Raw genomic sequence first — 57159 nt, 5'->3', positions numbered from 1 at the left:
GGGATTTTGCGGGGTCGATGTCTGTGTACTGCAAATCGATCAGAGCCAGCTTCGGATCATCGGCCGCGACGCCGCGGTCAAGGTAGCCTTTAATCAAGCGATACTTGGCCACCCAATCCAGCAGGTGGGCGGCCTTGAGCGGATTATCAGCCAAAAGCGCGACAACCTCATCCCAGGCGGCGAGCACCTTTTCATCCGCCTCAGTGGTGGCGGTGACCCTCTCCCGGTAGAAGGCGAGGATGTCGAGGGCGGTGAGGTGGCGGCCGTCGCGAAGCGCCAGCTTATGAGTCACAGTGAGGTCGCGGCTCACCCGCTGCACCTCCTCCACCGGCTCTGCTAGGCGCAGGTCACTAAAGTCCACGCCGCTCTCGATGGCATCGAGTACCAGCGAGGTCATGCCCAGCTTGAGCAGCGTCGAGGTATGGGACATCGTGGCATCACCGATGATGACGTGCAGGCGACCGAAGTCCTCGGCGACCGCATGTGGTTCATCACGGGTGTTGATGATGCCGCGGTTGAGGGTGGTTTCCAGGGAGATCTCCTGCTCGATATAGTCCGCGCGTTGTGAGATCTGGAAACCAGGTTCTTCACCATCAGCACCCAATCCCACGCGTCCGGCACCGGTGACCACCTGGCGAGCGACGAAGAAAGGAATCAATCCCTGGGCAATGTCATCGAAGTCAGTATCCCTGGAGTACTGGTAGTTTTCGTGGCTGCCATAGGAAGCCCCCTTACCGTCCACGTTGTTCTTGTAGAACTTCAGCGGTGGGCAGGGATCATGCGTGGCCAACACGGACGTGCCCTGAGCGGTCAGCGATGCTACGGCCTCCCCTGCGCGACGAAGGATCAGGTCGCCGGAGGCGTCGTAAAGCATGGCATCCCAGGCATTCGTGCACTCCGGCGAGGAGTACTCTGGGTGGGCGTGATCGACGTAGAAACGCGCACCGTTGGCGGTCACCACGTTGGCCACACCCAGCGCGTTCGGGTCCACCACGGGCACTGTGTGGTAGCGCTTGAGATCGAAGCCGCGACTATCGCGCAGCGGGTGCTCCTCCCGAAAATCCCAGCGGGAGCGCGCACCGGTATGTAGGGCAGCATAGGCCACCACCGCGTGCGTGGACGTCACGATCGGTGACAACGCAGGGTTCGACGGCGTGGAGATTCCATACTCGGTTTCGGTTCCTAGGACACGGCTCAAGGTTTAACTCCCATCAATTCGACCCCGGTGACATGCGCGCCGGCGGAGGTCCCGGCGACGATCTTGGCCCACTCCTCCGGGTTGGCGGATGTCGGTACATACTCTGATTCTGCTTGTTCCGCAGCAATGGCCTGGTGCAGGTGCGCGGCGGTGATGCCGGCGGGCTGTGTATCCCCCGCAGCGTTGGTTTCGTCCAAAGCTTCCTTGATAGCCAGCTTCTTTGCGCGGGAGACGATGTTGGCAATCATCGCGCCGGAGACGAAGTCCCGGTAGTGCAGCACGCGGGGATCAGCGTTGGAGAAGTGCAGCGTGACGAAGGGGCGCTCCGCGTAGAGATCCTCCACTGCGGTATCGATGAGCTGGGAAAGCTCGCCCACGTGCGGGACAGATTCCGGGAAATGGCGGGCGAAGATCTCACGCGCGCCCTGCTTGGTCGGGCGGTTGACGCGGATTTTGATGTCGAGGCGTCCCGGGCGCATGATGGCGGGGTCGATGAGTTCCTCACGGTTGGTGGCACCGATGACGATGACGTTGCTGAGCTTTTCCACACCGTCCAGCTCCGTCAACAGCTGCGGGACGACGGTGGTTTCCATATCGGAGGACACGCCGGAACCACGGGTGCGGAAGATGGACTCCATCTCATCGAAGAAGATGATGACCGGGCGCTGGCTGCCATCCTCGGTGGGCTCGGAGGCTAGCTCGCGGGCGCGCTCGAAGATGAGGCGGATGCGGCGCTCAGTCTCGCCCACGAACTTGTTGAGCAGTTCTGGGCCCTTCACATTGAGGAAGTAGCTGGGGGCACTAACTCCCAGCGACGCGGACAGCGAATGCGCCACCGCCTTGGCGATAAGCGTCTTTCCGCAGCCCGGCGGGCCGTAGAGCAGTACGCCCTTGGGCGGCTGGAGATCGTACTGGCGGTAGAGCTCCGGGTGCAGGAAAGGCAGCTCGACGGAGTCACGGATGAGGGAGATCTGCTCATCCAAACCGCCGATGTCCTCGTAGGAGACGTCAGGAACTTCCTCCAGCGTGAGCTGTGCTACCTCAGTCTTGTGCACGCGTTCGGTGGCTACACCAGATTTGGGCTCAACCAAGAGGGTATCGCCGGCGCGCACGGTATCCCGCAACGCTGCAGCGAGGAGAACAACCTGCTCTTCACCAGAGGAATTGATGACCACGGCGCGGTCGGTGCCGAGACGTTCTTGGATCGTCGCCAGCGCGCCCGTATTTACCGGGGCGCAGGCCTCCACGACGACGAAGCCCTCGCCCAAGCGCACCTGCTGCCCTACTTTCAGGGAGCCGGGCTCCAGGTTCGGCGAAATCTTGACCCGCATGGCTCGGCCATTGGTATAAACTTCGGCGTCACGGCGTGAATCATGCGCGCGCCCGGAATAGCCCAGAAAGACACCGTATGTGGAGGCAGGCTCCGCAAGGGCGTCAACCTCCGCGAGCATCTGCTGAAGCTTCGTGCGCGCATCCTTCAACAGGGCAGCAAGCTTGGCATTGCGTTCAGCGAGCTGCTCTATCTGGCGACGCTGCTGGCCAAGTTCCTGGGAATGAGTGGCATCGTTCATAGAGTCCACCCTAGCGCGCAGTGCGCCACGTTTAACCTCGGGGCTTATTTTCGCGCGCGGCGCTGCGGGCGGGGTGGAGTGACGCCGTCGGCAAGCCGGCGCGTCCAGATCAGAAACGCGGTGTGCGCGTTCATGCGATGCTCCGGGCGGGTGGCCAAACCTTCCACCTTCCATTCACGCACGAGGGACTCCCAGGCCCGCGGCTCCGTAAAGCACTTGAGCTCGCGGATGCCCTCCATGACCTTCATCAGCTGCGGCACGGTGGCCACGTAGGTCATGAAAACGCCGCCCGGGATGAGGATGTCGCGTACCTTCTCAAGGTGCTCCCAGGGCTCGAGCATGTCTAGGATGACGCGGTCCACGGGGCCGCCCAGCTGCTCGACGGTGACATCGGCCAAGTCCCCAAGGCGGGGACTCCACCATTCGGGCTGTTTACCGAAGTATTCGGTGACGTTATCCACGGCGTATTCCAAGTGGTCATCGCGCACCTCATAGGAGAAAACGTGGCCTTCCGGCCCCACGGCGCGCAACAGCGTCATCGAGAGCGCGCCGGAACCGGCGCCGGCCTCCAGCACGCGTGCGCCCATGAAGATATCGCCTTCGACCAGAATCTGCGCGGAGTCTTTGGGGTAGATCACCGCGGCACCCCGTGGCATCGACAGGACGTGGTCCACCATGAGGTGGCGGAACAGGAGGAAGGAGCTACCCAGAGTCGAATCGATGACGGAGCCTTCATCCATGCCGACGACATCATCGTGGTTGATGATGCCCTTGTGCGAATGGAACTGGCCTCCCTCCTCGAGGACGATGGTGTAGTGACGCCGCTTGGCATCGGTGAGCTGCACGCGGTCGCCGTAGCGGAAGGGGCCGGAATAAGCCATGGCGTGGGAACCTTTCACATAGTTGAAGGTGGCAAGGATTAACCCACCAAGTATGCCTCAAGGGCGTTACCAAGCCATAGTTGGTCGCGCTCGCCCACCAGCTCGCGGGCCGAGTGCATGGACAGCATTGGGACTCCCACGTCGACGGTGGGGATGCCCAAACGGGTGGCGGAAATCGGTCCGATGGTGGAGCCACAGGGCACGTCGTTATTTCCCACGAATCGCTGGACCGGAACGTCCGCACGGCGGCAGGCGGATTCCCACAGGGCCACGGTGTGAGCGTCGGAGGCGTAGCGCTGGTTGCCGTTAATCTTGGTTACAGGTCCCTGGCCGATGATCGGGTGGTGCGTGGGATCATGCTTCTCCGCGTAGTTGGGGTGTACAGAGTGGGCGGCATCGGCAGACACGCAACTGGAGCGCGTGAACATCTGGAAGCGCTGCTCCTCGTTCGCCCCGAGCGCCCGTGCGGTGCGGGTCAAAATATCACCCAGAATCGGGCCACCCGCGCCATAACGCGAGGAGGAGCCCACCTCCTCATGATCGAAGGCCGCCATGACGAGGATGTTCTTGTGCTCCATGGCATCGGCGTTGTGCGCGGCGGCGAGAAGAGCCCTCAGAGAGGCGTGAACGGAAGAGAGGTTATCCATGCGTCCAGCAGCGATGAGCTCTTCGCCGGCGCCAAAGACCTCACCGCGCTGGGCATCGGCGGTAATGAGGTTGAAGGAAGCGATATCTTCCGGGGCGACGCCTAGCTGCTTGCCGACGACCCCCATCACCGACGTTTCCGGAGTGCCCACGGAGAGCACTGGCTGCATGTGGCGCTGGCGATCCGGCTTGAACTCATCCTTGCGGTAGAGGTGAATCGCCAGCGAGGGAAGACGAAGCAGCGGGCCGGTGTTGACCAAGTGGCGGGTGCCATCACGCAGGACGACTTGACCACCGACGGTGAGCTCGCGATCAAACCAGCTGTGGAGAAGGACTCCGCCATAAACTTCCACGGCTACTTGCTGCCATCCGGCGGAATCGAAATCCGGAGTGGGCTTGAGAGCAAGACCGGGCGAATCAGTATGGGAGCCGATAATCCGGAAACCCGAATCCGGGCTAGCACCTTCGGGGACGAACCATGCCATGACCGCACCTCCCCGGACCATGACGTGACCGCCTGGTGCAGCCGACCATTCGGCAGACTCGTCTTGGCGGCTAAAACCCGCATCAACGAGTGCGCGCGCTACCTCCTCAGCCGCGTGATAAGAGGAGGGACTGGCGGCGATGAAATCGAGAAAATCTTGCGTAGTGCTCATGCCTACTAGCTTGCCACGGACCGTCGGGAGATGCGGGCGGGAACGAGGTTGCCTATGCGCTAGGCTGAGGAACATTATGCCGAAAAGACTAGCCCTCTCCCCTTCCCGTGCCTCCGATTACAAGCAATGCCCTCTGCTCTATCGCTTCCGGGCCATTGACAAGCTGCCTGAACCTAAGACACAAGCCCAGGTCAAGGGAACGCTGGTCCACGCTGTGCTGGAGAAGATGCACCAGCTACCCCGTGAGCAACGTGAGTACCCGGCCGCGGTGAAGATGATCAAGCCGGAATGGGCGGTGATGCTCGACTCCGATCCGGAGCTGCGTGAATTGGTACCCGAGCCCGAGGAGCTGGATTTCTTCGTCGAAGCACGCCAGCTCATCAAGGGCTATTTCCAGATGGAAAACCCCCAAGGTTTCGACGCCCACGAGTGCGAGATGTACGTCGATACCGTCTTGCCAAACGGTGTGCCTGTCCGTGGGTTCATCGACCGCGTAGACGTTGCCCCCACTGGCGAGGTGCGCGTGGTGGACTATAAGACGGGAAAGAAGCCGCTTCCCCGGTATTCCCAGGACGCGCAATTCCAAATGAATTTCTACGCGCTGGTGTACTGGCGGCTTTTCGGCACCATCCCCACGCAGCTGCGGCTGATGTACCTCAAGGTCTTGGATTCAATGTTCCTCACGCCTGGGCCAGAAGAGCTCGAGTACTTCGAGCGTGACCTAGGCGAGCTCTGGGCCAAAATCGAAGGCGATGGCAAGGCCGGAGATTTCAGGCCGAAGACGTCAAAGCTGTGTGGTTGGTGCTCGTTCCAAGACCTCTGCCCGGCTTTTGGCGGTACGCCACCCGAGTATCCCGGGTGGCCCGACCAGGCCTCGTAGACCGTCGCGCTGCGTAGACCCTGCCGCGGCTTAGAACAACCCAGAGATGGAACCGTCAGCGGCTACATCGATGTTGTTCGCTGCGGGCTTCTTTGGCAGGCCCGGCATGGTCATGACGTCACCGGTTAGGGCAACGATGAAACCAGCGCCGGTGCGCGGCTGCAGTTCGCGGACGTGGAGGACGTGGCCTTCCGGAGCGCCGAGCTGGCTCGGATCATCCGAGAAGGAGTACTGGGTCTTGGAAATGACGACTGGGAACTGCTCCCAACCATTGTCCTTGATGTACTTCAAGTCCTTGAGAGCCTTGGAAGAATACTCCACCCGCTCGGCGCGGTAGATTTCCTTGGCGATAGTGTCGATGGAGCTCTCAATTCCTTCAGCGGGGTCGTAGAGCTGGCGGGAGGAGCCTTGGGAGAGGTTGTCCAGAAGGCGCTCAGCCAGCGCAGTCGCCCCTGCACCACCCTTCGCCCACACCTCTGCTTCTTCAAGAGCCACGTCGAAGTCGGCCGCCCACTGACGCATGAACTCGCGCTCGGCCTCGGTATCGCTCCCAAAGAGGTTGAGAGCGACCACTGGCTGAAGCCCGAACTTTCGCAGGTTCTCCACGTGGCGCTCGAGGTTGACCACGCCCTTCTTCAGGGCTTCCAGGTTCTCCGTGGTGAGCTCCTCGCGCGGCTGCCCGCCGTTGTACTTCTGGGAGCGGATCGTTGCCACGACGACCGCGCCAGCGACATCAAGCTCACCAAAGCGGGACTTGATGTCCATGAATTTCTCGCCACCGAGGTCCGCCCCGAAACCTGCTTCCGTGAGGACGATATCGCCGAAGCGCATAGCAGTCTGGGTGGCCAACAGTGTGTTGCAGCCATGAGCGATGTTGGCGAAAGGACCGCCGTGGACGAAAGCCGGCGTACCGCCCAGGGTCTGGACTAGGTTGGGGTTCAGCGCATCGCGCATCAGGGCGGTGAGTGCGCCCTCTGCGCCCAAGTCGCGGGCGGTTACCGGTTGCTGGTCATAGGTGTAGCCCACAGTGATATCACCGAGGCGTTTCTTCAGGTCTGCCAAATCGGTAGCGAGACCGAGGATGGCCATGATTTCCGACGCCGCAGTAATGGTGAATCCGGTCTCCCCCGGCACTCCGTGCGCTGGGCCGCCAAGACCGGTGACGACGTTGCGCAGAGCGCGGTCATTGACGTCAACGCAGCGCTGCCAGGTGATGCGGCGCGGATCGATGTTGAGGGCGTTGCCTTGGTGGATGTGGTTATCGATGATGGCGGCCAAGGTGTTGGTGGCCGCGGCGATAGCGTGGAAGTCACCGGTGAAATGAAGGTTGATATCCTCCATCGGCACAACCTGCGAGTAGCCGCCGCCCGCAGCGCCGCCCTTGATACCCATGACGGGGCCTTGAGAAGGTTCGCGAAGCGCGACGATTGCCTTCTTACCAAGCTGTGTGAGGGCATCGGTCAAACCGATAAGTACGGTGGACTTTCCCTCGCCGGCTGGTGTCGGAGAGACGCCAGTGACGAGTACCAGCTTGCCATCGGCGGGGGCATCCCCAACCTGGGTGATATCCACCTTGGCTTTGTTCTGCCCATAAGGGATGAGGGCGGGCGCTGGGATTCCAGCGCGGGCGGCAATATCTGTGATGGGTTCGAGCTGGTGGGCTTGGGCAATGTCAACATCAGAAGGTTGCGTAGTCATGCCCACCAGCTTAGCGCTCTAAAGAAGCCTCTTGAGCAACATTAGATAATTTCTCGATGATGCTAAAGCAGGACCGCACCGAAGGCGTAGCACAGGAGGACAGACAAGGCGATGCTGACGGTGCCGGGGATGATGAACGGGTGATTGAAGACAGCTTTGCCGATGCGCGTCGAGCCGGTGTCATCCATCTCAACGGCTGCCAACAGGGTCGGGTAGGTCGGCAGGATGAACAGAGCGGATACCGCAGGGAAGGCAGCCACAGCGGTCAGTGGGTTGACGCCGAGGGCCAGAGCCGCCGGCATGAGAGCCTTGGTGGTCGCGGCTTGCGAGTACAGCAGCGCCGCAGCAAAGAAGAGCACGACGGCCAGCAGCCAAGGGGCGGATTCGATGACGGAGCCGGAGATGGCCTGAATGTCCTCCATGTAGTGGTTAATGAGCGTGGTGCCCAACCAGGCCACACCAAGCACACAGATACAGGCGGACATGCCCGACTTGAACACTGGCGTATTAAGTACGTCGCCAGCGGAGATCTTGGTGATCATCACGATAAGGGTTGCGGCAGTGAGCATCACCGTCATGATGGCCTCATTGCGGGGCAGAGTCGGCTCTTCGATGAGTCCCACCTGAGAAGATGTCAGGGTGGCCCACAGCATAACGATGACGATGGCAACGAGGAAGATGATGACGGAGGTCTTAGCGCCCTGTACCGGGCTGTAATTGTGGGAGCCCTGCGGCATCTTTACCAGGCCTTGGGTCTTGCGTTCCTGGTATACGGGATCATCTTCTAGCTCCGCCCCGGAACGGTTGGCAATCCACGCGGCAGGGAAAATGGAAAGAAATGTCGCCGGAATGAGCACAGCGAGGATCTGCAAGTAGCCCACGTTCATCGGCTCCAAGAGGGAGGCTAGCAACACCACGGCGGCGGAAATGGGCGAGGCACAGATGGCCATTTGTGAGGCCACCACAGAGATGGACAGCGGACGGGATGGGCGAACCTTGCCTTCCTTGGCCACCTCAACGATGACGGGAAGCGTAGAAAATGCCGTGTGGCCGGTACCCGCCAGAACGGTCATAAGCCAGGTCACGACAGGGGCATAGAACGTGATCTTCTTAGGATTCTTGCGAAGGAATTTCTCGGCGAGGTAGACCAGATAGTCCATGCCGCCGGCGCGTTGCATAGCAGCAATGGCCGCGATAACAGTCATGATGATGCCGATGACATCGAAAGGAATGTCTTCGCGTGTAACGGGAACGCCGCTCAGGCCGAGAAGCAGGACACCCAAGCCGCCGGCCATGCCAATGCCGATCGAACCAATTCGGGCACCGAGATAAATCGCCGCGAGGACGATAATGATGTGCACAACAACCATTATGTAACTCCAATATGTGCAGGTGATCTGCAGTATGGGGTGAATCGCGCGACGGTCCGCACACGACCTGGGCGCGAGAACTGACAGTCTCTATTCTGCCCTACTTATGTGGCATTAGCGAGATTCCAGGCCCGATTGTGTCCGTTTACACACCCCCTTCGCTCGAAGGAGGGCCGAGGGGCTTGAGAGATGGACAGCCACTGAAAGAAAACGACGCGCCCGCGCTGCCTCGTTGAAGGTAGCGCGGGCGCGTGGCGTGCAGCATCAGCGTTTCTATACGCTAGTGCTGTGGCACAGCTTTATTCGTCGATGTAGAGCTGACCGCGGAATTCTGGGTGCATGAGGTTCTCTACAGACAGAACCTTGTTGAGAGTCTCTTCGTCGAGCAGGCCCTTCTCCAGAACTAGGTCCTTGACTCCCTTGCCGGTCTTGAGGGACTCCTTAGCAATCATGTCACCGTTGTGGTGGCCGATGAACGGGTTCAGGTAAGTGACGATACCAATGGAGTTCTCCACGTAAGCGCGGCACACATCAGCGTTTGCGGTGATGCCCGTGACGCACTTCTCGCGCAGGGTATCGACGGCGTTGCCCATAATGCGGATGGACTGGAACAGTGCCTCACCGATGACCGGCTCCATGACGTTGAGCTGCAGCTGGCCAGCCTCAGCCGCCATGGTGACCACGTGGTCATTACCGAAGATCTTGAAGCAGACCTGGTTAACAACCTCCGGGATAACCGGGTTGACCTTACCCGGCATGATGGAGGAACCAGCCTGACGCGGCGGCAGGTTGATCTCTGCCAGGCCCGCGCGCGGACCAGAAGACAGCAGGCGCAAGTCATTAGAAATCTTGGCCAGCTTCATTGCCGCACGCTTGATGGTGGAGTGCAGCAGTACATAAGCACCACAGTCAGAGGTTGCTTCAATGAGATCGCGGGCGGTCTTAATCTCCAGACCAGTGACCTCGGACAGTGCGGCGGTGACCTGGTGGCGGTAGCCGGCCGGGGTGTTCACGCCAGTGCCGATAGCGGTTGCGCCGAGGTTGATCTCCAGCAGACGCTTCTGGGCGTCGCGCAGGATGGCCTGCTCTTCCGCAAGGTTGTGCGCAAAGGCCTTGAATTCATCACCAAGGGTCATCGGAACGGCATCCTGCAACTGGGTGCGGCCCATCTTCAGGATGTCAACGAATTCATTGCCCTTGGCGTGGAATGCTGCCTGCAGGGAATCGATGCGCTCGATGAGGTCTTCCATGGCGTAGTAGATGCCCAAGCGGAAGCCGGTGGGGTACGCGTCATTGGTGGACTGGGACATGTTGACATCATCGTTCGGGTTGATGACGTCGTAGGAACCCTTTTCCTCACCGAGGTACTCGAGCGCCAGGTTGGCCACAACCTCGTTGGTGTTCATGTTGAGGGAGGTACCAGCGCCACCCTGGAAGACATCCAGCGGGAACTGGTCCATGCAGCGGCCCTCTTCCAGGATCTGGTCACAGGCCCAGATGATTGCCTCTGCTTTCTTCTTAGGAAGGACGTGCAGACGGCGGTTAGCCATCGCGGTGGCCTTCTTGACCTGCACCATACCGCGGATGAAATCCGGGATGGTGTTGATGGTCACGTAGGAAATCTGGAAGTTCTCGATAGCGCGCAGCGTGTGAACGCCGTAGTACGCATCACTCGGAACCTCCACGGAGCCGAGAAGATCAGTCTCAGTACGCGTCTTCTTGCTAGACGGGGCCTTCGAAGACTTGTTAGTGGCCTTTTCCTCGACCTGAGACTTCACGTCCTTGGTCTCCTTGGCCTCTGGCTGAGCATCCTTCTTTGTTGTCTTTGCCATCGGGGCTGACTCCTTGCATAAAAATCGAAGAACGATGATGGTCAGCCACCATAGTAGCTAGGTGCGCGAATAAAATGTTTGGAATATCCCCCTAAAAGCGGGCAATGCGCAGATCTGAAGCGAGAATCGCTTCTGCTCCGAGCCCTTCGAGGCTGTCCATAACTTGATTCGCCAACTTGCGGGGAACCATGACGCGCACAGCGACCCAGCCTTCCCGGGCCAAAGGAGAGATGGTCGGTCCCGTCAGACCAGGAGTCACTGCTTCGACCTCAGGCAGCTTTTCCTCTGCCACGTTGTAGTCGAGCATGACGAAGTGGCGTGCATTGAGGATTCCGCGGATGCGGCTGAGCACAACGTTCTCATCTGCAGTGACGTCTTCGCCTTCGCGCTTAATCACCACAGCCTCCGAAGTCACGATGGGCTCACCGAAGGGCTCAAGGCCCTGCTGGCGCAGTGTGGTGCCTGTGGAAACCACATCGGCAATGACATCTGCGACACCAAGGTGAATTGAAATCTCGACCGCACCGTCAAGGCGGATGACTTGCGCGTCGATGCCATTGGCTGCGAGGTTATCACGAACCACGTTGGGATAAGACGTGGCAATACGCTTGCCCTGCAGCTTGGCGACGTCCCACTCCTCCCCCGCCGGTGCGGCATAGCGGAAGGTGGAGCCGCCAAAATTCAGGGCTAGAACTTCGTTGAACTTTGCGCGGGAATCCAGTGCCAAATCACGGCCGGTGATGCCCAGATCCAGGACGCCCTGCGCCACGTAGATGGCAATATCCTTTGGGCGCAGGAAGAAGAACTCGACTCCGTTCTCCTCATCCACGACGTTGAGTGACTTGTTGTGTCCACGGCCTTTGTATCCAGCTTCCTTCAGGATTTCGAGGGCGGCCTCGGACAGGGACCCCTTGTTGGGGACGGCAATTTTGATCATTGGTGTGCGGTACTTTCTACGCTGACTGCGATGTTGGCTGTGTACTAGGACGGCAAGGGGCCGACTAAAGGTAGGAATAAATATCCTCGAGCTTCAGGCCGCGCTTATGCGCCATAACCTGGAGCCAGTACAGCAGTTGCGACATCTCCTCAGCGAGTTCCTCATCGGACTGGTACTCGGCCGCAATCCACACTTCGCCAGCCTCTTCGATGATTTTCTTGCCCAAGTGGTGGATTCCTTTATCGAAGGCTTCCACGGTGCCGGAGCCTTCGGGGCGTTCGGCGATCTTCTGGGACAGTTCCTCAAACAGGCTTTCAAAATTCTTCACAAAGGAATATTCTTCCACACCGCTGCATAAAATTCTGCACCCCGGCCGAAATTCTCCGGCTACAGTGAGCGCAAGCGCTGATACCACTCATAAATATCGCGCGCCGTCGCACCTTCCAGGTGGCGGTGCCCGCTGCCTCGCAGTTCGGCGATGACAGTGACCTCGTCTGGGACTGTAACGTGCTCCCCTTCCGGCAGGCCAATGACGGAGCAGCCAGCGGCGACCGCCGCGCGCATACCTGCCGCCGAATCCTCGAATACGAGGCAATCCTGGGGTCGAGCACCTACCCGGCGGGCAGCCTCGGCATACATATCAGGAGCTGGTTTGCCGTGGGGAACCTCGTCGCCGCAGATCGTGTCAACGAAATAGTCTCGGCCCAACGCCGCGATTGCGGAATCCGCCACGTAGCGCTCAGTGTTCGTGGTCACCATCATCGGCATTCCCGCATCCTTGAGCTCACCAAGAAGCTCCGAAATTCCCGGGAATATCTCGAGATGATCGGAAAAAAGCGACTTTACGTAGTCGAACATGAGCATGCGGTAGCGTTCGCTATCACCAGACTGGAGCTCGACGCCGGCTTTGTCAGCGCAGATCGCGAGCGTGTCCTCAAAGGTCGCGCCGACCGTCGCCAAACGCTCAGTAGGTGTCAGCCGGCGCCCCAACGTTTCGGAGAGGTAAAAGGTGGCCTCTTCCCATAGTGGTTCAGAGTTGGTGAGTGTGCCGTCCATGTCCCAGAAGATCGCGGCGGGACGACAGGTATGTGCGGTCTGATCGGTATCAGTCAATTAGAAATCCAGCTCCGGTAGCTGCGCGAGGGCTTCATCATCTGCACCTGTTGCTGCGGAGGCCGAGTGAATAAGCTCGGTGAGCTCCTCCTTCTCCTCTGGCTCAAGTACAGCGTCGGCGTTCTTGCGGTTGAAAGCTGCGAGCTTCTCGACGGAAGGACGTACCGCGGCTCCCAGGAGACCACCATCTGGATCATCTGGAAGTTTATCTAGGTTCTCGAGGAAGGACTCCAAGATAGAGCGGAGGTCTGGGAGCACCGAAGCATCAAACGGTGCCTCCCAGAACTCCTTCTCCTCTTCCTTGAGGTAATCCCCGGTAGCGAAGGACTGCAGGTTGGACATGAACTCATCAACGGTGGGCTGGAATTCTGCACGAATCGTCATGAGCTAAATCATGCCTGAAGTTTCCTAGAGGCGCACGCCCAGCAAGGAATTAACTGCAGTGCGCAGAACGTTAGATGCTTCTTCGGACGCTTCCGCTGCCCCTGGGGCATTCTCAGCCCACTGATCAAGAACCGCAATAGCGCGCGGGGTATCCACATCGTCTGCCAACGCTTGGCGCACGTTGTGGACAACGTCCTTGATCTCTTCCACGGTTCCTGGGTTTCGGGAGGCCGCGCGCCAGCGCTCCAAACGCTCCTGCGCGGTGTGCAGGACCTCGTCGGACCAGTCCCGGTCCTCACGGTAGTGGCTGGAGAATACTCCAAGGCGAATCGCAGAGGGATCAACGCCTGCCTCCACTAGCTTGTGGACGAAGACCAGGTTACCCAAAGACTTGGACATCTTGGTGCCCTCCAAGCCAATCATGCCGGTGTGCACATAGGACTGGGCCATGCGTTTGACACCACGGGCGGCCTCAGCATGCGCCGCAGAAAACTCGTGGTGCGGAAACTTGAGATCCGAACCTCCACCCTGAATATCGAAGCTGGAGCCGAGCCGGTTGGTCGCGATGGCAGAACACTCAATGTGCCAGCCCGGACGCCCCGGACCAAAAGGAGATTCCCAGGCGGGTTCGCCCTCGCGGTGGGCACGCCAAATCAAGGCATCTAGCGGATCACGCTTACCGGGGCGGTCCGGGTCACCGCCGCGCTCGGCAAAGAAGGTCTCCATCTGCTCCCGGGAATAATTCGATTCGTAGCCGAAGTTCTTCGTGGCCTCGATGGATGCGTAGACGTCCGGATAGTCGGGGTCATCGACGACGTAGGCTGCACCTGCGTCGAGAAGCGCCTGCACCATCTCCGTGATCTCATCGATGGCTTCCATCGCCCCAACGAAGTGCTGCGGAGGAAACACAGAGAGCAGTTCCATGTCGGAGCGGAAAAGATTGATCTGCGAGGTACCCAACTCGCGCCAATCCACGCCATCGCGCTCGGCGCGTTCGAAGAGCGGATCATCCACGTCGGTGATGTTCTGGGCGTAATTCACCTTGTAGCCGTTATCCAGCAGCTGGCGGTAGATCAGATCAAAGGTGAGATAGGTCGCCGCATGGCCCAGGTGGGTGGAATCATACGGGGTAATGCCACAGACATACATGGTGGCGGTCTCCCCCTCGATGTTGAGCTTTTTTACCTCTTCATCAGCGGAATCATAGAGGTGAAGCGGCGACGGGGCGCCAGGTACGGAATCGATGTGCGGGACAGGCCAAGAGTGCATGGGCACCATCCTAACGTGTACTGACTCCGCAACTGGCGCATGCCCGGTTATTAAGGGGCGAGCACCCCGAGGCCCAGCAAGAGCATGACGAGGAGCCCGACAGGGATGCGGTAGGCCGCAAACCACTCGAAGGAGTGGTTACCCACGAACTTCAGCAGCCACGCAATAGACGCATAACCGACGACGAAAGCGATGAGCGTGCCGACGAGCAGTTGGGCGCCGGTGGCAGATTGCCCCACGGTGGGGCCGAAGGCGTCGCCAAGCGAAAACAGGCCCGAAGCCATAACCGCAGGAATGGCGAGGAGGAAGCTAAAGCGCGTCGCCACCTCGCGATCCAAGCCCAAAAAGAGGCCGCCCGAAATCGTGCCTCCCGAGCGCGAGACACCTGGGATGAGAGCTAAGCACTGGCATAGGCCCATGACGATGGCATCGCGCATCGTCAAGTCCTCGAAGCTGCGCTCCTTTTTGCCCACCCTCTCAGCGATGATGAAGACAACGGAGAAAAGCACGAGCATGGATGCTGTAATCCACAGGTTGCGCAAGTTATCCCTGATCAGGTCCTTGCCCAGGACGCCTAGGATGCCAATCGGGATTGAGCCGACGATGACCATCCACCCCATGCGGTAGTCCTGGCCACGCTGCTCCTTGTGCACGAGACCTATGAACCACCCTTTGAGGATCTGCCAGATCATTCCCGCGAAGTACACAATCACTGCTAACTCAGTGCCGAGCTGGATAACGGCAGTAAAGGAGGCGCCGGCGTCCTGCCCCCAAAAGAGCGTGGAGACGATGCGTAGGTGCCCCGAAGAGCTCACGGGCAGGAATTCGGTGAGGCCTTGGACAAGAGACAAGACGATGACCTGTACCCATGTCATGGCGTCAGTTGTAGCTGTTGTAGTCACCCGCGACAGCCTACTAGCGCGCTCCATGGCTTCCGGTTTCCACCACGCTGACTGCTAGGATGAGGGATCGTGAAAATGCGTCGAGTCCTGCTTTCTTCTGCCCTTCTTGCCAGCACATGCGCCCTTGCCGCCTGCAATCCCACGGAAGGGGTTGGCGGGGACCCCAACTCGGCGGTCTATGGCAAGGCCGAACCCGCTTCTTCCCCAGAGTCATCGAAGCCAGTGGGCACCGTCGTGCCCTACGCTGCCGTGACTGACCTCGCGGCGGTGGGTGATACCCTCGCCGTGCGCACCGAGGACTCCCTCGCTGTAGGTTCGGCTGCGGACTTTGAGGAAGAAAAGGCCACGCAGATTTCCGTCGATCAGAAGTGCGGCGACCTGACCGCTTCTGACAAGCATTTCCTCCTCGCGTGTGGGAAAAAAGTCTTGCTTGTTGATCCGTCTCAGCCGGATTCCCCACAGGAATTGGCAGTGGATGAGGAGCAGCCCGTAACGGTAGCCGCGGAGGCTTCCAGCGGTGAAGTATTCGTTGGTTCAAAGGACTCGACCACCGTCGGCGTGTACCGCGACGGGGAACGCAGCACCGGCATCACGGTGGAGGCCGGTTCGGATCAGCTCATTTCCGTTCCCGTTTCTGAGGGTGCGGACGGCATCGTCCGCGTCTTAAGGGAAGACTCGACGATTCAATCTCTCGATTGGGAAAAGGACCGTGCGGGCGGGCGTCTGCGTGTAGGCCAGGGCGTCGGCCAGATCTCCGGCGGCGAAGGGGCCGTGGTCGTGGCATCGGACACCGTAGGCAAACGCGTGGCTATCTACACTGCCAGCGACGTTATTCGCCTGCACCAATACGGCAACACCGACGGCACACCGTGGGGCGTGGCTTGGGATGCCGGCCGCACACTGGCGTGGGTAACCACCACCGATAACAACCATCTCCACGCCTATACCGTTTCCGCGGGCGTCCCAGAAAACGTTGGCACCATGGACACTGTGGCTGATGCACGCACTATTGCTGTGCTGGGCGACGGCACCCTCGTCACCGCCTCCGCATCCGGTGAAGGCCTCCAGTTCATCACCGATCCGCAACTCGACACATCACCGCGCTAGCATCCGGTCTCAAAGACCTCATTCGCAACCTCAGCTAAGGACACTTCATGCAGTACTCCGCTCTTGACCGCGCCCGCCATGCTGCCTACCAGGCAGCATTGAAGGGAATGTTTAAACTCGACCCAGAGCGAATCCACGGAATCATCAACGGCGGGCTCGCTATCTTCCAAGCCGGTGGCCCGCTCAATCGCGCGCTGGGAAAGGTGGTACCGGTTAATGATCCGGTATTGGAACAGGAAGTCTTTGGGGTGCGCTTCCCACGTCCGCTAGGGTTGGCGGCCGGCTTCGACAAGAACGCGGCGGCTGCTGATGTCTGGACCCCCGTTGGCTTCGGCTATGCCGAGCTGGGCACCATCACCCCGAAGGCGCAGCCCGGAAACCCTACTCCCCGCCTGTTCCGACTCAAGGCGGACAAGGCGATCCTAAACCGCATGGGCTTTAACAATGAGGGTGCGCTGGCCGCCGCGCGCAATCTACGCAAGCGCCGCTACAACGATGTCGTGGGCATCAACATTGGCAAGAACAAGGTCACCGACGCCGAGCATGCTGTGGATGATTACCGTCAGTGCGCATCTGTGCTGGGGGATCTGGCCGATTATGTCGTGGTTAATGTGTCCTCCCCTAATACCCCAGGATTGCGTGACCTGCAGGCAGTGGAGTCCCTCCGCCCCATCATGGAAGCCGTGGTGGAATCGACTTCCTCGCCGGTCTTGGTCAAGATTGCTCCCGATCTCAGCGATGAAGATATTGATGCCGTGGCGGATATGGCCGTGGAAGTTGGCTTGGCCGGGATCGTGGCTACCAACACCACTATTTCCCGTGAGGGGTTGAATACCCCGGCCGACGAGGTTGCTGCCATGGGCGCGGGTGGCGTGTCGGGTCCCCCGGTGGCTGAGCGTTCGATGGAAGTGCTCAAGCGACTTCACGCCCGCGTAGGCGATGAACTGGTGCTGGTTTCGGCGGGCGGAATTTCCACGCCGGAGCAGGCATGGGAACGTATTACTGCCGGTGCCTCGCTGCTGCAGGGCTACACCGGACTGATTTATGGTGGACCGGATTGGATTCGCGACATTCACCGCGGCATTGCCCAGCAGATTCGCGCGCACGGCCTCAGTAACATCTCGGAGGCAGTTGGCTCCGGTCTGGGATGGATCGACTAAGCCCCCGAAGAGTCTTCGAGGGGGCTTAGCCCTGTCGATGAAGAGAAGCACGGATGAGGGGCTTCCGCGCTTCATGCGTTTCACTTAACGCAGTGTGCGGCGGATAATGACCGCGCACAGGCCTGCAGCCACGGCGTAGAGGAAAACCACGTACTGCCCCATCGTGGTGAGGACCGTACTGGGCAGTGCGCGGCTAGCGATGATGAGCACCAGCGCTAGGACTAGCGCAATGATTTGCTCGCGGCTGCCGCGCTGATCGCGGCGTTGGGTGCTGAATGCACCGACGAGCAGCGCCGCGCCAACGATGGCGAGGTGGCGCCATGTCCATTCAAAGGTGGCGCCCCAGCCGTCGGTGAAAATCGATACGAGCCCAAATAGTGCTAACACGGCGGCCAGCAACATGAAAGCGCCGCCCACGCGCAGGGCGGCGGGGATATCTACTCCGTCAGTCGTGGGGTTAGTATCCGAATTCCTAGTCATTGTGCCGAGTCTAATGGGCCGTATTAGTGGGCCTCGTACCAGCCCCACGTAATCGCACGGCCGAGGGTGTGGAAGAAAAGGTTAAACCCAAGGACCGTCGGCGTTGCCTCCGGGTCGATGTCGAGGCGCTCAACGTCGACGGCGTGGACCGCAAAGAGGTAGCGGTGCGGGGCATGACCAGCTGGCGGCTGGGGCCCGTAATAAACGCGCTGGCCGGAGTCTCCGCGCAAGCTGATGACACCTTCATGCCCAAGGTCTTCCGCGGAGCCTGCTCCCGTAGGAAGCTCACGTACGTCAGCCGGAATATTGAACGCAGCCCAGTGCCAGAAACCGGAACCCGTCGGAGCGTCCGGGTCAAAGCAGGTGACAGCGAAGGACTTGGTTCCCTCGGGTACGTCCGACCACGAGAGTTGCGGTGAGATGTTCTCAGGAGCGCGGAAGCGCTCTGCGATTTCCGCCCCCTCTTCAATATCAGTGGACGTTACGGTGAATGCGGGGACATCCCCCAGTGGTGCATAAGGGTCCGGGCCGGGAAAGCGGGAATCGGTGGCGTAGCTCTCAACGGAATCTGAAGTGTTCTTAGTCATAGATTCATTTGTACCGGAAAGCTAAAACCCATGCCGACGAATGGTCTTCTGCCCTAGACAGCGGCAGTAAGCGCTCGGTTGGGGCGAGCGAGTTTCATCGTTGTGTTTTCAGCACACTGCACGAGCCTAAAACACCGCGTGAGCTGCTGATTTGTGAAGTTATGCCCATTCGGGATACAGTATGCGAGTGCCCAGCCGAGAGGCTGAACAAACACCCTAGCCCGGGTGGCGGAATGGCAGACGCGCTAGCTTGAGGTGCTAGTGTCCTATTAACGGACGTGGGGGTTCAAGTCCCCCCTCGGGCACAGATAGAAGCCCCGTGTTTCGCATTGCCAGAAAGGCAGGCGATTCACGGGGCTTTTCGCATCGGTACAGTGGGTGCGTATGCACGCTACTTTTACCTATCTAGATCCCTTCACCGCCCAGCGCCATGTGGTCGAGGCCCCCGAGGACTCTCAGTATGTTGTGGTTAAACGACGCGGTGACGCCGTTGTTGATGGCACGGTGATGAGCTTCCACTCCACCCATGCGCAAGCCCGCGACGCGGTCATGGCCGGCCTCACGGAGGAATTGCGGCACGCTGGGGACAACGAACCCGTTTATGTCACCCATGCTCGCTTGCGGGGTGAGTACGCTCGCTACGTGGACTGCTAAGCTGCCCGGCTATTAATAGGTTCCGCTTCTTCCACTACAGTTGCCTTCTTCTTCGACGTGACGTAGCTGTGCACAGCCTTGATCAGGATGGGCACTACAGACAGCGCGATGATAAGCAGCATGATCTTCTCAATCGAATCGGCAATGCCTGGAATATTTCCCAAGAAGACGCCGACCAAATTCATGGAGAGCACCCATGCCACTGCCCCGCTAACGTTCCATCCGATGAACTTTTTATAGGGCATTTCAGCCGTACCAGCGGCCACCAGGAGTGAATCCCCCGGAAGGAACGGAAAGAGTACTCCTGACTCAATGAACACCACGAGGCCAATACCGCCTATGACCCATGGCCCAAAAGCCTCAAGCAAGGTAGCCGCGTCCATATAAGACGTGAGGTTATGAAGAAAGTTCATGCGGATGCGTGCCTCAGATAAGTATCCACCGCGGAGTGCTGAAACCGTGCATCGAACCGAGGCTTGCCAGCAAGTTGGGGCGCTACTCCCAGTTCCTCCCCAGACACCGCGACTCGCGGGACGCGCTTGGATCCAATGAGGATTTCGGCCTCACTCGGATTAAGCTTGTAGCCCTATGAAAACTGGTTGGGTGCACAGCGTCGGTGACTTTTGTACGTCTTTGGCGCGCTCGGCTTGGCGGAGCTGCAGCCGCTGGACGTGGAAGCGTTGGGCGGCGGTAATCCTCACCGGCATGGCGCTGGTGATTCTTGCCGTGCTTGTCGACGTCCCCTCTCTCGCCGCGCTCCGTTCTTGGTCGCAGCACCTCGGGCCATGGTTCCTCGTCGCCTTTGCCGGCTCCTATATCTTCTTCACGCAGTTCCCCATCCCCCGAACAGTATGGACTTTAGCCGCGGGGCTCCTCTTCGGCCCGTGGCTCGGGCTGGTCATCTCCCTCGTCGCACTGACCATCTCCGCCACTGTTTCCCTGCTGATAATCCGCAGGTTGCTTGGTGAATGGATTCGCCCGCACCTCACGCACCCGGCGGTCTATGCAATCAATGCGCGCCTGGACCGCCGCGGTTGGCTCGCCGTGGCCTCATTGCGGATGGTCGCGGGAGTTCCGTTTTCCTTATTAAACTATGTCGCGGCCCTCACCCCAATTTCGGTCCTGCAGTTTTCCATCGCCACTCTCATCGGTTCGATTCCCACGACCGCTATCGGTGTCTTTTTCGGGGACGCGCTTACCGGTAAGACAAGCCCCTACACCATCGTTGGCTTTGTCCTCGCCGCTGCACTCGGTATCGCCGGACTCATTTTAGACACGCGCTTGCCGCTCGAGCCCGGTATGCAACGACCGGTCAAGCGCAAGGGGTAGACTAAACGTTGTTTCTCACTGGAAGGAGTCTCTCAACGTGCTAGCAGTCCATGCCCGCTACCGCGGTCGCTCGGTGCGCCGCGCCGATTTGGTCCAACGCTCCGCAGCTGCGCTTTCCACGCTGGAGGGCGTCGGTGAATTCGAGGTCCTTGGCGTCGAGGATATTTGCGCCGTTGCCTACTCCTCTTCCGCGGTGTGCGATGTCGTCATGGCACTTCTTGCGGACGGTGACTGGGCCATCGGTATCGGTGTTGTCCCGGGCGAGGGCGCGGGAGATGCCGAGACGCGCGCCGTCGCTACCGCTGCTGTGAAGGGATCAGCACGCGCGGGGCATGTCTACGCCAAGGTTGATCGGCGCGGGCGGGCGCAGGAAGCGCAGGATATTGCAGCGGCCTTCGCTCTCCTCGGCTTCGTACTCACTAAGCGCACGATGGAGGGCCGCGAGGCTACATCCTTGGTGCGCGGAGGACTAAACCAGAATGAGGCCGCCGAGGAATTGGGTATCTCCAAACAGGCTATGTCCCAGCGCCTCCAGGCGGCAGGCTGGGCAGCGGAAACCGCCGGATGTCAGCTCGCGGTGAATCTCATCGACCGAGCGAACTCGAACTAAAGAAGATCTTCTTTGCGCAGCTCGGGCGTCGTGACGAAGTCTACGAGACGTTCTACAGCGCCGATGAGCGTGGAATCGAGATCCCGGAAGGAATTGACGGCATTATAAACACGGCTCCAGCCTTCCTTGGGATCGGACCAGCCCGTTCGCCGGCAGATACCAGTCTTCCAGTCCTCCCCATAGGGAACTTCGGGCCAGGCGCGCAGCCCTAGGCGCTCGGGTTTAACGGCTGCCCAGATATCAATGAAGGGATGTCCGGTCACGAGCACATGCTCGCCCACTGTTTGCGTCAACCGCGTTTCCTTTGAGCCTTCTACGAGGTGATCCGCGAGAACTCCCACGCGGCGCCCAGGTCCTGGCTGGAATTCAGCGAGGCGTTCCTCGAGGTTGTCTAGACCCTCGAGGTATTCGACTACCACGCCCTCTACTCGCAGGTCGTGCCCCCAGACCTTCTCCACGATCGCCGCATCATGGATGCCTTCGACCCAAATGCGCGATGGCGCGGCTACTTTCGCCTCAACGTTCTCAACGCGGCGCGATCCAGAGTTCGACTTTCTGGGCGCTTGCTTCTCGACGTATCTCGTCAGCGTCACCGGCTGCCCCTCTACAAGGAAGCCGCCCTTGACAAGTTTGAATACTCGCTCGGTACCGTGACGATCTTCGAGGCGCACGACTGGCCCCCACGCGGTCTTGTCCACGCCCATCACCGCCCCCACGAAATCGTCTCCGCGAACCTCGACGACCAGCCCCGGTTCTGCGGGCACCTCGGGGTATTCGGTTTTCTTGTTGCGTGCATGTCCGGCGAAAATGTCGCCGCCGTAAGGATCCCGGGAATTCAAGCTCATAGCGGTCTACCCTATCGTCTACACTGTCCAGCCATGGATATGCGCGCCGAAGTCTGGTCCCCCGTACAAAACGTCGCCGTCTGGCTTGGCGCGTGGCTGTGGGGACACGAATCCGCCGATGATTTCCTTGATGCCCTCCGCGAGCTAGGCGGGGAACAGCAGGGAGCGAACGGAGAACCCTTCCTTGATGTTATGTCACGTCTCCGACGCGAAACCATCTCCATTATCGAGCGCGGTGAACGCGAGCCCCTCCTGCGACTCATCCTTTCTGGCCCGGGTGAGGCGCCAGCACTACCGGCGGGTTCGGATTCGGCGCGTGCAGCGGCTAATAATCCGGCCGGCGCTATCGTGGTGCGGACCAACGATAGAGACCGTCATTTAGTATTGGTGCCCTCTTATGCCGACGGCGCCACCCAGTGGATGGTAATTGAGGAAACTGCTGCGCTCCCCTCGCCTGCGTGGCTAAGCCCGGGCGAGGCTGATGCGCTATTGAGCGCCGCAACGAATGAATCCGCAGCACTCATCGAAGCTCTGGGCTACCGCAGCGATGCTCTCCCCAATCCGCGGCTGACGGTGGGAACTCTTAGTGACTTCTATGACACTCCGGGTTTACCCGCTGCGGTACCGGGGCGCGCAGCAAAACTTTTTGCGCGCGCTGATCGCGTCGCGGCCATCATCGAGACAGTGACCGACCGCATCCAGGACCACAGCCTCGATCCACAGCTGCTGCGCCTATGGCGCCACATCCGTCAAGCACGAATGGCTGGCGTGGCCTACGCGCTCACGGATTTCGCGCGTTAATGCGGCTTGTGCAGCGACCAGATATCGCAGCACCCTTCAGCGCAGGGGGCACCATCGACGGTGCAACCTTGGACAGTGACGTCTCCGAGAGAAACGGGCTCGGTTCCCTGCTCCAGCTCATCGATGAGGTCCACGATGAGCGAGGCGAAACGAGTGGTTGGACCAGCGGTGTGGGTGCGATAGACGCTAACCCCCATCTCCTCGGCGGCTTGCTTTAGTTCTGAATCGAGGTCCCAGATGACCTCCATATGATCGGAGATGAATCCGATGGGACACACGACGACGCCATCGACACCGTCCTCCTGGTGGATGAGCGTCGTGTGATCGACGATGTCCGGCTCTAGCCATGGAGTAGCCGGGTTGCCTGACCGCGACTGCCATACAAGGTCATAGTCCTCCACCCCTGCTGCCTCGGCGACGAGACGGGAAGCTTCCGCCACCTGGCGGGAGTAAATGTGCTTATCTCCTTCAGCACCCCCCACTGCATCGTGCGCCGTTGGAACTGAGTGGGCAGTAAACAGCATGCGGGTGCTAGCCAGCTTGTCTTCCGGGACCTGTGCGTAGGCATCTCGGACCGCGGCAGCCATCTCTTCGATGAACTTCGGGTGATCGAAGAACTGACGAAGCTTGGTGAAGGTCATGGCGGGCAAGTTCTTGTCTTCGACGTACTTGCGCAAAGCGACGATGTCTTCGTTGTATTGTCGGCAAGCACTGTAGCCACCCCACGCCGAGGTAGCAAAGACAGCCACGTTGCGCACTCCGTCGGCAGCCATTTTCTCGACAGCTTCTGTTCCGAAGGGATGCCAGTTACGGTTACCAAAGTAAACCGGTAGATTATGTCCGCGAGCCTTGAGCTCCACGGCCACGTTGTCAATAATCTCTCGGTTCAATTCGTTCAAGGGGCTTTTACCACCGAAGTGAAAGTAGTGCTCCCCAACTTCGATAAGGCGCTCGCGCGGAATGCCGCGGCCACGGGTAACGTTCTCCAAAAACGGGACGACCTCCTCGTTTGCTTCCGGGCCACCGAAAGAAAGAACGAGGAGGGCGTCGAATGAAGAGGGCACCGAATCGGTGCTGTGGGCGTTGCCCTGGGCAGTACGCAGTGTGTCAGTCATGCAGCCCAGTCTAGCAACGGGCTGTTCTAGATCAGGCGCACGGCATAGGGTGCCATGCCGCCTTGACGCACAGGGGTAATGCTGACGTTTTGACCAGACTGCGGGGCTTCAACCATCGTGCCATCGCCGAGGTAGATCGCCACGTGTTGGTTGCCGCTTGGGCCGTAGAAGATTAGGTCACCACGCTCCATCTCACTCGGTGCGATCTTGGTCCCCTTCTGGTACTGGTAGCCGGTGTAGTGCGGCAGGGAAATGCCTACTCCTGCAAAGGCATAGAGAACAAGGCCCGAGCAGTCGAAGCCGACCTTGTTGTAGTCACCGTGGGAATCCGCCACGCCGCCGTCACGAATGCCCTGGGTGGGACCGTTTGCATCGCCACCGCCCCACGCATACGGAACACCTACCTGGGACGTCGCGCGCGAAATGACAGTCTCGATCTTTGCCTCACGGGAGGCATCACCCAGAGATTCGGAAGCCTTATCCGTGACGCTATCGGTCGTGTCAAGTGGATCCAGCACACCGGAAACCTCGGACTCCACAGTGTCTTCATCCGAAGTCGCGGAAGCAGAATCGCTAGCCTCCGCGATGCTCGCGCCTTCGCCCTGCAGGGCGAAAAGCTTTGAGGAGCCTTCAACCAAAGCGTCGATCTCGTCCTGGCTCAAGCTGTTGCTGTGGCCTGGCTGAGAAGCGGCGACCAAGGAAGCTACGGTTCCTACCGCGCCAATGCCCAATGCAACCGTCTCAGCATCGATCCCGCTCGGGTCGAAGGAGCTGCCGCTGCCGCCTGAAGTCGCCTCCTCTTCAGCGGAGCTTGCAGTGCTTGTCGACGACAATTCCTGCACGTTCGGATCGTTGGCCACAGTGCTTGCGGCACTCGAGAGCGCATCCATGTCTTCAGCAGAAACGGAGGGCGCAGAGCGTTGTGATTGCAAAGTAGGGTCCTTCGCCTCGGAGGCTGAAGGGCCGGCGGCCGCGACGGAATCGGTCTCTGGGGTCGACTCTGTGGAGTCATCGGCTGGGGCCGTAGTTGTGTCCTGAGTACCGGCCTCCCCCGCTGGCGACAAGGCCTCATCGTTGACGTTCTTTCCGGTCTCTGGACTTGACGAATCGACCACGTCAACACCCTTAGCTTGATTAAGGGCCTTGTGGAGAGATGAGAGTTGAGAGAGAAGGTCCTCGCGCTCGGCCGCAGATTCTTCAATTGAAGCTTCGGAAGCGGAGAGCTGTTCGCGTGCAGCGGACTCAGCATCGGCCGCCTTCTCTGCGCGCTCCTCAGCCAACTGCTGGGTCTTGCGTAGCTGCGACTCCTTGTTGGCCTTCTCCGTGCGCTCCTTTTCCAGATCGCTCACAATGGCCTGTTGCTTTTCTGATTGCGAGCGGAGGTAGGACTGGCGCTCCAACATATCCGATCGGGCATCCTTGCCGGCCGCGTGGGAAACGGCGTCAGAGGTATTTGCTCGGCGGTAGGCAGAGCGTGAGACCTCGTCCAGCTTGGCTTGAGCATCGGCGACGTCTGCCTGGGCATCATCAAGCTCCTGGCGAGCCGTCGCGGTTCCCTGGCGAGCCTGGGCTGCCTTAGTGCGAGCGTCATTGAGATCAACGAGCGCCCGGTTGACGGTTTCACGTTGGATGCCGATTTCGGCCTCCGCTTGCGCGATGCGTTCCTCAATCTGAGCGATGGCGCCGGCGAGGTCAGCGATGGAAGGACTATCAGAGGACAGCAGTGACTCAATATTGAGCCGCTCAGGCTCCTCCGCCACTGCAGGAGCGAGCGAAGAAGCGGTAGACAAGGCTGCGGTGGTCGCAATGGCAGCGAAAGCTGCCTTGAAACGCCGGAAGCCAAATGACGATGTGGTGGCCACGAGAGTTATCTCCTAGGCACCTACCTCATTGGAACTGTCATGCGTGTCGTGCAGACATGCGTGCCGGACATCGAGCGGTACAGGCAACGAGTCAGCCAGGCAAACGGTAGTTAAGGCACGCAAAGTGCGCATAGCTAGCTCGGTCTTCCCGCAGGATGTTACGACGACGGCTACGTCCAAAGGAATAAGTGGAACCGAAAAGGCTGGCACCCGGTGCTGGCCGGGGTATGCCCACGCGGGTTGCCCTAGATGATTACGAGCAACTTCACGACAATATAGGTCGAATAAGTTGGGCTGCACCATCACTGACACGGGGCAACACGATACTGCGCGGCGTCTCGTGTGTGCACCAACATCAAGCCGGACCGCTTTATAAAAGCAAATCAGACTGCGCACTCGCGGGCTCGTTTGCTCCGCATAGAGCGCGCTTAAATATGACTGCGCGATCCGGCGATGAGGGGGCACACACCCTAATCTGGCGATAAGTCCTATGTCGGTTCCTCCTCGCTCGGCGCCGCGCTCATGGAAGGGTCGCGTCTCGCACCAATAGTGGCGCACGCGCAAGCCCTCGTGGCTGGCACCCAACCGGAAACCGATGGAACCCAGGCCGACGCAGCCCTCAAAAAGGCATGCGTATGAAGTGTATGAAGCCTCTTCCACTCGGGAGGTAGGTGTTTCGATATCTAAAAAAATTTGAACACTGGTACCGACTGCGCCGAGCAAACTGTACTGCTATGCGCATCAACATAGTGGTGCGACGGTCATCCACCAGGCGGTGAACCTCAACAGTTCCCTTCGCTCGTGGCGTGCTTCCCCACATACCCGTGCGACAAATCAGTTGAGAGTCAAGGCTTGGTCCATGAACGTATGGAGCAATAGTCAACCCGTGAGTCGATACGTGAACCATACGTCACCGACACGCCTTCTCGCACACTTTCCCCATCTTTCACATAAGCCACGCATGACCACACGGCGTTACAGGCGCACCTAACCTGCAATGACATTGTTACGAAGGTGTGACTGTGATGTTGCTCACTCTACCCTCGGCCCTCACCTGTCCTGCCCATCGGGCACCGCCCCTTTGTCGCGTCCCAAGCCTTGCCTTGCGCCTTTCTCTCTTCGGGGGCGAGTTCCTAGCGGCACACCATTCGGAGGGTGCTTGAGGAGGCGGCACTTGCGTGCGAGACCCCATTAGCCTTTCGCCCTTCGAGCTCTGCCTCGCGGCGTCAGCTTCGACCTCGGGATCGCCCGCCCGCCGGCCGGAGATTTCACCCTCCAGCGGGACGAGAAATTGCCCGCCCTGCGCCTGTCTCAAGTCTCGTGGCACACCTAGCTTTGGAAGGCTCGAAAGCCTAGCGGCAACCACTCCCCCGGCGAAAAATCAAGTCTTAGTGGTTGATTTTCGCCACTTCCCTACTCCCCCGCACTGAAGGCCGGCGCGTGTTGGTCGGCGTCTTCTCGCCTAGTGATCGGCTGGTTCAACCTCCGTGGCGGCTGCCCGGAAACTCGCCCATCCAGCGACCGCCGCAACGGTGAACGCGACCGCAAAAATCAACAACCACGGCACGGAGAACTGATCTGCAACGGCATAAAAATCATTAAGCAGGGTTACCTGATCGAGTCCGGTGGGAAGCGAATCTTCGGCCGCCTCTAGGGCTGCCCGGTCATAAGAATTACTGACCGCGGACACCCGCATGGGTGCCTGGAGAATTACTGTGTCAAGTCCCGTTTGCTCTTGAAGGGTTGTGGCCAGATCGCGGAGATCTGGAATTTTCTCCGGAAAAACATCAACGACAGCAATGCCGTGGTTGGGTTGGAGGGATTCTGCGATGTGGGTCTGGAGGTCGTCGTCAAGCGCTAGTTCTGGATTGGAGAATGCCACGCCATCGGCCGAGAGCTGATCGGCGATGTCATCTACGTCTACTCCCGCAGGAATCATTCGCCTCTCCTTAATCTCTAGCCTCAATGAACATTGGGACCTTGATCGCTGTGCTTGGCGTCACGGCTCGTCACGCTCATTTCTTTGGCGGGGGCGTTTCCCCCCTGCTGCTCCCGACTGAGCCTAAACCGTGCAGTGCGGTTGACGTGGGCGACTCGCCGCTACCCCCGAAATGTAGGAAACAGAACGCTCGTACTGTTATGCTGGTGTCAACCGAGGGTTCTTACATCTACAATAGATACGGAACATTAGCGTTCTGAGACTGTCGAAATTCCTGGCTCCAGTTGGCTGCTAGGGCATGACGGCAAATTCGATGAACCTTCGACCAGTGTTCGATAACCCACAAGCAAAAGCAAGGAATGGAGCTCCTTATGACTGAAAGCCTGAACTCCTTCGGCGCCAAGAAGACTCTTGAGGTCAACGGTAAGTCTTATGACTACTTCGACATCAACGCAGTCGAGGGCCTGGAGAAGCTTCCTTACTCCCTCAAGGTGCTGGCTGAGAACCAGCTGCGCTACGAGGACGGGAAGAACGTAACCAAGGATCACATTAACGCTTTGGCGAACTGGGATCCCTCCGCTGAGCCGGATACCGAGATCCAGTTCACCCCGGCCCGTGTTCTTATGCAGGACTTCACCGGTGTCCCCTGTGTGGTGGACCTGGCAACCATGCGTGAAGCTATCACCGCCCTCGGCGGCAAGCCGGACCAGGTGAACCCGCTCAACCCGGCTGAGATGGTTATTGACCACTCCGTCATCGTCGAGGCCTTCGGCTCCACCGAAGCTCTAGAGAAGAACGTTGAGATCGAGTACGAGCGCAACCAGGAGCGTTACCAGTTCCTGCGCTGGGGTGCTGAGAACTTCTCCAACTTCCGCGTTGTTCCTCCGGGAACCGGTATCGTCCACCAGGTCAACATTGAGTACCTCTCCCGCGTTGTCTTCGACAACGACGGTGTTGCTTACCCGGATACCTGTATCGGCACTGACTCCCACACCACCATGGAGAACGGCCTGGGCATTCTGGGCTGGGGCGTCGGCGGCATCGAGGCCGAGGCTGCAATGCTGGGCCAGCCGGTGTCCATGCTGATCCCCCGCGTCGTGGGTTTCAAGCTCACCGGCGAGATTCCGACCGGTGTGACCGCAACCGATGTGGTTCTGACCATCACCGAGATGCTGCGTCAGCACGGCGTCGTTCAGAAGTTTGTTGAGTTCTACGGCAATGGCGTGAAGTCGGTGCCGCTGGCCAACCGCGCCACCATCGGCAACATGTCCCCCGAGTTCGGTTCTACCGCCGCGATCTTCCCGATCGACGAGGAGACCATCAAGTACCTCGAACTCACCGGCCGCCCGCAGGAGCAGATCGACCGCGTCGAGGCATACGCCAAGGCGCAGGGTATGTGGCTGGAGCAGGACGCTCCGGAGGCAGAGTACTCCGAGTACCTCGAGCTGGACCTGTCCACCGTTAAGCCCTCTATCGCCGGCCCGAAGCGCCCGCAGGACCGCATCCTCCTCTCCGAGGCCAAGGAACAGTTCCGTAAGGATCTGCCGACCTACGCTTCCGGCGAGGTTGTTGCAGACGAGTCCACCATCGAGGCGAAGCGCATGACCGCTGAGGGCGCCGACGAGAACTCCCTCGTCGACGTGACCGGTGGCCTGAACAAGTCTCGCGCTGGTGAGGGCGAATCCGCAGCCAAGGGTGGCTCCGGCCGCCAGTCCAACCCGGTGACTGTCACCTCCCCGAACGGCGGCGAGTACACCTTGGACCACGGCATGGTAGCCATCGCTTCCATCACCTCCTGCACCAACACCTCCAACCCGTCCGTCATGGTCGGCGCAGGCCTCATCGCCCGCAAGGCGGCCGAGAAGGGCCTGAAGTCCAAGCCGTGGGTTAAGACCATTTGTGCTCCGGGTTCCCAGGTTGTGGATGGCTACTTCCAGCGCGCAGACCTCTGGAAGGATCTGGAGGCCTTGGGCTTCTACCTCTCCGGTTTCGGCTGCACCACCTGTATCGGTAACTCCGGCCCGCTGCCGGAGGAAATTTCCAACGCCATCAACGAGCATGACCTGGCTGCTACCGCGGTGCTGTCCGGTAACCGTAACTTCGAGGGCCGCATCTCCCCGGACGTCAAGATGAACTACTTGGCTTCCCCCATCATGGTCATCGCCTACGCTATTGCCGGCACCATGGACTTCGATTTCGAGACCCAGCCGCTGGGCCAGGATCAGGATGGCAACGATATCTTCCTCAAGGACATCTGGCCTTCCCCGCAGGAGATTGAGGACACCATCCAGCAGGCCATCTCCCGCGAGCTCTACGAGGCGGACTACGCCGACGTGTTCAAGGGCGATGACGCATGGCGCAGCCTGGACGTTCCGGAGGGTGAGACCTTCAAGTGGAACGAGGACTCCACCTACATCCGCAAGGCACCGTACTTCGACGGCATGCCAACTGAGCCGGAACCGGTTCAGGACATCAAGGGCGCTCGTGTTCTGGCTAAGCTCGGTGACTCCGTAACCACCGACCACATCTCCCCTGCTTCCTCCATTAAGCCGGGCACCCCGGCCGCTCAGTACCTGGATGCCAACGGTGTGGAGCGCCAGGACTACAACTCCCTGGGTTCCCGTCGTGGTAACCACGAGGTCATGATGCGCGGTACCTTCGCCAACATCCGCCTCCAGAACCAGCTGGTCGACGTCGCCGGTGGCTACACCCGCGACTTCACCCAGGAGGGCGCACCGCAGGCCTTCATCTTCGATGCTTGCGAGAACTACAAGGCAGCCAACATCCCGCTGGTTGTCCTTGCCGGCAAGGAGTACGGCACCGGTTCCTCCCGTGACTGGGCTGCTAAGGGCACCAACCTGCTTGGTGTGAAGGCCGTCATCACCGAGTCCTTCGAGCGCATCCACCGCTCGAACCTCATCGGTATGGGCGTCATCCCGCTGCAGTTCCCGGAGGGCAAGTCCCACGAGTCTCTGGGCCTGGACGGCACCGAGACCTTCGATATCGAGGGCATTGAGGCTCTTAACGAGGGCGGCATTCCGAAGACGGTCCACGTGACCGCTACCAAGGAATCCGGCGAGACCGTTGAGTTCGATGCCAAGGTTCGCATCGACACGCCTGGTGAGGCCGACTACTACCGCCACGGCGGCATCCTGCAGTTCGTTCTGCGCCAGATGGTCAAGGCCTAAACCAGCCTTGTCCCGCATGCGGGGACGCCGACTACGGATAGCCCCGCATAACTAGGCAAAAGGCCAGCTAGCAACAACGAGTGCTGGCTGGCCTTTTCTATTTCCTAACCTTTACGTATTTTCATCACCTGATTATCCCCCGCCGTGCTATAAGGAGCGAGATTCCAGCCATGCCGATTATGAGCGACTCCGAACTTCATCGCCGCCGCAACGACATCCTGGTTGGGGCACGAAAATGCTTTGCGGAGCACGGCTATGACGGTGCTACAGTCCGCCGCCTTGAAGAAGCCACGGGCAAATCGCGTGGGGCTATCTTTCACCACTTCGGCGATAAAGAGTCTCTCTTTTTGGCCCTGGCCCGGGAAGACGCGGCCCGCGAGGCCGAGGTTGTGGCAAATAACGGTCTGGTTGAGGTTATGAGCGAGATGCTGCGCCACCCTGAGCGCCACGACTGGTTGGCCACTCGCCTGGCCGTTACCTCGATGCTGCGCACCGATCCGTCTTTCGCCGCTCGGTGGCACGAAGAGCAAGAAGTTCTGGATAAGGCGGTACGCGCTCGCTTGGAATCCAACGCCGAAAAAGGTCGCCTGCGCGATGACGTCTCCATCGATACCCTCGTGACGTACCTAGAGACTTTCATGGACGGCTTCATCAACCGCCTCGCGCTGGGAGACACCAAGAACCTAGACCAGGTGTTGAGTTTGGTAGAACAATCGATTCGCGGCTCCCGCGCCGAGCACTAAGCGATTAACGCTCAGTGGCGGAGTGTGATTGACGCTACACTATGGCGTATGCACCATACTCCCCTACAGCTTCCGCGGACGCAGTGTGGAATTAGTCTAAACGCCACACCCCGGCTTGCTCCGAAAGAACAGCGCGCCCACGATGCTCAGCCGAGCGCGCGAATAGATAATTCAGGGCTCCGCGAGGTCATCGAGGAGGCTGGTCCGCTGCCTGGGCGCCTGAAGTCTGGCGACGTGGCTACCTGGATTTTTATCACTATCGTGGTGCTCTTCGTATGCGGCATGGCGTTCACTTTTATTTACGATTTCCTCGGCTCAGCGCGACATGTCATTTCACAGTTTCGGCTCATCTCTTTCATTCCCGTCTTCCCTTTACTGATCATCCTGATCATCGTGGGGATTGGCTTGCGACGCGTGGCCATGAAAGTCAGTCGTTCTCGGCGTCTGCGCACTGCATGGCGCAACGGCTGGGTAGAATACCGTCCTGCTCTCATCGGTGAGTTGGTGTACCTACGCAGCAAAACCGTAGGCCCCGACGACCGTGAACGAACCTATTTTTATTACTCGGCGCCCCTTCTGCTCCTCCAGCCAGACGGCACACTAGCTAAAGCCATGTCCGGTGAGTTCCGCGCTGGCAATCCGAACTGGCTGAGATCGCGGGGCACTGCTATTGCCGAAGGATCCCGCTTAGCAACCGTGGACTCCACGAATAACAATGGATGGACCGTCGCTGCTTACCGTACCGACGGGACGAGTTCAGAAGCAGAACTTTCGTGTGGCCTCACCGGGCGCCAGGTAGAAGCCATTCTCTCCTTCGCCGAACAGCGCTGGGTGCGCTAAGGCCGCTCTTTCATTGGGGTCGGCCCGCCGCTCCACACGGGTCCTGCTCCCCGTTGGGTGTTGAAGCGACGAGAAAGGCGGCTCCAAGCCCTTTACACTGTGATCCATGACGCAATCTTCTATTCAATTGCCTCGGTCACCGCTGAAATTTGATGCAGCCAGCGCCGGCTCCCTCGCGCCTAAGGAGCTAAAGGAGCACGATCAGCAGCCCAACCCCAACGTAGATCGCAGCGGCATACGCGAAGCTATCGATAGCGTCGGGTCACCGATCGGCCAAACGAATCTCGGCATGACCATCGCTGGATTCATTGTCATCTCCATGGGAGTTATGTCCCTGTTCTTCTCAGTGACGCATGCGCTTTTCCTCTTCGTCCTTTTTCCCGGCGCAGATGGAACCATCGGCGGGATACCGATAGCCAGCATTATCATCGCGCTCACCGCACTGGTATTCATCCTTATCGGAGTTATGGTCATGCGAGGGCGCTGGGGATCCACGACGCGGCTGTGCACTGCGTGGGCGAATGGATGGATTGAGTACCGCCCCGCATTGATCGGTGAGCTGGTTTATAAGCGTCGCGTCGATTACAACGACACCACCGATTACTACTACACCGCCCCGATACTGATTTTGCAGCCGGACGGCTCATTGACAAAGAGCCGGACAGCGGAGTTCATTGCTCCGAATCCGAACTGGCTGAAGCTGCGTGGCCGGTTGCTCGCCGACGGTCCCCTCGTCGCCACCGTCGACTTCAACCACAATAACGGCTGGAGTGTGGTGGGATACCGCGCCGACTCGGATAATCCGCGACTAGAACTCCAGCATGGTCTGCGCAAGAAGAACATCGAGGCGGCGCTGTCTTTTGCCGAGCAAAACTGGATAAAAGGTTAATGCTCAAGGATTTACAGTCTAGACTGGCCGCCTTCTAGGAGCCGATAAGAATGCCTCAACACTACATAGCCCCTTTTGACTTTCCCGACCATGAATACAATGAAAGGCTGATTCCTCGAAGTCATCGGTCAGTTTCTTCTCCCAACCCCTCGCCAGCAACTAGCGCCATCACGTGTGCAATCGCAACAGCAAGTCCACTTCTTGGCGGGAAAACGCTTGAAACTAAAGAACTTCGCACGCGCATTGTGGTGGCAGTAATACTCTGCGCCATGGCGGTTCCAATCCTTATTTTTGAAGATCTGTCCTTCAGCTCCGGATGGCAGGGATTGGCCGCGGCATTCTTCGCTGTCTTGTTCGTGGTTACAGCAGCTAGAAATCTTTGGTCAATACGCAGCTCGACATGGGGTGCGCGCCGGATACGTACCGCCGCAGAAAATGGATGGATAGAGTATTATCCCGCATTGCTCAGCGAGATCTGGCAGACCGGCGAATACGTCCCAGAATATGAACCCACCCAGTACTATTACAAAGCGAAAGTGCGCCTTTTCCTTCCCGATGGCACTATTCACGACATCATCAGCGATGAGTTTGCGTCTCTCACTTCTCCACGTGCCTTCCGCGAACAGGGCATCGGCGTGGTGCGTTTTCAAAGCAAGGCCATCTTTGAGCGCACCACGGGGTGGTACATTGCCGCTCACTTATCCACAAAGCCACTACGCTTTGCAAGCCTGCGTCATGGACTCAGCCGCGAGCAAGTAATAGCCGGTCTTAACGCCGCCGCATCCTCTGCTTCCTAGATGTCCTTAACGCTGCCTTCACCATCGATGAATTCCAGAGGCGAGGCCGGGAAGCTATCGCGGCGAGCCACCTCAGCGACAACCTCGGCCACAAGCTCCCGGGAAGTCGTCATATCGCTCGTGCGCTCAGCATCGCTATCGAGCACGGTGATGCCCTGAGAAGGCTCTTCCGTGAGTGCCGCGGGACCCAGAATAAGGTAATTGAGATCGGTCGAATTCAGCTTATTATCTACGGCCTTCTTGGACTCCACGTAGGCATACCACTTCTCGTCCGCGGGATCGGTGGTATTGGTCGTGGCACCCATGTAGGAAATCATGATGTAGGCCGGAGCGTTCTTACCGTCAACAGCTAGCTTCTCCAGACCCGCAATCGATGCGAGCGCGGCATCGCGGTCCACCGCCCAGGTTACGTCAGCGCCAGCGCGGCCACCGTTTCCGGCACCCCACACGACGACGTCATAGTCAGCCAAAAGCTCTACCCAGTCTTCAACAGAAAGCTCGGTGAGATCGCGCACCACTGCAGTGGCGCCGAGGGCTTCAACATCAGCGACCTGGTCGGGGTTACGGATAAGGGAATGGACGGTAAGATTGGCGTCGACAAGCTTGGGCGCCGCTAAAAGCCCAACCTTGCCATGGCCGCCGATGTACAGAACCTTCTTGCGTGCAGTTGTTGTCGTATCAGTCATGAGCGCCACCGTACGCGCTGTCTGATATCTCTGCAGGACCCCAGGACAGCTGGAAAAACCTACAGGCTACAATCTAGTCATGATCGCCATCATGACTGTTACCGGTGTCGATAACACCGGCATTATCTCCGCCGTGTCCACCGCCCTCGCAGAGCTTAACGTCAATATCGTTGATGTCTCCCAGACCCTCATGTCTGAGTACTTCACCATGATCTTGCGCGTCGAATTCGATGAGAACGAGGTCAGCATCCAGCAGCTCCAGGAACGGATGAACACCGTCGGTGAGTCCATCAAACAATCCATCCGCGTGCAGTCGGAAGCGCTGTTCACCGCAATGAACGAAATTTAGGGGCGATAACCAGTCATGCTTAACCGCTTCAATACCGCCAGCATTCTCGACACCATCGAGATGATCGAGAAATACCGTCTCGATATCCGCACCGTCACCATGGGCATTTCGCTGCTCGGCTGCACGCGCTCCACCATGGAAGCCACCGCTGAGGCTGTCTACGACCTCGTGACCACCCGCGCCGCACAGCTGGTTGAGGTGTGCGAGGGAATCGAGGCCGAGCTCGGCATCCCGATCGTCAACAAGCGCATCTCCGTCACCCCAATCGCGCTCATCGTGGCCGGCGTCGAAGGAAACCCCGTAGACGTCGCCCGCGCGCTCGACCGTGCGGCAGCCGCGACCGGCGTCGACTTCGTTGGCGGCTACTCCGCGCTCGTTGAAAAGGGCGCTACCACTGCTGAAAAGGCCCTGATCCGATCCATCCCGGAAGCCCTCGCAGAGACGAACCTCGTCTGCTCCTCGGTGAACATCGCCTCCTCCCGCGCCGGCATCAACATGAATGCCGCGGCCCAGATGGGACGCATCATCAAGGAAGCAGCCGAGCTGACCAAGGACCGCAGCGCTATCGGTTGCGCCAAGCTCGTGATCTTCTCCAACTCCGTGGGCGATAACCCCTTCATGGCCGGCGCTTTCCACGGTATTGAGGAGCCGGACTGCGTGGTTTCTGTTGGCGTATCCGGACCCGGTGTCGTCGATCGCGCGCTCGGCTCCCTTGAGGGAGCCACCCTCAATGAGGTCGCCGAGGAAGTCAAGAAGGCAGCCTTCAAGGTAACTCGCGCCGGCCAGCTCGTGGGTTCCATGGCTTCTCAGCGCCTCGGTGTCCCCTTTGGCATCATTGACCTCTCGCTTGCTCCCACCGCGGAACTGGGTGACTCCGTCGCACACATCCTGGAGCATATGGGGCTGGATCAGGTGGGCACGCACGGCACCACGGCAGCGCTCGCGTTGCTTAACGACGCCGTCAAGAAGGGCGGCATGATGGCCTGCTCCCGCGTGGGTGGTCTGTCCGGTTCCTTCATCCCGGTTTCTGAGGACAAGGGGATGATCGATGCGGTGCGCTCTGGCGCTATCTCCATTGACAAGCTGGAGGCCATGACCTCGATCTGCTCTGTGGGCTTGGACATGATCGCCATTCCGGGCGATACCTCTGCGGAGACCATCGCCGGTATGATCGCGGACGAAGCCGCCATTGGCGTGATGAACCATAAGACAACCGCCGTGCGCGTCGTCCCTGCTCCAGGTACCAAGGCTGGCGACGAGGTCAACTTCGGCGGCCTTCTGGGCTACGCCCCGGTCATCCCGGTTAATGAAGTGGGCAACTCCACCTTCATCAAACGCGGTGGCTTCATCCCGGCGCCGGTGCACGGTTTCCGCAACTAAGGAGAACACCACACGGAGCAATGCGCACCGAGCACTTGACCCTCACACAATGTGAGGGTTTAGCTTTATCCTATGAAGATATCGGACGTCGCCGCGGTCGCTGGTTGCTCAGTGCGCTCCGTGCGCCATTTGCACGAAACGGGCGCGGTTCCTGAACCCGCACGCACCAGCGGAAACTATCGCGACTATTCTGTCTCTGACCTGGCTTCGGTGCTGCGAGCGCGTGCACTTATCGACGCCGGCGTTCCCGTCGCTGATGTCTCATCTCCTGATGCGGTCGAGCGCTCGTTTAACATGCTGGATGAGCGCATTGCTCGGCTGCAACAGCAGCGAGAACGTTTGCGTGCCCTTTCTCAAGCCCCCAAAGGGACACCAGAGGATATCCGTGACTCCCTCAGCCAGGTCATCGAGGATCCGGCAATGCTTCAACTCGAACTGGATTCCTGGGATCTCATTGCACTTACCGGAGTCGCTACATCAGCCACCTGGAAACAGCTACGACAGAACCTCGCCGACGACTATTGCCTTGCAGCTCTCCGCGAGGCTGAAATGTTGTGGCGAGAGCTTGGCTCGCTGTCTCCGCATGATTGTGAGGTCGCGCGTATCATCGAGAAGATGCGCTACCTGGGGGAACACGGGTTGATGCGAGGAATCTATCCCACCTTGCGACCTGGTAACGCTCCGCTGACCGTGGCTGATGCTCCGACTACTGGTGCGCAAGGTGTAGCGCTCAAAGCTCTGGTAGGTGGCTCAGGTGGCTAGTATCTGGCGATTTGTGGAGAAACATCCTGGATTTCGCCTAGCCAAATATGAATTGGGCCTCTACCACGATCTGTGGCGCTGGATGCGGGGCCAGACGTTGGTCCCCGCCGGAGCGGTGGCACTTCCCCACCCTCCGGGCAGGCTACAGATGCTCGGCTTCGTCACTGCGGTGCTGGTGGTTGAAATGGTGGCCGTTCACTTTCTACTCCCTGTGGGCGTTCTACGAATTCTGGCGTTGCTGCTGTCGCTGTGGGCCATCATCTTTGTGTGGGGCTTGATCGCTGCTGAACGTATTCGACCTAGCTATGTCACCAACGAACTCACGGTTTTGCGGCGCGGAAAAACTGTCTTCGTTAAGGTACCGATGGTTCTTGTCCGTAGCAGGCGGGCAGACCGTACATTCGAATCAGCGGTTGTTATAAACAAAGGTGAACTCACGGTCGGTGGCCCAGCTGGAACCGATACCATCCTTGACCTCAGTGAACCCGTCCAGGCATCACCGGACCGCTACCCATGGCAGCGCGCTCACCCAAAGGAGGTAACGAAGGTGCGCTTTTATGGTGCTATTTCTTGCTAATTACTGGCGTTGCGAAGTTCTTCTTCAATCTCCGCAATCATCGGCAACACGAGATCCGCACGTTCAGCGTCAATTCCCCACTTCTCCGGTTCACTGCGGACCATGTCAGCTGTGGCCGTAAGAAAGTGGGCGAAATTTTCGACTACGGCACGGTTATTGTTGCGAATGCCTTCGGTGAGCACGGTAGTGCTCAGCCGTTCGGTCCAAATTTCGAGGATATGCGGCGAGGTACTCTTGGCAATCGTGGTGCAGGCCGCACGCGCTAAGCGGATGCTCTCATCGTCATGCCACACTCCTCCGGGCGCGCGAAGGCGGCACGAGATGATCGCCGCACCTTCGACAGCCGGGATCATTCCTATGCGAACACAGGTTTCTACGTAGTCAGCGCCGTAGCCGACGGCCATGATAGGACCAATGTCTTTGACGATGCCGCGTGTGTCCTCCTCTGTGACATACCACGCGCGGAAGGTGAGGTAGTCCTCGTAGTGGAAGTGGCCTGCTTCCGCGAGCACATTCAGCAACTGAGCGGACAAAGCCTTGGTCCACACCTTGCCTGTACGCAGGTAACCGGTGAGGCGCTCCCGAATCTGGCCGAGATGGCTGTCCCACTGGCCTGACTCAATGCCTTCTTTCAATTCGGTATAGGCCCAGTCCACTCGTACTTCAGGGCGCTTGCTCACCAATCCGGTGAGCAAAGGTTCGATGACGGAATCTAGGGTCGCGGCGGTGCTCATGGTCTCTTCCTCTCCAGCGGCGGCGCGAAGGGGTCTTACCACTTCTAGACCCTGTGCGTGGGAAGCGGAAGGACCCAAGAGAAGAGTCTTGAGCGGTGTGGTTGTGAGCCCGAGTCTAGCGCAGGAAGCAGAATCAGGACAGAGCTATATTTGGGAAATAGTCTTTAGGCTAGCTCCACGATTTCCATGTACTCGTCGTTCCACAAATCCTCATCGCCGTCCGGCATGATGATGACGCGTTCCGGGTTGAGCGCCTTGACCGCACCCGGGTCGTGGGTAACCAAGACCACGGCGCCGGTGTAGGTGCCTAGGGCATCGAGCACCTGCTCGCGGGACTGTGGGTCGAGGTTGTTTGTAGGCTCGTCGAGAAGCAGCACGTTGGCACGCGAGGACACCAGCGTTGCCAGCGACAGTCGGGTTTTCTCACCACCGGAGAGCGTTCCGGCGGGTTGCTCCACCTTGTCACCGGAGAACATGAAGGCACCCAGCAGTCCACGCAAATCCTGTTGGCCAGCATCAGGACAGGCCTCGATGGTATTTTCCCACACGGTCTTGTCTGGGTCGATGTTGTCATGCTCCTGCGCAAAGTAGCCGATGCGCAGGCCGTGGCCGGAGACGATGCCGCCCTCGCCATCGGTGCGCTCCACGCCCGCCAGAAGCTTAAGCAGAGTCGTCTTGCCGGCACCGTTATAGCCCAGCACAACCACGCGGGAGCCCTTGTCGATGGCCAAATCGACGCCGGCAAAAACCTCCAGCGAACCGTACATCTTGGTCAGGCCCTTGGCGTTCATCGGAGTCTTGCCGCAGGGAGCTGGTTCCGGGAACTTAATGTGGGCTACCTTATCGGCCACGCGAACATCATCCAGCTCGTTCATCATGCGCTCAGCACGGTGCAGCATCTGCTTGGCGGCGGCGGCCTTCGTGGCCTTCGCTCCCAACTTGGCGGCTTGCTTGTGTAGTGCTGCGGCTTTCTTCTCCGCGTTGGCGCGCTCGCGGCGGCGGCGTGCCTCATCGGTGGCGCGAGCATCAAGGTACTTCTTAAAGCCCATGTTGTAGACGTCTGCTTCGGCGCGCACGGCATCAAGGAACCAGACCTTGTTGCAGACGGCTTCCAGCAGGTCGACGTCGTGGGAAATCATCACGAGGCCACCCTCGTGCTTGGATAAGAAGCCGCGCAACCACGTAATCGAATCCGCGTCGAGGTGGTTCGTGGGCTCGTCGAGAAGCAGCGTGGTCTGGGACTTGCCTGACCCAGCCGAAGCTGCGAAGAGAATCTGCGCCAGCTCCACTCGGCGGCGCTGACCGCCGGACAGCGTCTTAAGCTGCTGGTCGAGCACGCGCTGCGGCAGGCCCAAGTTGTCGCAGATCTGGGCGCACTCGGAGTCTGCCTCGTAGCCACCTAACGTGTGGTACTCCTCCTCGAGGCGGGAGAACTTACGAATGGCCTTGTCGCGGAACCTATCGTCCGTGGCGGTTTCCATCAGCTCTTGCTGCTTGGCCATGCGGCGCTTGATCTCATCTAAGCCGCGAGCGGAGAGCACGCGCTCACGAGCGGTCTGCTCGATATTGCCCTCACGGGAATCCTGCGGCAGGTAACCAATAGGACCAGAGCGTGTCACCGAGCCGCCATAGGGCTCGGTCTCCCCCGCCAGGATGCGCATCGTCGTCGTCTTGCCCGCGCCATTGCGGCCGACCAAGCCGATACGATCCCCCGGTTGCACTCGAAGGTGCTGGCCGGGGGCGTCGAGAAGCGTGCGTGCGCCCACGCGCACCTCGAAATCATTGGTCACAATCACGTCGAAACAGTCTAGCAACCAGGGCAGTTAAACCCGAACTGCACGGCGCCCAGGCACAGCATCGCTTGCGAACCACCACTGACGAATAGATCCCCAGACCTCGATCCCGCAACCTCCTGTTCGCCTCTACTGAGTGAGCCAGTGCTTGGCGACGCCCACCTGTGTCTTTCGGGATCGAGGTCTGGGGCTTTGCTTTTGGTTGAGGAGACCGCGTTGACAGTGGCGAGGGATGCTCACATATACGCAGAACACCGCCGGTTCGTGTGGACACAAGGAGAATGTGCACTCTCGAACCGGCGGTGGGACTAGCCGCGACGTCTCGCAGACTCTATACGGCGAAGCCGAGGGCCTGGAGCATCTCGCGGCCCTCCTCAGTAATCATGTTCGGGCCCCACGGTGGCATCCAGACCCAGTTGAGCTGGACTGCCTCGGCGAGCTTGTTGCCCACGATGACATCCTCGATCTGCTCGCCGATGACATCAGTGAGCGGACAAGCCGGGGAGGTCAGAGTCATGTTAATGACGCAGGTGTTCTTGCCGTCGATCTCGTCGAGCCAGACGTCATAAACCAAACCCAGATCAACGATGTTGATGCCAAGCTCCGGGTCGATGACATCGCGAAGATACTCGGTGATATCGAAGACCTTGGAAATCTGCTCTTCGGTTTGTTCAGGCTTGACAGCAGCGCCATCAAAGGAAGCATTCTGATCCTGGTAAGGATCAGTGCTGCCACCAGTGGTTTCAGTGTTATCAGCCATCTACTTCTCCAATTCATTCAGCGCTTCGACGGTGGCGGCTTGGAAAGCTTTCCAACCGAGGAGAGCGCACTTTACACGGGCTGGGAACTTAGCCACGCCGGCGAAGGCGATGCCATCCCCAATAATCTCGTCATCACCCTCAACCTCCCCGCGGGAGGTCACCATCCTCTCGAACTCGGCTAGCTTGGCGTTCGCCTCCTCGAGGGGAATGCCGACGATTTCCTCTGCCATGACAGAAGTCGAAGCCTGCGAGATGGAGCATCCCTCGGCGTCGTAGGACACGTCCTCGACGGTGGAACCATCAGGAGACAACTTCACGCGCAGGGTGAGCTCATCGCCGCAGGAAGGGTTGACGTGGTGAACCTCTGCTTGGCCTTCGCGCAGGCCAGAGAATTTCGGGTTCTTGTAGTGGTCGAGGATGACGTCCTGGTACATGGAATCTAGGTTCATGCGCTCACTCCAAAGAAGGTGCGGGCAGCCCGCACTGCCTCTATGAGGGCGTCGACCTCGTCCTCAGTGTTGTACAGGTAAAAGCTAGCGCGTGCGGTCGAATTAGCCTGGCACGCGCGGTGCAGCGGCCACGCACAATGGTGGCCGGTGCGGATGGACACACCATGGGAATCAAGAACCTGGCCCAAATCATGTGGGTGGATCCCATCGACAATGAAGGAGACCGCTCCCCCACGATCCTCGGTGTTCTCAGGCCCGATGATGCGCACGCCGGGGATCTCAGCAAGCTTCTCCAAGGCCAATGCAGTGAGTTTTTGCTCATGAGCGTGGATGGCGTCCATGCCCACCTCGCTCAAGAACTTCACTGCTGCACCAAGGCCCACAACCTGGCTGGTCATCTGGGTACCAGCCTCAAAGCGGGTGGGTGGCTCGGCGAACGTCGAACCCTCCATCTTGACTACCTCGATCATGGAGCCGCCAGTGAGGAAAGGCGGCAGCTGCGCCAACAGCTGTTGCTTGCCGTAGAGAACGCCCACGCCGGTCGGCCCACACATCTTGTGCCCAGAGAACGCGGCGAAATCGACGTCGAGTTCGTGGAAATCCACGGGCATGTGGGGCACCGACTGGCAGGCGTCGAGGACGACCATGGCGCCCACGGCACGAGCACGACGCACCAACTCTGCGACGGGCGCCACGGCCCCGGTCACGTTGGATTGGTGGGTAAAAGCCACGACCTTGACAGAGTCATCGAGCTCGAGCGAATCGAGATCAATGCGGCCGTCCTCAGTCATGGAGTACCACTTCAGCGTCGCGCCGGTGCGCTGGCACAGCTCTTGCCACGGCACCAAGTTCGCGTGGTGCTCCAGTTCGGTGACCACGACGGTATCGCCCTCACCAACATAAAGCTCGCCCGCGCGCTCGTCACTGAGCACATAGGCAACTTCATTCAACGCCTCCGTGGCGTTCTTGGTGAAGGAAATCTCATCGCGATCAGCTCCAACGAAGGCGGCAATGGCCTGGCGAGCGGACTCATAGGCGTCATCAGCCTCCTCCGCCAGCTGGTAAGAGCCACGGTGTACCGGCGCGTTGGTGCCGAGCACGAACTCCTCCTCGGCCTTCCATACCGGCAGGGGACGTTGCGAGGTCGCTCCCGAATCCAGGTACACCAGTGGTTTACCGTCGCGCACGGTGCGCGAGAGGATAGGGAATTGTTCCCGAATCGCAGTAACGTCTAGTTCAGGCATAGGTCCTTGTGCTCGGTTCTTCTTCTCTAGCGTGTCGTGGTGTGGTCGTGATCGGCGCTACTGCCTACTTGAGGAACTGCTCGTAGCCGTCTGCCTCAAGCTGGTCAGCCAGTTCAGCGCCGCCGGTCTTGATGATCTGTCCGTCGGCGAAGACGTGGACAAAGTCCGGGACAACGTAGTTGAGGATGCGCTTGTAGTGCGTGATGAGGAGGATGCCACCCTTGGTCTCCTCCTGGTAGCTGTTGATGCCATCGGAAACGACGCGCAGGGCGTCGACGTCCAGGCCGGAGTCGGTCTCATCCATGACGGCGAACTTCGGCTTGAGGATATCCAGCTGCATAACCTCGTGGCGCTTCTTCTCACCACCGGAGAAGCCCTCGTTCACGGAGCGGTGTGCAAAGGACTTATCGATGGCCAGCTTCTCACGAGCCTCAGTGAGCTCCTTGTTCCACTCACGCAGCTTCGGAGCCTCACCGCGGATAGCGGTCACGGCGGAACGCATGAACTGCGACATCTTCACGCCCGGCACCTCAGTCGGGTACTGCATAGCCAGGAAGAGACCAGCGCGGGCGCGCTCATCGACTTCCATCTCGAGGATATTCTCGCCGTCGAGGAGCACCTCACCCTCGGTCACCTCGTACTTGGGGTGACCAGCGATAACGTAGGACAGAGTGGACTTGCCGGAGCCGTTCGGACCCATGACAGCGTGGGTCTCACCGGAATTGATGGTGAGGTTTACGCCCTTGAGGATCGGCGTGGGCTCACCGTCCTCCTCATGTGGGAGCACCTGCGCGTGGAGATTCTTGATTTCCAGGGTAGACATTGAGTTGGTACCTGCTTTCGGAAAGATTTAAGCGTTGATCTTGGCGAGCTCGTCGACGACGCGGGATTCCAGATCCTCGCGCAGGGACTCGACCGGGATGCGGGAAATGACTTCAGAGAAGAAGCCGCGGATGATGAGGCGACGTGCCTCGGCGGCAGGGATACCGCGGGACATGAGGTAGAACAGCTCGAGGTCGTCGAAGCGGCCCACCGTTGCGGCGTGGCCAGCACCGACGATCTCACCGGTCTGGATCTCCAGGTTCGGGATGGCATCAGCGCGCGCACCCTCGGTGAGGATCAGGTTGTTGTTCGTCTCATAGGTGTCCGTGTTGTTCGCATTCTTGCGGATGAGCACGTCACCGACCCAGCAGGTGCGGGCCTCCGGGGTACGGGAAGCAGAGCCGGCTTCGGCCTTCTGCGCAGCCGTAGCTCCCTGTAGAGCGCCCTTGTAGAAGACGCGGGAGCGGCAGTTTGGCACGTCGTGGTCCACCAGCAGGCGGTTCTCAAAGTACTGGCCGGCATCAGCAAAGTAGACACCGAGCAGCTCGGCATCGCCACCGGGGCCATCGAAAATTACGCGTGGAACGAGGCGCACGATCTCGCCGCCAAAGATAGCGGTGTTGTGGCGCAGTACGGCGTCGCGGCCCACCTTCGCAATCTGGTGGGACAGGTGCACTGCGTCGTCCTCCCAGTCAGCGTCGACGACGACGGTGACCTGGGAGCCGTCGCCCTGCACGAACTCCACGTTGTCTGCGTGAGTGCCGGAACCGACGTACTTAAGAACGATGGTGACCTCCGCGTGATTGCCCACGTGAATGGAGGTCGCGCCAAAGGACGTCACGCCCTCACCTGCGCCGGTGATGGTGATCTCCACCGGCTTGTCGGGACGTGCATCAGCGGCAACACTGACAATCTGGGCCTCCGGCATGGAGCACCACGCCTGAGCTGCAACGCGGTCAGCAGGTGCGCCAGCGGTTCCCAGGCGGTCGTCGTCAGGCGCAACCGTCTCAGAGGTCACGCCTTCCGGAGCCACCACGTCGATCTGCTGCGCCGTAGCCGGTGCGAACTCACCATTATGCAGGCCACGCAGGTTACGCAAGGAAATGAAACGCCAGACCTCATCGCGGCCGTGCGGCACTGGGAAGTCCTCTACGTTGAAGGACGTGAATTGGTCTCCCTTAGTGACGTCAGCAGGATTAAATTCATTGGAAGCTACCACTTAGCCCACCGATCCTTCCATCTGCAGCTCGATAAGACGGTTGAGCTCCAGCGCGTATTCCATCGGGAGCTCCTTAGCAATCGGCTCGACGAAGCCGCGCACAATCATCGCCATGGCCTCTTCCTCAGCGATACCGCGGGACATGAGGTAGAACAGCTGCTCCTCAGAAACCTGGGAGACCGTTGCCTCGTGGCCAAGGGTGACGTGATCATTACGGATGTCATTGTACGGATACGTATCCGACCTCGAGTCATTGTCCACAAGCAAGGCATCACACTCAACGTTGGCAGCGGAGTTCGTAGCGTTAGCGTTGACCTGCACCAAGCCGCGGTAGGCCGCGCGGCCGCCGTTGCGGGCCACGGACTTCGAGACGATGTTGGAGGACGTGTTCGGCGCCATGTGGATCATCTTGGAGCCGGTGTCCTGGACCTGGTTATCGCCAGCAAAGGCCAGGGAGAGGACCTCACCCTTGGCGTGCTCGCCGGTCAGCCAGCAGGACGGGTACTTCATGGTCACCTTGGAGCCGATGTTGCCATCGACCCATTCCATGGTGCCGCCCTCCTCGACCTTGGCGCGCTGAGTCACCAGGTTGTAGACGTTGGTGGACCAGTTCTGAATGGTGGTGTAGCGGCAGCGGCCGCCCTTCTTCACGACGATCTCGATAACACCGGTGTGCAGCGAATCCGAGTTGTAGATCGGCGCGGTACAGCCCTCGATGTAGTGAACGTAGGCGCCCTCTTCCACGATGATGAGGGTGCGCTCGAACTGGCCCATGTTCTCGGTGTTAATGCGGAAGTAGGCCTGCAGCGGGATATCCACGTGGACGCCCTTCGGGACGTACACGAAGGAACCACCGGACCAGCACGCGTTATTCAGCGCGGAGAACTTGTTGTCGCCGGCCGGAATAACAGTGCCGAAGTATTCCTGGAGGATCTCCGGGTATTCGCGCACTGCGGTGTCGGTATCAACGAAGATAACGCCTTGGGCCTCAAGGTCCTCACGGATCTTGTGGTAAACCACCTCGGACTCATATTGCGCGGCAACACCAGAGACAAGTCGCTTCTTTTCGGCGTCCGGAATACCTAGCTTGTCGTAGGTTTCCTTAATGTCATCCGGCAGGTCATCCCAGGTCTGGGCCTGCTTCTCGGTGGAGCGGACAAAGTACTTAATGTTGTCGAAGTCGATTCCGGAAAGATCCGGGCCCCACGTCGGAACCGGCTTCTTGTTGAATACACGCAGCGCCTTAAGGCGGGACTCGAGCATCCATTCCGGCTCGTTCTTCTTCTTCGAGATATCGCGGACGACATCCTCGCTCAAACCGCGGTGTGCAGCCTGGCCGGCTTCGTCGGAATCACGCCAGCCGTACTCATAGCCACCGATGGAAGAGATGATCTCGTCATCGCTCATCTTGGTCTCAAGCCCTGGTGCTGGTTGTGCCTGTGTCAAAGCCCGCTCCTTTCTAGTTCGATTAGTTTTCTTCCCGCTCCGCCGAAGCTGGTGGAACGGGAGTTAAGGGGATATTCGTGGTGCAGATTCCATGGCCATCCGCGATGGAGGCTAAGGGCTGCACATGTTTGCCTAATAGCGCGGAGAAGACTTCCTGTTCAGCTTCACACAACTCCGGGTGCTCGGTGGCCACGTGGGCAACCGGGCAGTGGTGCTGGCAAATCTGTACTCCGTTGCCCACCGACGTCACCGTGGCCGCGTAGCCATGCGCATCGAGCACCTCAGCTAGCTGACGAGCCACCTCCGGAACAGATTCCTCATCCTGTACCAAAGGTGTCACGTCCTCTACGAGGCGTTCGAATCGCGCCTTGGCAAAGCGGCGGACTGCTTCCGGACCACCCGCTTCTCGCAGCGCTGTGAGTGCTTCCGCCGCCAACTGGTCATAGGCGTGACCAAATTGGGCGCGCCCTTGATCCGTAAGGCGGAAATGCTTGGCGGGGCGACCGCGGCCTACTGTTTGCCCGGGACGGGCTGGCGGGCGGCGGTGCACCACCTCGGTGAGTCCTTCCTCCACCAGAATGTCTAAGTGCCGACGGATGCCGGCCGCAGAGAGACCGAGACGTTCACCCAAATACGACGCCGTTACCGGACCGTCCTTGAGAAGCAACAGCATGACGTGTCGGCGGGTATCGCCCTCTGTAGAGCGAGTTTCCCTTGGCAACTCCTTCGTCACGGTGTACACCTCCTTGAATGAAACACTCTCCCTTTAGACAACACTAGTGTTCCTTAATTCATTCCCGATTTCCACTCTTTCATTCGTGTCGCGGGCACCTAGTCGCTTCTCCCCACCGAGCGACTAAGGTAAACAGGCATGAATATGGAGCGCGGCTACACCCAATCGGGGCGATTGCACCGAGTCATCTGGGGTGTGCGCGATGAACTCCCCCGCATGGGAGTCCCGGGATCCCGCTCTGCGCTCCTTCACCAGGATTTTCCCGACTCCCCCGAAGATGCAGATCACGCCGCGCTTGGCGACGTTCACCGCCGCACCATAGCCCAGCTGCGCACACTTTTTAGCCTGAGATGGCTCGGAACCATTGGAGCCTTACTCATTGCGCTTGGCGGCCTAGGTGCCGGTGCCCTGCCCGTCGTGGGTAACCCTTATGAGTCATTGCCCTTTGGCTCGCTCATGACGCGAATGCTGCAATCAGCATCCGCCCTTGTCTTCATTGGTGTCGGATTCATGGTGACGGCCTGGGTATGCATGGCCCCGTTGGTGGGTGCACCGCTGCGCTTGGGCAAGAACTCGGCGAGCGCAAGTACAGGCTCAACACCTAGCGCAGATCCGCGGTTTAGCCACTCCCCGCGAGTAGTCACGCAAAGTCAGATGTGGCGAACATGGTTGGGATGGGTTCTCCCCTTGCTCGTCACCGCGCCGCTGTTTACCCAAGACATCTACTCTTATCTCGCCAACGGCTCCATCGTGCTTCAAGGGCTCGATCCCTATTCCGCGGGCCCCGTGGAACTTTTGGGCGCAGATAATGATCTTGCCCGGTCCGTCCCCTTCATTTGGGCAAACTCCCCTTCCCCCTATGGCCCCGTAGCCTTGGGCTTGGCAGCTGTCGTGAGCTGGCTGACCAACGATTCCATCATTTGGGGTGTGGTGCTGCACCGCGTGTTTTCTCTTTTCGGCATCATCGCTGCCGGCTGGGCCAGTGCACGGCTTGCTACCCGATGCCGTGTATCCCCCGAGGCGGCGCTGTGGCTGGGCATCCTTAACCCCTTGACCATCCTTCACCTCGTCGGCGGAATCCACAATGAATCCTTCATGTTGGGGTTGGCTCTCGTCGGTGTAGAGCTGGGCCTGCGGGCGGTCAATGACGAGCACAACGCCCGATGGCGAGTGTGGGGGTTGTTTCTAGCCTCGGGTGTCCTTATTTCTTGCGCGGGCATGGTCAAGGTCACCGGCTTCATTGGCCTAGGCTTTGTTGGCATGGCGGCGGCTCGCGGGCTCGTCGACAAGCTCGGCATCCCGCCAGTCCGGGCGGTGCTTGGCGCTGGCGTGACCCAATTGCTGGTGCTCGCAGCGTCCATCGCCGCTGTCACTGTCATTACGGGGATCGACATAGGTTGGATTTTCGGTCAGGGCGGCGCAGCAACTATCCGTTCCTGGCTGTCTGCGACAACCTCCGTGGGTGTCGGCGCCGGCTCCCTGGGGATGCTGCTAGGTTTAGGCGATCACACCGAAGCCATCCTCAGCGTCACCCGTACCGTAGGCGTCATTATCGCCGCCGGTTTCATGATCCGCATGCTGTTTGCCACCTACCGCGGCGCAATCCACCCAGTGGGTGGTCTGGGAGTGTCCACCTTTGTGCTCGTGGTGTTTTTCCCCGTTGTCCAACCCTGGTACATCCTGTGGGCCGTGTTGCCGCTCGCCGCGTGGGCTAACCGCCGCTTTTTCCGCATGGCCGTCATGATCTATTCCGGATTGATGAGCTTCATCGTCCTGCCCCGCGGACTCGGGCTTCCTCCCGGGACGGTATTCATCATCTACCTCGCCGCCCTGGTGACCTTCCTCGCGCTCGCCGCTGCGGGGTGGGTTGTATTGCGACGCTCAGGCGTCCGTGTCCTAAACTAAGGCTCCGTGACTACATCAGCTCTTGTATTGGATAACGTCATTAAGACCTATGGCGACGTCAACGCAGTTAACGGGCTGAGTTTCCACGCCAAATATGGCGAGATCCTGTGTTTGCTGGGCCCTAACGGTGCCGGAAAGACAACCACCATCGAGATGTGTGAAGGCTTCAAAAAGCCCACTTCTGGCCACATTGAAGTCTTAGGCCTTGACCCCGCTCGCAACCCTGATGCAGTGCGCTCCCGCATCGGCATCATGCTCCAAGGTGGGGGCTCCTACTCCGGCATCAAGGTCAAGGAGATGCTGAAACTCAGCGCCTCCTATAACGAAAATCCTTTGGACCCGGAGTGGCTTCTGGATACCCTCGGGCTGCGCGGGGTGGCAAAGAATAGCTACCGCCGTTTGTCCGGTGGGCAACAACAACGTCTCTCTCTCGCTCTGGCCATCATTGGTCGCCCCGAATTAGTCTTCCTCGATGAGCCCACCGCAGGCATGGATGCCCAATCGCGTCTTGCCGTCTGGGACCTTATCCGCTCTTTGCGCGCCGACGGCGTCACCGTCATCTTGACTACTCATCTCATGGACGAGGCGGAAGCGCTCAGCGACCATGTCGTCATCATCGACCACGGCCGGCTCGTCGCCAGCGGCACCGCAGCTTCCCTCACGGAGACAACCGACATCCCGCAGCTGAACTTTGATACCGCAACCCCGGTGGATCTGGAGGCCTTGCGTGAGGTCGGGATCTCCGCCGAGGCCCTTCGCCCCTTGCACTACCGACTCACCTCTACGGTCAGCCCAGCCGTTATCGCGGATCTCGCCACGGGTTTGGCCGCACAAAACGTTGTCCTCCGCAACCTGCATACCTCGCACCGCAACCTCGAAGAGGTCTTCTTGGACCTCACCGGTCGCGAGATGCGCAGCTAGAACCGCTGCTGATTTCCTCTACTGTTTTTCACCACTTTCTTTGATCAAGGAGACGCTCCATGAGCACCTTCGCACCCGGCACTTTTAGCCCGCACCCGCAGCGCGTCGGCGTAGCGGCCATGGCGCGTGCCCAAGGGGCTATCGAATCCAAACTGATGCTGCGGCACGGCGAGCAACAGTTACTGAGCATCATTATCCCGCTCGCTATCCTGATCGGCGCCGCGAAGCTGAAGGACACTACCGGGCATGGTGTGGATGAGGTTTTCCCCATGGTGCTGGCCGTTGCAGCGACCTCCTCCGGTTTCACAGGTCAGGCCATCTCCTTGGCCTTCGACCGTCGCTATGGTGCACTGAAGCGCACCGGCGCATCGGGCGTTCCTGCCTGGGCCATCGTGGTGGGAAAGATTCTCGGCGTGCTCTCCATGGTGGTGCTCCAGGTCCTTGTGCTCGGCACTGTCGCAGCTATCCTCGGCTTGCGAGTTTCTGCTGGGGGCGCTGCCATCGGCGTGCTGACCTTGGCGTTAGGAGTGTCCACGTTTACAGCCTTGGGCCTGCTGCTGGGCGGAACCTTTAGCTCTGAGGTAGTCCTGGCAGTGGCCAACCTGATTTGGTTTCTCCTTCTCGGGGCCGTCGGGTGGGCGATGTTTTCCCAGGGTCTCGGCGACAACGGGGTGCTCACGCTGGTACCCACGGTGGCCATGGCTGCTGGTCTCGATACCGCCCTCAACGGTTCCTTCCCGGGCATTGAGCTCGTGGTCCTCGTGGTGTGGGCAGCAGTGGCGTCGTTTGCCGCGGTGCGTTGGTTCCGCTTCGAGGGCTAAAAGTGATTCTTCTCCCTTGCGTGGTGTGACCCACCCGTCGATATTGGTTCCGGGGCAGGGCCGAGCGGTAGGCTGAATAGCCGTGAGTACCGCAAATGTTTCTTCTCAACGTCCCCTCGCGCCTGCCGGCGTGGCCTCTGGCCCGTCGCTGAAGATGCAGCGCATTATCGCCCTCATCCTTCTGTTCTGTCAGGGCGGCATTACGGTATCGGGCTCCATCGTGCGCGTCACCGGCTCCGGCCTTGGTTGCGTTACCTGGCCCAACTGCCACCCCGGTTCCTTGGTGCCCATTGAGGGTGCGGCCCCCATGCTCCACCAAGCCATTGAGTTTGGAAACCGCCTGCTGACCTTCGTTGTCGCGGCGGCTGCCATCGCCAGCATCGTGGTCGTTCACAAGGCGCAGCGCCGCAAGGAGCTCAAGGTCTATGCCTGGGCGGGGCTCGCCGGCATCGTGGTGCAGGCACTCATTGGCGCTCTGTCGGTCGTGCTGAAGCTTTCTTGGTGGAGTGTGGCTGTGCATTTCCTCCCGTCGATGGTCTTGGTGTGGATCGCGGCCATGCTGTTCTCCCGCATTAATGAACCCGATGACGGCACTCCCACTCGCCTCTTCCCCGCCGCGGTGCGCACCCTCGCGGTGGTGGCCACTGTGGCCCTGTCCATCGTTCTGCTGACGGGCACCTTTGTCACTGGCTCGGGTACCCACTCCGGTGATGCCGGTGTGGGCATGGAGGGCCGCCTCGGCGTGGACACCTATGGCATGGCCATCATTCACGCGGTCTGCATGTACGTCTACTTAGCGCTGACGCTCATCGTGGTCTTCCTCTTGCACCGCACCGGCGCTCCCAAGGTGGCGAAGAAGGCCGGCTGGGTGCTCATTGCCTGCATCGTCATACAGTGGGCTATCGGTGTCACCCAGTTCTACCTCCACATCCCCCGCTGGACCGTTCCCTTCCACGTGGGCATGTCCTCAGTGGTCACGGCCTTCACCGCCTTGCTGTGGGCGCATGGCTTGCGCCGCGTCGGCAACGAGGATGGCACAACTGCCAGCACCTCCCAGCGCGGTGGCGAGAACGTCCCCGCCGCCCACAGCTAAGCAGAGCCAACGGAGCCGGTAAAACAGGTACTCGAAGCGCCGCCGTTCTCATCAGGAAGTGAGGATGGCGGCGCTTTTTGCTGCGCGGAGCCCTCGGCTTCGTTTAGCCTAGACACCATGCATGCTATTCAGGTGACCACGACCGGAGGGCCCGAGGTCCTCACCTACGCCGAGGTAGAATCCCCCACGCCGACGAAGGAGCAGCTGCTTGTCGACGTCTCCGTGGCCGGTGTCAACTACATCGACACCTACTACCGCGAAGGCATCTACAACGCCTCCGTGCCGTTCATCATCGGACTCGAGGGAACCGGACGCGTTGTGCACGACCCCCAGGGGGAAATCGCCCCGGGCACGATGGTGGCCTGGGATCACGCTTTCGGCTCCTATGCGGAGCAAGTCTGCGTGCCGCGCGACCGCGTGGTGGCCGTCCCCGACGAGATTCCTTCCGCCGTCGCAGGTTCCATGCTCCTCCAGGGCATGACGGCGCACTACCTCACCCACGGTGTCTATCAGCTGGGGGAAGGTGCGTCCTGCCTCATTACCGCCGGTGCGGGCGGCGTGGGCTTAATCCTCACCCAGATGGCCAAGGCCCTGGGCGCCACCGTCTATTCCGTGGTTTCCACCGATGAGAAGGAAGAGCTGGCCTACGGCGCGGGTGCAGACCACGTGTTCCGCTACAGCAGTGGCTTGGCAGAGCAGGTACGTCGTCACAATGGCGGGCGCGGCGTCGACGTGGTCTACGATGGCGTCGGCAAAGCCACCTTCGGTGAATCCCTTGAGGTTGTGCGGCCGCGCGGCACGGTAGCGCTCTTCGGCGCCGCGTCGGGCCCCGTCCCGCCGATGGACCCGCAGCTGCTGAACAAGCACGGCTCCATCTTCCTCACCCGCCCCTCGCTCGGTGCTTGGACCTCCCAGGAAGGCGAGTTCCAGATGCGCGCCCAGGCAGTGGTGCAGGCGGTCATCGATGGCGACCTCGACTTCCGCATCTCGGCGGAATATCCGCTCGCCGAAGCCGCTCAGGCCCACCGCGACCTCCAAGAGCGCAAAACCACCGGCTCCATCGTTCTGCGCGTAAGAGAAGACTAGTCCAAGGAGTAGCTCCCTGGACTAGTTCGAGATAATTGGAGGTTCGCTGATCTGGTTGGCAGGCCGCCTCGTTAGAAGAGGGCGGCCGACCAGCCCAGCATGCGACCGATGGGTTCCCAGCCCACGACGGCGTCGATAGACAGCCCAATGAAGAGGACTGAGAGATAGTTATTGGAGTAGATGAATAGGCGCATGGGCTTGACCTTTGCGCCCTTCTTCACGCCTTGGTGGAGGCGGATTGCCATCCATAAGAAGACCGCACCGGAGGCCACCGCGGCCACCAAGTAGATCCAGGAGGCTGCCGGGATAATAAGGAAGGTCACGATAACCGTGCCGATGGTGTACCACACAATCTGGCGGGTAACTTCCACCTCCCCGGCAACGACGGGCAGCATCGGCACCCCGGCCTTGCGGTAGTCCTCCTTGTATTTCATCGCCAGCGCCCACGTATGAGGCGGGGTCCAGAAGAAGATGATGAGGAACAAGACTACGGCTTGCCACCAACGGTCAGGCTCCCCCGCCGGTGCGTTATCCCGGATCACCGCCCAGCCCACCATGGCGGGCATACAGCCTGCTAGGCCACCCCAGACAATGTTCTGGGAGTTTCGCATCTTAAGGAACTTCGTGTAGACGATGACATAGAAGAAGTTAGTCAGCAGCACGAAGAACGCCGCCAGCCAGGAATGCGCCAGCACGCCCAGCCAGAAGACGGATAGTGCGAGCATGACCCAAGCAAAAATGGCGGCATTGCGACGCGAAATAGTCTTGCGCACCAGCGGCCGAGCACGAGTGCGCTGCATCTTCTGGTCAATCTCATAGTCCACGACGTTGTTGAACGTGTGGGCCGCAGCGGCACCCATCCATCCGCCAAAGATGGTGGATACGATGAGCCAGAAGTTTGAGGACACCGCCTCGAATCCACGCTGGGCCTGGAGCATAGCCGGGATTGCTGCCACGAGGAGGAGTTCAATGATCCTCGGTTTCGTTAGCGCAAAATAGGCCTTGATGGTCTCCAAGGAATAGTCCTCCGTATATCCGGCACGTGGGTGTATGGCTTATAGGTCTGAAGTAGTGGTCGTCTGCTCGCGCTAAAAAGTTCCCGAGATATCCCGAGAGCTGTGTGGCACGGTCGAGGTTTCCTCTTCGAAGCACTCGCCAGCCAGATCCGAAAGCGGGGAGCAACGGCGTCAACCATGCCAGACTACCGCCCGAAACCTGGTTTATATAATCCCCCGCCGAAGATCGAAAAACCTTTACACTGATTAACGGTATATCTGTTTCCAGAAGCGAAGTGAGGTTTTCGCCGTGTCGCACGAAAAGTTGTCCCCGGAACTGCAGGCTATGGTTCAGCGCCGTTATCCTTCGGACTGGAGTGACCTCGACACCCGCGCCGTGGATACCGTCCGCGTGCTCGCTGCCGATGCCGTTCAGAACTGCGGCTCCGGCCACCCCGGTACCGCCATGTCCTTGGCGCCTCTGGCCTACACGCTCTACCAGCGCGTGCTCAACCATGACCCAGCCGATGTTCACTGGGCGGGGCGCGACCGCTTTGTCCTCTCAGTGGGGCACTCTTCTCTGACGCAGTATATCCAGCTCTTCCTCGGCGGCTTCGGCCTCGAGATGGAGGATCTCAAGTCTTTGCGCACGTGGGGTTCTAAGACTCCCGGCCACCCGGAGGTTCACCACACCGACGGCGTAGAAATCACCACCGGCCCGCTGGGCCAGGGCCTGGCTTCCGCGGTTGGTATGGCCATGGCCGCGCGCAAGGAGCGTGGATTGTTCGACGCTTCCGCCCCGGCTGGCGAATCTCCTTTCGATCACTATGTCTATGTCATCGCCTCTGACGGTGACCTGCAGGAGGGCGTGACTGCTGAGGCCTCCTCCTTGGCAGGTACTCAGAAGCTGGGCAACCTTATCGTCTTCTGGGATGACAACCGCATCTCCATCGAGGATGACACCAACATTGCCTTCAACGAGGACGTCGCCAAGCGCTACGAGGCTTATGGCTGGCACGTGCAGACCGTGGAGTCCGGTGAGGACGTCGAAGCCATCGAAGCGGCCGCTGCTGCTGCCCGCGCCGAAACCTCCCGCCCTTCCTTCATCCGTGTAAAGACGGTCATCGGTTACCCAGCACCGAACAAGATGAACACCGGTGGCGTCCACGGCGCCGCCCTCGGTGAAGACGAGGTGGCCGCGACCAAGGAAGTCCTCGGCTTCGATCCTGCGCAGTCCTTCCACATCGACGAGAAAGTTCTCGCTCATACCCGCGAGCTGGCTGCCCGCGGTGCACAGAAACATGCTGAGTGGCAGGAGAAATTCGACGCGTGGGCCGCAGCCAACCCGGAAGAGAAGAAGCTCTTCGACCGCCTCCAGGCACGCGAACTTCCTGCTGACTTCGCCGCCGAGCTTCCCACGTGGGAAGCGGGCGAGTCTCTGGCTACCAGAAAGGCTTCTGAAGCCGCCATTCAAACACTTGCGGCCTCCCTGCCGGAGATGTGGGGCGGTTCCGCCGACCTGGCAGGCTCCAATAACACGGTGATCAAGGGCGCGGAGTCCTTTGGCCCCGAGTCCATCACTACGGATGCCTGGACTGCCACACCTTATGGCCGCAACCTCCACTTCGGTATTCGTGAACACGCCATGTCCGCCATCATGAACGGCATTGCGTTGCACGGCAATACCCGCGTCTATGGCGGTACCTTCCTTATCTTCTCTGAGTACCAGTACCCCGCCGTGCGCCTCGGTGCGCTCATGTCCACCGATACCTACTACGTGTGGACTCACGATTCCATTGGCTTGGGCGAAGACGGCCCCACCCACCAGCCGGTGGAAACGCTCGCTGCCCTGCGCGCCATCCCCAACCTTTCCGTCATCCGCCCGGCCGATGCTAACGAGACGGCCCAGGCGTGGGCGGCAGCACTCGAGTACAAGGCCGCGCCGAAGGGCCTAGCGCTGTCCCGCCAGAATCTTCCAGTGCTTGAGGGCACCAAGGAAAAGGCGGCCGAAGGCGTCCGCCGCGGCGCCTACATCCTTGTTGAGGCATCGAAGGAAACTCCAGATGTCATCCTCCTTGCCACCGGCTCCGAGGTGCAGCTCGCTGTGGAAGCCGCCAAGCAGCTCGAGGCTGAAGGTACTGCCACCCGGGTCGTTTCCGCACCGTGCCTGGAGTGGTTCGATGAGCAGGATGCTTCCTACCGCGAATCCGTCCTTCCCTCCTCGGTCCGCGCGCGCGTCTCCGTCGAAGCTGGTATCTCTATGCCGTGGCACAAGTACACCGGTTCCTTCGGCCGCACCGTGTCTCTGGAGCACTTTGGTGCCTCTGCACCTGCCGCAGAGCTCTTTGAGAACTTCGGTTTCACCGCCGAGGCCGTTGCTGATGCCGCGCGCGAAGCACTGAGCGCGGCGCAGGCAGACTAGTCTCCCGTTCCGAGTTCCCCTCACGAAAGGACCTACACCACACCATGACGCATATTGATAATCTGGCTCACCTCGGGACGTCAACCTGGCTCGATGATCTTTCCCGCGAACGCCTAGACTCCGGCAACCTCCGTGAGCTCTTGGACACTAAGTCCATCGTGGGTGTCACCACGAACCCCGCGATCTTTGCTGCCGCAATGTCATCCGGCACCTCCTATGATTCCGATATCGCAGCACTGAAGGAAAAGTCCGCTAACGCGGACGAAGCTGTGTACGCACTGGCTATCGACGATGTCCGTAACGCGTGCGACGTCTTTACCGAGATCTACGAGAAGTCGGGTGGCCGGGATGGCCGCGTCTCCATCGAGGTAGATCCCCGCATCTCCGCAGATGCGGAAGCAACCCTGGAGCAGGCACGTGAGCTGTGGGCGAAGGTTGAGCGCCCCAACCTCATGATCAAGATCCCAGCTACCGATGGCTCCCTTCCTGCTATCTCCGACGCCCTCGCCGAGGGCATCTCCGTCAATGTCACCCTTATCTTCTCCGTCGAACGCTACGCCCAGGTCATTGCTGCTTATAAGGAGGGAATCAAGCGCGCGGCTGCGGCGGGCAAGGACGTTTCCAGGATTCACTCCGTAGCATCCTTCTTTGTCTCCCGTTTGGATACCGAAGTAGACAA

The 57159-nt window shown here is 59.8% G+C and carries 54 protein-coding genes and 1 tRNA gene (2 of these 55 cut by a window edge); 24 read left to right on the top strand and 31 right to left on the bottom strand.

The window, feature by feature from the left end:
• The 4 genes in view from dop to HMPREF2781_RS00790 are tightly spaced (at most 44 nt apart) and all read right to left on the bottom strand, a layout consistent with a single transcriptional unit that may run on beyond the window.
• Window positions 1-1198: the 5' portion of a depupylase/deamidase Dop gene (gene dop, locus HMPREF2781_RS00805; RefSeq protein ID WP_070643558.1), read on the bottom strand. The gene continues 347 nt to the left of window position 1, outside the view; 1198 of the gene's 1545 nt are visible here — the first part of the coding sequence; its start codon is at window positions 1196-1198; its stop codon lies off the left edge, out of view.
• Window positions 1195-2769, bottom strand: a complete 1575-nt coding sequence (gene arc / locus HMPREF2781_RS00800) for a proteasome ATPase (protein ID WP_070643556.1) — start codon at window positions 2767-2769, stop codon at window positions 1195-1197. Before arc ends, dop begins: the two co-directional genes overlap by 4 nt.
• Window positions 2770-2813: 44 nt before the next feature.
• Window positions 2814-3650, bottom strand: coding sequence for a tRNA (adenine-N1)-methyltransferase (locus HMPREF2781_RS00795; protein ID WP_070446617.1), 837 nt, complete (start codon window positions 3648-3650; stop codon window positions 2814-2816).
• 38 nt (window positions 3651-3688) lie between these two features.
• Window positions 3689-4951, bottom strand: a complete 1263-nt coding sequence (locus HMPREF2781_RS00790) for a M18 family aminopeptidase (protein ID WP_070643553.1) — start codon at window positions 4949-4951, stop codon at window positions 3689-3691.
• 76 nt (window positions 4952-5027) lie between these two features.
• On the opposite strand from HMPREF2781_RS00790, the gene HMPREF2781_RS00785 reads away from it, so the two are divergent.
• Complete coding sequence (locus HMPREF2781_RS00785; protein ID WP_070643550.1) at window positions 5028-5831, top strand: RecB family exonuclease; 804 nt, start codon at window positions 5028-5030, stop codon at window positions 5829-5831.
• Between the two features lie 30 nt (window positions 5832-5861).
• Here the strand turns inward: HMPREF2781_RS00785 and HMPREF2781_RS00780 are convergent, their stop codons facing one another.
• From HMPREF2781_RS00780 to HMPREF2781_RS00740, 9 genes are all read right to left on the bottom strand, one after another.
• On the bottom strand, window positions 5862-7529 hold the full coding sequence (locus tag HMPREF2781_RS00780; protein WP_070446614.1) for a formate--tetrahydrofolate ligase: 1668 nt from the start codon (window positions 7527-7529) through the stop codon (window positions 5862-5864).
• A 62-nt stretch (window positions 7530-7591) separates the two neighbouring features.
• The gene (locus HMPREF2781_RS00775; RefSeq protein WP_070446613.1) at window positions 7592-8899 is read right to left on the bottom strand and encodes an anaerobic C4-dicarboxylate transporter; all 1308 of its coding nucleotides are present in this window, start codon (window positions 8897-8899) and stop codon (window positions 7592-7594) included.
• A 299-nt stretch (window positions 8900-9198) separates the two neighbouring features.
• Window positions 9199-10731, bottom strand: coding sequence for an aspartate ammonia-lyase (aspA, locus tag HMPREF2781_RS00770; RefSeq protein ID WP_070643547.1), 1533 nt, complete (start codon window positions 10729-10731; stop codon window positions 9199-9201).
• Between the two features lie 91 nt (window positions 10732-10822).
• Window positions 10823-11668, bottom strand: a complete 846-nt coding sequence (hisG, locus tag HMPREF2781_RS00765) for an ATP phosphoribosyltransferase (protein ID WP_070446611.1) — start codon at window positions 11666-11668, stop codon at window positions 10823-10825.
• A gap of 64 nt (window positions 11669-11732) precedes the next feature.
• The gene (locus tag HMPREF2781_RS00760) at window positions 11733-11996 is read right to left on the bottom strand and encodes a phosphoribosyl-ATP diphosphatase (RefSeq protein WP_010186658.1); all 264 of its coding nucleotides are present in this window, start codon (window positions 11994-11996) and stop codon (window positions 11733-11735) included.
• A 59-nt stretch (window positions 11997-12055) separates the two neighbouring features.
• On the bottom strand, window positions 12056-12781 hold the full coding sequence (locus HMPREF2781_RS00755) for an HAD family hydrolase (protein WP_070643544.1): 726 nt from the start codon (window positions 12779-12781) through the stop codon (window positions 12056-12058).
• Window positions 12782-13165, bottom strand: a complete 384-nt coding sequence (locus HMPREF2781_RS00750; protein ID WP_070446609.1) for a hypothetical protein — start codon at window positions 13163-13165, stop codon at window positions 12782-12784. It lies immediately after the preceding gene.
• Between the two features lie 24 nt (window positions 13166-13189).
• Entirely contained in the window at window positions 13190-14434 is a 1245-nt protein-coding gene (mshC, locus tag HMPREF2781_RS00745) for a cysteine--1-D-myo-inosityl 2-amino-2-deoxy-alpha-D-glucopyranoside ligase (protein ID WP_070643542.1), read from the bottom strand.
• A 50-nt stretch (window positions 14435-14484) separates the two neighbouring features.
• Complete coding sequence (locus HMPREF2781_RS00740) at window positions 14485-15336, bottom strand: undecaprenyl-diphosphate phosphatase (protein WP_201828226.1); 852 nt, start codon at window positions 15334-15336, stop codon at window positions 14485-14487.
• A gap of 75 nt (window positions 15337-15411) precedes the next feature.
• On the opposite strand from HMPREF2781_RS00740, the gene HMPREF2781_RS00735 reads away from it, so the two are divergent.
• Together HMPREF2781_RS00735 and HMPREF2781_RS00730 are read left to right on the top strand one after the other, a co-directional pair.
• Window positions 15412-16443 carry an NHL repeat-containing protein gene (locus tag HMPREF2781_RS00735; protein ID WP_070643539.1) on the top strand — a complete coding sequence of 344 codons (1032 nt, stop codon included), beginning with the start codon at window positions 15412-15414 and terminating at the stop codon, window positions 16441-16443.
• 47 nt (window positions 16444-16490) lie between these two features.
• Window positions 16491-17603: a quinone-dependent dihydroorotate dehydrogenase gene (locus HMPREF2781_RS00730; protein WP_070643536.1), complete on the top strand. Its 1113-nt coding sequence runs from the start codon at window positions 16491-16493 to the stop codon at window positions 17601-17603.
• A gap of 84 nt (window positions 17604-17687) precedes the next feature.
• On the opposite strand, the gene HMPREF2781_RS00725 is transcribed toward HMPREF2781_RS00730, so the two are convergent.
• Window positions 17688-18083, bottom strand: a complete 396-nt coding sequence (locus tag HMPREF2781_RS00725; protein ID WP_070446604.1) for a hypothetical protein — start codon at window positions 18081-18083, stop codon at window positions 17688-17690.
• Window positions 18084-18106: 23 nt separating this feature from the next.
• A complete protein-coding gene (locus HMPREF2781_RS00720; RefSeq protein WP_070446603.1) occupies window positions 18107-18670 on the bottom strand; it encodes a YbhB/YbcL family Raf kinase inhibitor-like protein in 564 nt (187 codons plus the stop codon).
• A 219-nt stretch (window positions 18671-18889) separates the two neighbouring features.
• Between HMPREF2781_RS00720 and HMPREF2781_RS00715 the strand changes: the two genes are divergently transcribed.
• A tRNA-Leu gene (locus tag HMPREF2781_RS00715) sits at window positions 18890-18975 on the top strand.
• A gap of 79 nt (window positions 18976-19054) precedes the next feature.
• The gene (locus tag HMPREF2781_RS00710) at window positions 19055-19324 is read left to right on the top strand and encodes a hypothetical protein (RefSeq protein ID WP_070643533.1); all 270 of its coding nucleotides are present in this window, start codon (window positions 19055-19057) and stop codon (window positions 19322-19324) included.
• Here HMPREF2781_RS00710 and HMPREF2781_RS00705 read toward each other — a convergent pair.
• A complete protein-coding gene (locus tag HMPREF2781_RS00705) occupies window positions 19321-19737 on the bottom strand; it encodes a DedA family protein (protein ID WP_070643530.1) in 417 nt (138 codons plus the stop codon). The two genes, HMPREF2781_RS00710 and HMPREF2781_RS00705, sit on opposite strands and share 4 nt — an antisense overlap.
• A gap of 175 nt (window positions 19738-19912) precedes the next feature.
• On the opposite strand from HMPREF2781_RS00705, the gene HMPREF2781_RS00700 reads away from it, so the two are divergent.
• Window positions 19913-20653 carry a TVP38/TMEM64 family protein gene (locus tag HMPREF2781_RS00700; RefSeq protein ID WP_070643528.1) on the top strand — a complete coding sequence of 247 codons (741 nt, stop codon included), beginning with the start codon at window positions 19913-19915 and terminating at the stop codon, window positions 20651-20653.
• A 37-nt stretch (window positions 20654-20690) separates the two neighbouring features.
• Entirely contained in the window at window positions 20691-21263 is a 573-nt protein-coding gene (locus HMPREF2781_RS00695) for a MarR family transcriptional regulator (RefSeq protein WP_070444784.1), read from the top strand.
• On the opposite strand, the gene HMPREF2781_RS00690 is transcribed toward HMPREF2781_RS00695, so the two are convergent.
• Window positions 21260-22108 carry a DUF3097 domain-containing protein gene (locus HMPREF2781_RS00690; RefSeq protein WP_070444785.1) on the bottom strand — a complete coding sequence of 283 codons (849 nt, stop codon included), beginning with the start codon at window positions 22106-22108 and terminating at the stop codon, window positions 21260-21262. The genes HMPREF2781_RS00695 and HMPREF2781_RS00690 overlap by 4 nt on opposite strands.
• Window positions 22109-22141: 33 nt before the next feature.
• Here HMPREF2781_RS00690 and HMPREF2781_RS00685 point away from each other — a divergent pair, with 33 nt between their 5' ends.
• Window positions 22142-22909: a hypothetical protein gene (locus tag HMPREF2781_RS00685; RefSeq protein ID WP_070444787.1), complete on the top strand. Its 768-nt coding sequence runs from the start codon at window positions 22142-22144 to the stop codon at window positions 22907-22909.
• Here HMPREF2781_RS00685 and HMPREF2781_RS00680 read toward each other — a convergent pair.
• From HMPREF2781_RS00680 to HMPREF2781_RS00670, 3 genes are all read right to left on the bottom strand, one after another.
• The gene (locus tag HMPREF2781_RS00680; RefSeq protein ID WP_070444789.1) at window positions 22906-24024 is read right to left on the bottom strand and encodes a ferrochelatase; all 1119 of its coding nucleotides are present in this window, start codon (window positions 24022-24024) and stop codon (window positions 22906-22908) included. The two genes, HMPREF2781_RS00685 and HMPREF2781_RS00680, sit on opposite strands and share 4 nt — an antisense overlap.
• Before the next feature lie 26 nt (window positions 24025-24050).
• Window positions 24051-25886, bottom strand: a complete 1836-nt coding sequence (locus HMPREF2781_RS00675; RefSeq protein ID WP_070444791.1) for a DIP1281 family NlpC/P60 protein — start codon at window positions 25884-25886, stop codon at window positions 24051-24053.
• A gap of 1462 nt (window positions 25887-27348) precedes the next feature.
• Window positions 27349-27825 (bottom strand): Rv1476 family membrane protein, encoded by a 477-nt coding sequence (locus tag HMPREF2781_RS00670; protein WP_070444793.1) that lies wholly within the window; start codon window positions 27823-27825, stop codon window positions 27349-27351.
• A 371-nt stretch (window positions 27826-28196) separates the two neighbouring features.
• On the opposite strand from HMPREF2781_RS00670, the gene can reads away from it, so the two are divergent.
• From can to HMPREF2781_RS00645, 5 genes are all read left to right on the top strand, one after another.
• Window positions 28197-31013, top strand: coding sequence for an aconitate hydratase (gene can, locus HMPREF2781_RS00665; protein WP_210384566.1), 2817 nt, complete (start codon window positions 28197-28199; stop codon window positions 31011-31013).
• Window positions 31014-31183: 170 nt separating this feature from the next.
• Window positions 31184-31756 carry a TetR/AcrR family transcriptional regulator gene (locus HMPREF2781_RS00660; protein WP_070444799.1) on the top strand — a complete coding sequence of 191 codons (573 nt, stop codon included), beginning with the start codon at window positions 31184-31186 and terminating at the stop codon, window positions 31754-31756.
• A gap of 48 nt (window positions 31757-31804) precedes the next feature.
• Window positions 31805-32596 carry a hypothetical protein gene (locus tag HMPREF2781_RS00655; protein WP_246821743.1) on the top strand — a complete coding sequence of 264 codons (792 nt, stop codon included), beginning with the start codon at window positions 31805-31807 and terminating at the stop codon, window positions 32594-32596.
• A gap of 106 nt (window positions 32597-32702) precedes the next feature.
• Complete coding sequence (locus HMPREF2781_RS00650; RefSeq protein ID WP_070643522.1) at window positions 32703-33485, top strand: hypothetical protein; 783 nt, start codon at window positions 32703-32705, stop codon at window positions 33483-33485.
• A 50-nt stretch (window positions 33486-33535) separates the two neighbouring features.
• Window positions 33536-34282, top strand: a complete 747-nt coding sequence (locus HMPREF2781_RS00645) for a hypothetical protein (RefSeq protein ID WP_070643519.1) — start codon at window positions 33536-33538, stop codon at window positions 34280-34282.
• Here HMPREF2781_RS00645 and HMPREF2781_RS00640 read toward each other — a convergent pair.
• Complete coding sequence (locus HMPREF2781_RS00640) at window positions 34279-34968, bottom strand: SDR family oxidoreductase (RefSeq protein WP_070643516.1); 690 nt, start codon at window positions 34966-34968, stop codon at window positions 34279-34281. The two genes, HMPREF2781_RS00645 and HMPREF2781_RS00640, sit on opposite strands and share 4 nt — an antisense overlap.
• A 79-nt stretch (window positions 34969-35047) precedes the next feature.
• On the opposite strand from HMPREF2781_RS00640, the gene HMPREF2781_RS00635 reads away from it, so the two are divergent.
• The 4 genes from HMPREF2781_RS00635 to HMPREF2781_RS00620 all read left to right on the top strand — a co-directional run bounded on the left by HMPREF2781_RS00635 (window position 35048) and on the right by HMPREF2781_RS00620 (window position 38036).
• The gene (locus HMPREF2781_RS00635) at window positions 35048-35317 is read left to right on the top strand and encodes an ACT domain-containing protein (RefSeq protein WP_010186707.1); all 270 of its coding nucleotides are present in this window, start codon (window positions 35048-35050) and stop codon (window positions 35315-35317) included.
• Between the two features lie 15 nt (window positions 35318-35332).
• The gene (locus HMPREF2781_RS00630) at window positions 35333-36697 is read left to right on the top strand and encodes a PFL family protein (protein WP_070643514.1); all 1365 of its coding nucleotides are present in this window, start codon (window positions 35333-35335) and stop codon (window positions 36695-36697) included.
• 72 nt (window positions 36698-36769) lie between these two features.
• On the top strand, window positions 36770-37459 hold the full coding sequence (locus HMPREF2781_RS00625; RefSeq protein ID WP_070643511.1) for a MerR family transcriptional regulator: 690 nt from the start codon (window positions 36770-36772) through the stop codon (window positions 37457-37459).
• Window positions 37452-38036: a hypothetical protein gene (locus tag HMPREF2781_RS00620; RefSeq protein ID WP_070445034.1), complete on the top strand. Its 585-nt coding sequence runs from the start codon at window positions 37452-37454 to the stop codon at window positions 38034-38036. The genes HMPREF2781_RS00625 and HMPREF2781_RS00620 overlap by 8 nt, the downstream gene beginning before the upstream one ends.
• Here HMPREF2781_RS00620 and HMPREF2781_RS00615 read toward each other — a convergent pair.
• The 9 genes from HMPREF2781_RS00615 to HMPREF2781_RS00575 all read right to left on the bottom strand — a co-directional run bounded on the left by HMPREF2781_RS00615 (window position 38033) and on the right by HMPREF2781_RS00575 (window position 47237).
• Window positions 38033-38770, bottom strand: coding sequence for a hypothetical protein (locus tag HMPREF2781_RS00615; protein WP_070643508.1), 738 nt, complete (start codon window positions 38768-38770; stop codon window positions 38033-38035). The genes HMPREF2781_RS00620 and HMPREF2781_RS00615 overlap by 4 nt on opposite strands.
• 164 nt (window positions 38771-38934) lie before the next feature.
• Window positions 38935-40566 (bottom strand): ABC-F family ATP-binding cassette domain-containing protein, encoded by a 1632-nt coding sequence (locus HMPREF2781_RS00610; protein WP_070643505.1) that lies wholly within the window; start codon window positions 40564-40566, stop codon window positions 38935-38937.
• 328 nt (window positions 40567-40894) lie between these two features.
• Window positions 40895-41323 (bottom strand): metal-sulfur cluster assembly factor, encoded by a 429-nt coding sequence (locus HMPREF2781_RS00605; RefSeq protein ID WP_070444828.1) that lies wholly within the window; start codon window positions 41321-41323, stop codon window positions 40895-40897.
• Complete coding sequence (gene sufU, locus HMPREF2781_RS00600; RefSeq protein WP_070444838.1) at window positions 41324-41773, bottom strand: Fe-S cluster assembly sulfur transfer protein SufU; 450 nt, start codon at window positions 41771-41773, stop codon at window positions 41324-41326. It lies immediately after the preceding gene.
• Entirely contained in the window at window positions 41770-43017 is a 1248-nt protein-coding gene (locus HMPREF2781_RS00595; RefSeq protein ID WP_070643502.1) for a cysteine desulfurase, read from the bottom strand. Before HMPREF2781_RS00595 ends, sufU begins: the two co-directional genes overlap by 4 nt.
• Window positions 43018-43081: 64 nt before the next feature.
• Window positions 43082-43840 (bottom strand): Fe-S cluster assembly ATPase SufC, encoded by a 759-nt coding sequence (gene sufC / locus HMPREF2781_RS00590; RefSeq protein WP_070444843.1) that lies wholly within the window; start codon window positions 43838-43840, stop codon window positions 43082-43084.
• Between the two features lie 27 nt (window positions 43841-43867).
• Window positions 43868-45058, bottom strand: coding sequence for a Fe-S cluster assembly protein SufD (gene sufD, locus HMPREF2781_RS00585; RefSeq protein ID WP_070643500.1), 1191 nt, complete (start codon window positions 45056-45058; stop codon window positions 43868-43870).
• The gene (gene sufB, locus HMPREF2781_RS00580; RefSeq protein ID WP_201829579.1) at window positions 45059-46465 is read right to left on the bottom strand and encodes a Fe-S cluster assembly protein SufB; all 1407 of its coding nucleotides are present in this window, start codon (window positions 46463-46465) and stop codon (window positions 45059-45061) included.
• 61 nt (window positions 46466-46526) lie between these two features.
• Window positions 46527-47237, bottom strand: coding sequence for a helix-turn-helix transcriptional regulator (locus tag HMPREF2781_RS00575; protein ID WP_070444851.1), 711 nt, complete (start codon window positions 47235-47237; stop codon window positions 46527-46529).
• A gap of 138 nt (window positions 47238-47375) precedes the next feature.
• Between HMPREF2781_RS00575 and mptB the strand changes: the two genes are divergently transcribed.
• The 5 genes from mptB to HMPREF2781_RS00550 all read left to right on the top strand — a co-directional run bounded on the left by mptB (window position 47376) and on the right by HMPREF2781_RS00550 (window position 53063).
• Window positions 47376-49142, top strand: coding sequence for a polyprenol phosphomannose-dependent alpha 1,6 mannosyltransferase MptB (gene mptB, locus HMPREF2781_RS00570; RefSeq protein WP_070643495.1), 1767 nt, complete (start codon window positions 47376-47378; stop codon window positions 49140-49142).
• Window positions 49143-49148: 6 nt separating this feature from the next.
• Complete coding sequence (locus HMPREF2781_RS00565) at window positions 49149-50063, top strand: ABC transporter ATP-binding protein (protein WP_070643492.1); 915 nt, start codon at window positions 49149-49151, stop codon at window positions 50061-50063.
• Between the two features lie 59 nt (window positions 50064-50122).
• The gene (locus HMPREF2781_RS00560) at window positions 50123-50884 is read left to right on the top strand and encodes an ABC transporter permease (protein WP_070643491.1); all 762 of its coding nucleotides are present in this window, start codon (window positions 50123-50125) and stop codon (window positions 50882-50884) included.
• A gap of 82 nt (window positions 50885-50966) precedes the next feature.
• Complete coding sequence (locus HMPREF2781_RS00555) at window positions 50967-51977, top strand: COX15/CtaA family protein (protein ID WP_070643488.1); 1011 nt, start codon at window positions 50967-50969, stop codon at window positions 51975-51977.
• 117 nt (window positions 51978-52094) lie between these two features.
• Window positions 52095-53063, top strand: a complete 969-nt coding sequence (locus tag HMPREF2781_RS00550; RefSeq protein WP_070444867.1) for a quinone oxidoreductase family protein — start codon at window positions 52095-52097, stop codon at window positions 53061-53063.
• A 71-nt stretch (window positions 53064-53134) separates the two neighbouring features.
• Here HMPREF2781_RS00550 and HMPREF2781_RS00545 read toward each other — a convergent pair whose 3' ends face one another.
• Complete coding sequence (locus HMPREF2781_RS00545; RefSeq protein WP_010186753.1) at window positions 53135-54079, bottom strand: heme o synthase; 945 nt, start codon at window positions 54077-54079, stop codon at window positions 53135-53137.
• A 325-nt stretch (window positions 54080-54404) separates the two neighbouring features.
• Between HMPREF2781_RS00545 and tkt the strand changes: the two genes are divergently transcribed.
• Window positions 54405-56480 (top strand): transketolase, encoded by a 2076-nt coding sequence (gene tkt, locus HMPREF2781_RS00540; RefSeq protein ID WP_210385986.1) that lies wholly within the window; start codon window positions 54405-54407, stop codon window positions 56478-56480.
• A gap of 44 nt (window positions 56481-56524) precedes the next feature.
• Window positions 56525-57159 carry the 5' portion of a transaldolase gene (gene tal / locus HMPREF2781_RS00535; RefSeq protein WP_070643481.1) on the top strand. It continues 454 nt past the right edge of the window, so only the first 635 of its 1089 coding nucleotides appear in the window; its start codon is at window positions 56525-56527; its stop codon lies off the right edge, out of view.

It is taken from the genome of Corynebacterium sp. HMSC062A03, from assembly GCF_001811145.1.
GTDB lineage: Bacteria > Actinomycetota > Actinomycetes > Mycobacteriales > Mycobacteriaceae > Corynebacterium > Corynebacterium aurimucosum.
This window is presented reverse-complemented; position numbering and strand designations above follow the sequence as displayed.

Coding starts and splice junctions, on each gene's coding strand:
- arc (WP_070643556.1), bottom strand. CDS start 2,769: ATGAACGATGCCACTCATTCCCAGGAACTTGGCCAGCAGCGTCGCCAG.
- HMPREF2781_RS00795 (WP_070446617.1), bottom strand. CDS start 3,650: ATGGCTTATTCCGGCCCCTTCCGCTACGGCGACCGCGTGCAGCTCACC.
- HMPREF2781_RS00790 (WP_070643553.1), bottom strand. CDS start 4,951: ATGAGCACTACGCAAGATTTTCTCGATTTCATCGCCGCCAGTCCCTCC.
- HMPREF2781_RS00785 (WP_070643550.1), top strand. CDS start 5,028: ATGCCGAAAAGACTAGCCCTCTCCCCTTCCCGTGCCTCCGATTACAAG.
- HMPREF2781_RS00780 (WP_070446614.1), bottom strand. CDS start 7,529: ATGACTACGCAACCTTCTGATGTTGACATTGCCCAAGCCCACCAGCTC.
- HMPREF2781_RS00775 (WP_070446613.1), bottom strand. CDS start 8,899: ATGGTTGTTGTGCACATCATTATCGTCCTCGCGGCGATTTATCTCGGT.
- aspA (WP_070643547.1), bottom strand. CDS start 10,731: ATGGCAAAGACAACAAAGAAGGATGCTCAGCCAGAGGCCAAGGAGACC.
- hisG (WP_070446611.1), bottom strand. CDS start 11,668: ATGATCAAAATTGCCGTCCCCAACAAGGGGTCCCTGTCCGAGGCCGCC.
- HMPREF2781_RS00750 (WP_070446609.1), bottom strand. CDS start 13,165: ATGACGATTCGTGCAGAATTCCAGCCCACCGTTGATGAGTTCATGTCC.
- mshC (WP_070643542.1), bottom strand. CDS start 14,434: ATGCACTCTTGGCCTGTCCCGCACATCGATTCCGTACCTGGCGCCCCG.
- HMPREF2781_RS00735 (WP_070643539.1), top strand. CDS start 15,412: ATGCGTCGAGTCCTGCTTTCTTCTGCCCTTCTTGCCAGCACATGCGCC.
- HMPREF2781_RS00730 (WP_070643536.1), top strand. CDS start 16,491: ATGCAGTACTCCGCTCTTGACCGCGCCCGCCATGCTGCCTACCAGGCA.
- HMPREF2781_RS00725 (WP_070446604.1), bottom strand. CDS start 18,083: ATGACTAGGAATTCGGATACTAACCCCACGACTGACGGAGTAGATATC.
- HMPREF2781_RS00720 (WP_070446603.1), bottom strand. CDS start 18,670: ATGACTAAGAACACTTCAGATTCCGTTGAGAGCTACGCCACCGATTCC.
- HMPREF2781_RS00710 (WP_070643533.1), top strand. CDS start 19,055: ATGCACGCTACTTTTACCTATCTAGATCCCTTCACCGCCCAGCGCCAT.
- HMPREF2781_RS00705 (WP_070643530.1), bottom strand. CDS start 19,737: ATGAACTTTCTTCATAACCTCACGTCTTATATGGACGCGGCTACCTTG.
- HMPREF2781_RS00700 (WP_070643528.1), top strand. CDS start 19,913: ATGAAAACTGGTTGGGTGCACAGCGTCGGTGACTTTTGTACGTCTTTG.
- HMPREF2781_RS00690 (WP_070444785.1), bottom strand. CDS start 22,108: ATGAGCTTGAATTCCCGGGATCCTTACGGCGGCGACATTTTCGCCGGA.
- HMPREF2781_RS00685 (WP_070444787.1), top strand. CDS start 22,142: ATGGATATGCGCGCCGAAGTCTGGTCCCCCGTACAAAACGTCGCCGTC.
- HMPREF2781_RS00680 (WP_070444789.1), bottom strand. CDS start 24,024: ATGACTGACACACTGCGTACTGCCCAGGGCAACGCCCACAGCACCGAT.
- HMPREF2781_RS00670 (WP_070444793.1), bottom strand. CDS start 27,825: ATGATTCCTGCGGGAGTAGACGTAGATGACATCGCCGATCAGCTCTCG.
- can (WP_210384566.1), top strand. CDS start 28,197: ATGACTGAAAGCCTGAACTCCTTCGGCGCCAAGAAGACTCTTGAGGTC.
- HMPREF2781_RS00660 (WP_070444799.1), top strand. CDS start 31,184: ATGCCGATTATGAGCGACTCCGAACTTCATCGCCGCCGCAACGACATC.
- HMPREF2781_RS00655 (WP_246821743.1), top strand. CDS start 31,805: ATGCACCATACTCCCCTACAGCTTCCGCGGACGCAGTGTGGAATTAGT.
- HMPREF2781_RS00650 (WP_070643522.1), top strand. CDS start 32,703: ATGACGCAATCTTCTATTCAATTGCCTCGGTCACCGCTGAAATTTGAT.
- HMPREF2781_RS00645 (WP_070643519.1), top strand. CDS start 33,536: ATGCCTCAACACTACATAGCCCCTTTTGACTTTCCCGACCATGAATAC.
- HMPREF2781_RS00640 (WP_070643516.1), bottom strand. CDS start 34,968: ATGACTGATACGACAACAACTGCACGCAAGAAGGTTCTGTACATCGGC.
- HMPREF2781_RS00635 (WP_010186707.1), top strand. CDS start 35,048: ATGATCGCCATCATGACTGTTACCGGTGTCGATAACACCGGCATTATC.
- HMPREF2781_RS00630 (WP_070643514.1), top strand. CDS start 35,333: ATGCTTAACCGCTTCAATACCGCCAGCATTCTCGACACCATCGAGATG.
- HMPREF2781_RS00625 (WP_070643511.1), top strand. CDS start 36,770: ATGAAGATATCGGACGTCGCCGCGGTCGCTGGTTGCTCAGTGCGCTCC.
- HMPREF2781_RS00615 (WP_070643508.1), bottom strand. CDS start 38,770: ATGAGCACCGCCGCGACCCTAGATTCCGTCATCGAACCTTTGCTCACC.
- HMPREF2781_RS00605 (WP_070444828.1), bottom strand. CDS start 41,323: ATGGCTGATAACACTGAAACCACTGGTGGCAGCACTGATCCTTACCAG.
- sufU (WP_070444838.1), bottom strand. CDS start 41,773: ATGAACCTAGATTCCATGTACCAGGACGTCATCCTCGACCACTACAAG.
- HMPREF2781_RS00595 (WP_070643502.1), bottom strand. CDS start 43,017: ATGCCTGAACTAGACGTTACTGCGATTCGGGAACAATTCCCTATCCTC.
- sufC (WP_070444843.1), bottom strand. CDS start 43,840: ATGTCTACCCTGGAAATCAAGAATCTCCACGCGCAGGTGCTCCCACAT.
- sufB (WP_201829579.1), bottom strand. CDS start 46,465: ATGAGCGATGACGAGATCATCTCTTCCATCGGTGGCTATGAGTACGGC.
- mptB (WP_070643495.1), top strand. CDS start 47,376: ATGAATATGGAGCGCGGCTACACCCAATCGGGGCGATTGCACCGAGTC.
- HMPREF2781_RS00560 (WP_070643491.1), top strand. CDS start 50,123: ATGAGCACCTTCGCACCCGGCACTTTTAGCCCGCACCCGCAGCGCGTC.
- HMPREF2781_RS00550 (WP_070444867.1), top strand. CDS start 52,095: ATGCATGCTATTCAGGTGACCACGACCGGAGGGCCCGAGGTCCTCACC.
- tkt (WP_210385986.1), top strand. CDS start 54,405: ATGGTTCAGCGCCGTTATCCTTCGGACTGGAGTGACCTCGACACCCGC.